This window comes from Caballeronia sp. LjRoot31 (assembly GCF_964253885.1).
Taxonomy (GTDB): Bacteria; Pseudomonadota; Gammaproteobacteria; order Burkholderiales; family Burkholderiaceae; genus Caballeronia.
This window is the reverse complement of sequence record NZ_CAXURX020000001.1, coordinates 115,343-172,047: the sequence shown is the minus strand read 5'-3', so window position 1 is coordinate 172,047 and position 56,705 is coordinate 115,343. Positions and strand designations below refer to the sequence as shown.

The following is a 56,705-nucleotide window of genomic DNA, read 5'->3' as shown; positions in this document are numbered from 1 at the left end:
TGCGCGCATCACGATGCCCAAGGCAATGGTGCGGTTATCGGCGGGACGCGAGCAGATGGATGAAGCGTTGCAGGCCCTGTGTTTCCTGGCCGGCGCGAACTCGATTTTCTACGGCGACCAGTTGCTGACGACGAGCAACCCGCAGGCTGAAGCCGACCGGAAATTGCTGGAGCGTTTGGGGATGCGCGCGGAAGCGTCGCAGCAGATGCAAGCGGCCGAGACTTGTGAGGTGAAGTGCGGGCATGCGCAGGTGCAGTGATCGACAAGCGGCTTGATTCACTGATCCAAGCCGTGAAGGGTCAGGCAACACCCGGTTGATGTCCAGAATCCCCCGCGATCGTCAGATCCCGGGGGATTTTCATTTGCTCGCACGTTATCTACTCGCCATAAGAGGTAGAAAGATGCCCACTAAGCAGCTAAAACGAGCTTAAAGGGCAATAAATTACCTCTTAAAGTTAACAGCACTTTAAAAGGCATCTACTATAATCAGTAATAAATTGCCTCTTAACCTCGTATTTCGATTTAAGAGGCGTAATCTTGCCTATAAATGCAAACGTCGTTGTGAAGACAAGCCATACACCATCGGAACTCGAAGCCCAGATCGGTGAAAGCCTGAAAAAACTCAGGCTGAGCCGAAACATCGACCAACAGACTTTGGCCGAGCGAGCGGGCATCAGCGCGCGTTCCCTCAGAAGTCTCGAGAACGGTGGCGGCTCCTCGCTTAAATCGCTGGTATCTGTACTCAGGGCGCTCGACCGGGACGATTGGCTCACTACCATCGCGCCAATTGCGACAGTCAATCCCATGACCATGGTGCGCAACGCTGCTCCACGCCAACGCGCACGCAAGCGCGCCGCCAAACCCCCGAAGTAATTTGAATTCGACCAGCAGGAGCCCGCCGTGAGTACGGAAAAGAATCAACCAGCGAAAAAGAAGGCGGCTCCGTACAAGCACGTTGACCGCGTAGAAGTGTACTTATGGGACCAGTTGATGGGCGCAGTCGCCCTCGATCCCGCGTACGGCTACTACGTGTTTGCCTACGCGCCGGAGTTTGTAGACCGGGGCGTCGAGCCATCCCCGCTGCACATGCCGCTGAGCCTTGAACCGTACCTTTTCGCCGACCTTCCAGACGCAACCTATAAGCGCCTTCCCGCCCTCCTGAGCGACGCCTTGCCTGACGACTTCGGTAATGCGTTGATCAACCGCTACATGGCAGATCACGGTATTCCTGCGTCAGGCGTGACATCGATTGACCGCCTGGCGTACATGAGCAACCGCGCAATGGGCGCACTCACCTTCAGACCGGCACGCGGTCCGGCCTGGCACAAGCCGACATCCATCCAGCTCAGTCACCTCGTCAATGAGGCCCGCAAAGCCGTCACCGGAACAATCGACGACGATGACCACACGAGTGCCGCGCTTCGAAGCATTATCGACGTCGGTACCTCTGCTGGTGGCGCACGCGCAAAAGCCGTCATTGCCTGGAACCCGTTTACCAACGAGATTCGCTCGGGGCAGCTAGAGGCACAGGAAGGTTTTCAGCACTGGCTCCTCAAGTTCGACGGCATGGGAGAGGACAGTGAACTGGGTACACCACAGGGATATGGACGCATTGAGTACGCCTATCATCTGATGGCGCGTGCAGCGAACATGACCATGTCCGAGTGCCGGCTGCTTGAAGAAAGCGGCCGGGCGCATTTCATGACACGGCGCTTTGACCGGGAAGGAACCAACATCCGGCACCACATGCAGACGTTGTGCGCGCTCGATCACGTCGACTACAAGAAGAAGGGCACCAACGCGTACTCGCAACTCTTCACTACCATGCGCCAGCTGGATTTGCCCTATGCGGAGATGGAGGAAGCATTCCGTCGCATGGTGTTCAACGTGATGGGCCGCAACTGCGATGACCATACGAAAAACTTCTCGTTCCGGCTGCGACAAGGCGCACCGTGGGAACTGACTCCTGCCTACGACGTGACCTTCGCGCATAACCCGAACGGCGAATGGACAAACCAGCACCTCATGTCGGTGAACGGCAAGTTCAAGGGCTTTACTGAAGATGACCTGCTTGCCGAGGCGGAGCGTTTCGGGGTCGGCACTGCGCGAAACGTCATCAAGGAGGTGCGCCTGGCTATTACTTCCTGGCCGACTTTCGCAGAGCGAGCCGGCATAGCGGATAAACAAATGAAGGACATTGGGCGCCAACATTTGCTACTGCAGTAGCGGCGTCGCGAAATCTTTCGCGAGCGCTCGCGTCAAGCGGGCAGTACCTCGTTGGTATCGCCACCCTCAATTCTTATCCACAATCACCTGATCGAACGTGCCGCCATCGGAGAAATGGGTTTGCTGCGCTTTCTGCCAGTTGCCGAAAACCTGTTCCACCGTGAACGTCTTGATCGGTTTGAATTCGCTTGCGTGCTTCGCCAGCACCTCGGCGTTACGCGGCCGCAGATGATGCTGCGCGATGATTTCCTGCGCCGCCGGCGTCCACAAATAGTCCAGGTACGCCTGCGCTTCCTTGCGCGTCCCACGCTTGTCGACAACCTTCGCAACCACCGCGACCGGCGGCTCGGCTAACAAACTCACCGACGGATACACAGCGTCGAAATCCTTTCCGCCCGCCCCCGTATCCATCAACGCGACTTCGTTTTCAAACGTCACCAGCACGTCGCCAATACCGCGTTGCGTGAATGTTGTCGTAGCACCTCGACCGCCCGTATCCAGCACCGGCACGTTCTTGAAGATGGCTTTCTCGAACGCTTGAGCCTGTTCATCGGTTGCGCCTTGCTGCTTCTTGTAGCCCCACGCCGCCAGATACGCATAACGCCCGTTGCCCGACGTCTTCGGATTCGCGATCACGACCTGCACGCCGGGACGCGCGAGATCGCTCCAGTCCTTGATGTTTTTCGGATTCCCATGGCGCACGAGAAATACCATGGTGGTGGTGTACGGCACCGCGTTATTCGGCAGAAGCGTGCGCCAGTTGGCCGGTACAAGGCCGCCGCGCTCGACCAGCAAATCGATGTCGTTCGGCTGGTTCATCGTGACCACGTCGGCCTGCAGACCCTGCATCACCGACAAAGCCTGCGCACTCGACGCCCCATGCGACTGGCGCACGGAAAGCGTCTCGCCGGTCTTCTGTTTATAGTCGGCAATAAACGCGGTATCGATGTCCTTGTATAACTCGCGCGTGACGTCGTAAGAGACGTTGAGCAACGCCGTATCCGCGTGTGCCAACGTAGTAAGACCCAACGCCGCGATTGCTGCCCAGTGCTTCAAACCCGCCATACATCCCCCGATTGTTCGAATAGTGAAAACCGCTGCAAAGCGGCGATTCTATCGAAAAGCCGGGGCTTTAATGCATCGGACACCTCATCCATAAGCCGCCTGTTCGATGTGCTCGAAGTCGTCGAAGTGGTCCGACACATCGGGTTGCGCCGCGAAATGCGCCGGGGCCGCGCAATGAATCAAGGTATCGACGAAATATTTCGCGCGCGGCCACGGGCCGAACCCCGCTGCCGTGTTGATGTGCCCGGAATCGCCGAGATTCACGAACGCGCTGCCAAACTGGCTCGCGAGACGCATCGCCTGGTCGAAGGGCATCCACGGATCGGTCATGCTCGCAATCAGCACCGATGGCACCCCAAGGCGGCGCGGCTCGAATGCCCCGGCGAACCGGAACTTGTCCGGACTGGCAGGCGCGACAAACAGCACGCCGGCCACGGCGTCGCCGGTCAGCCCTTGTACGATCGCGTGTGCGGCCGCGAGACAACCGAAACTATGCGCGGCAAGAATCACCGGACCATGAACGCTCGTCACCGTATCCGCAACGGATTGCGCCCACGCATCGAGTTGAGGCGCGTCCCAGTCGGCCTGCTCGACGCGTCGCGACTTCGGTAATTGCCGTTCCAGCCAGGTTTGCCAGTGCGCGCCCTCGCTGCCGTGCAGACCGGGCACGGTCACGAGCCGCGGCGGCCAGGGAGATGTGCTGCATGAACTCATGTGAACCTCGCTGCTGGCTCGTAGCCAGCATGGTGAGGAACAATTCTGCTGCGTGAGCGCGTCCGTGCGAACCAAGTTTTCGTCATTTGGTTATCGGCGGCAATCGGACGATGCGGCGGCGTGGTTTCTCGCGCTACGCGTGTTAATCGGCAAAACCGCGGCAAAACCCTGCGAAACCACGGCGAAACCGTAAAATAGGCTTAATTTCGGACACAATTCAACGATCAATCCGCGCCCTTACCCCGTGAATACGAACCTTCGATGAAGATCATTCTCTACGAGCACCACGCCGAGGCCCCGCTCTGGCTCGACGATCTCTCCCGCGCGCTTCCCAGCGCCGATGTCCGCCTGTGGCAACCCGGCGATAACGCCCCCGCCGACTATGCGGTCGTCTGGCGTGCACCGCCCGAGTTGTTCGCGAACCGGCCGGATCTGAAGGCGGTGTTCAATCTGGGCGCGGGTGTCGATGCGATCCTTGAGGTCGAACGCAAGCAACCGGGCACCCTGCCGCCCAACGCGCTGCTCGTGCGCCTGGAAGACAGCGGCATGGGCCATCAGATGGTCGAATATGCGGCCCACGCGGTGCTGCGTTACCTGCGCCGCCTGGACGAATACGATGCGCTCCAGCGCGAGCATCGCTGGCAAAAACTGCCGCCCTATGCGCTGAAGGACTTCACCATCGGCGTGCTGGGCATGGGCGTTCTCGGCGCGCGGGTCGCGCAGGCGCTGACGGCGTTCGGCATGCCCGTGCGCGGTTTCAGCCGTACCAAGCGGGATATCGAAGGCGTCAAGACCTTCGCCGGCGACGAACAGTTCGAGTCATTCCTCGACGGCACGAGAGTGCTCATCAACCTGCTGCCGCATACACCGGATACCGAAGGCATCCTGAACAGGCACACGTTCGAACGGCTTGCACCCGGCGCGTATCTCGTCAACCTGGCACGCGGCGGGCATCTTGTAGACGACGATCTGCTGCACGCCATGCAGATCGGCCAGATCGCCGCCGCGACACTCGATGTATTCCACACCGAACCGTTGCCGGACAATCATCCGTTCTGGCGCACGCCACGCCTCACGATCACGCCGCACATCTCCGCCGAAACCCTGCGCGAGGAAAGCATCGAGCAGATCGCGAACAAGATCATGGCGCACGCGCGCGGCGAGCCGATATCCGGCATAGTCGATGTGAAACGCGGTTACTGAGCTACAAGGATTTATAGGTATTCAAAGGAGACAGGCATGCTACCCGCCAAAGTGAAAATCGTCGAAGTGGGACCGCGTGACGGCCTGCAGAACGAGAAGGAATTCGTCGCGACCGACATCAAGATCGAACTGGTGAATCGGCTGGCAAACGCGGGTTTCCAGAACGTCGAATCGGTGTCCTTCGTCTCGCCGAAATGGGTGCCGCAAATGGCGGACGCCGCGGCTGTGATGGCCGGCATCGAGCGGCGTCCGGGCACGATTTACTCGGCGCTCACGCCGAACCTGCGTGGCTTCGAAGCGGCGCTGGAAGCGAAGGCCGATGAAATCGTCATCTTCGGCGCGGCCAGCGAAGCGTTCTCGCAGAAGAACATCAACTGCAGCATTGCGGAAAGCATCGCGCGCTTCGAACCCGTCGCGAAGGCGGCGAAAGAAGCGGGCCTGCGTTTGCGCGCCAGTATTTCGTGCGCGCTGGGTTGCCCGTACCAGGGCGACGTGCCAATTGATGCTGTCGTCGATGTCGTGCAGCGCATGAAGGCGCTCGGCTGTGATGAAATCGATATTGCCGACACCATCGGCGTGGGCACCGCGGGCCGCACGCGCGAGGTGATGGCGGCGGTATCGAAGGTGTTTCCACGCGAACGGCTCTCAGGCCATTTCCACGATACCTACGGTCAGGCGGTCGCGAATATCTACGCGTCGTTGCAGGAAGGCATCGAGATTTTCCACGCCTCCGTGGCGGGACTTGGCGGTTGTCCGTATGCGAAAGGCGCGACCGGCAACGTCGCGACCGAGGACGTGATCTTCATGCTCAACGGACTGGGCATTGAAACCGGCGTCGATCTCGATCAGCTCGTGGATATCGGTGATTTCATTTCGCGGGCGATCGGCAAGCCGAGCGCGTCGCGAGTGGGACGCGCGTTGCTCGCGAAAAAACGCGATGGTCTGGCTGCCTGCGTTTGACGGCCGGCGCATTACTTTGGACTTTGGACCTTGGATAAAACACGATGAACGAAACACTCGACGCCCTGCCCGAATCCGCTCGCCGCGTGGCGCTCCTGCTGCAGGAACGCGGACACGCCAGTCCCGTCGTGATGCTCGCCGAAACCGGCAAGACATCGGCCGAAGCGGCGGCCGGCCTGGGCTGCTCGGTCGCGCAAATCGCCAAATCGATTCTGTTTCGCCGCAAGAAAGACGACGCGCCGGTGCTCGTGATTGCGAGCGGCGTGAATCGTGTGGACGAAAAGAAAGTGGCCGAACGGGTCGGCGAACTCGCCCGCGCCGACGCCAGGTTCGTCCGCGAGAAAACCGGCTACGCGATCGGCGGCGTGTGCCCGATCGGCCATGCCACGCCGCCGCTGACGCTGATCGATGAAGACCTGCTCGCGCTTGACAGCCTCTGGGCCGCCGCCGGTCATCCGCACGCGGTGTTCAACCTGACGCCGCAGGAACTGGTTGCGCTGACGGGCGCGCCCGTCGCCGATGTCGCATTGCGCGAGACGGCGTGATGACTGAGGCCGTTGCATCGCCGTGTATCGATGTATGCAGGATGAATCCATCAACAGGACTCTGCGACGGCTGTTTTCGCACGATCGATGAAATTGCGGGCTGGTCTTCCTTCGATGACACGCAAAAGGCGGCGGTCCTGAAGCTAGCGGAGGCGCGAAAAAAAGGGCCGCGTGTGGTGCGCATCGGCGAGCAATTCACGGCCACGCTGGCGTTGCCGCCCGATTCCATCAAGTCGTTTGCCACGCTGGTCAACGATCACAACCCGCTGCATCACGACGATGCCTATGCCGAAGCCAGCCGCTTCGGTTCGCTGATCGCGTCGGGCACGCAACCCACGGCGCATTTGATGGCGATGATCGCGACGCATTTTTCCACCTACGCCCAGCCGCTCGGCCTTGAATTCGGCATCAAGCTCGTGCGGGCGGTCAAGGCGAATGACGTGCTCGCGATGAGCTGGCAAGTTATTGAAGCACACTGGAAACCGAGCTTGAACGGCGATCTCGTGAAGCTGGAAGGTCAGGCGCTGAATCAGCACGGCGAGGTCATGGTCAAGGCGAGCGCGACCATCGTGGTGATGCCGAAAGGGCCAGGCACATGATCACGTTACCGGCGTCCATGCGGGTGTTTGAGCGCGGCTGGCTGTCGTCGAATAACGTGTTCTTTATCGATAACGCCCGCACCGCGCTGGTCGATACCGGCTACGCCACTCACGCGCCACAGACGCTGGCACTCGTGCGGCAAGCGCTTCGCAATGAACGCAATGAACGCACACTCGATCTGATTGTGAACACGCATCTGCATTCGGACCATTGCGGCGGCAATGCGCTGCTGCAATCCAGCTTCGTCTGCGAGACGCTCATTCCACAAACAGAGGCTGACGCCGTGCGTGAATGGGATGAAGACAGGCTCACGTTCCGCGCGACCGGGCAGACCTGCGAGCGTTTCGGTTTCACCGGCACGATTGCGCCGGGCGCGACGCTCCGGCTTGGCGGCCTCGACTGGTCGGTGCTCGGCGCGCCCGGTCACGATCCGCATTCGCTGATGTTGTATTGCGCTGAAGAACGGCTGCTGATCAGCGCCGACGCGCTGTGGGAAAACGGCTTCGGCGTGATCTTTCCCGAACTGGAAGGCGAAAGCGGTTTCGCGGAACAACGCGCGGTGCTCGAGCTGATCGCCACACTGGACGTGAGGGCGGTGATTCCTGGCCACGGCGCGCCGTTCACGGATGTATCGAAGGCGTTGGATATCGCTTTCTCTCGAATCGATTATCTGCGTGCCGATCCCGCGCGCAACGCGAAGAATGCGCTGAAGGTGTTGATCGTGTTCAAGCTGATGGAGTTGCGCTCGATGCCCGTCAGCGAGTTGTTGCTGCTCGTAGATCAAGCCGGGGCCATGCGCGCCGCCGCTAACCTGCTCTCCGATGATCGTCCGGGATTGGTGCGCAAGTATCTCGCCGAATTGGCAACGAGCGGCGTGCTGAAGGTGGATGGCGAAACAGTGAAGATCAGCTGAATGCGAAAGCATGACACCGGACAGCCCAAAAGAAAGCCGCTTGTCAGCTATCGATTTGTCGTCGAACGGCCAGGCCCAAGCGGCGGAATTTTGTTGACGTGATCAGCGCCGACTGCATCGTAGCGCGCCTGTTTTTGAGACGCATCGGTGCTTTCCCTACAGACTTATAACAGCCGGCTAAACGTGCCATGACGCGCACACGCCGCGCCCTTTATGCAGCCTCGGTCGCCTCGAAAAACGCGAGCATTTCCGCAAGCAGTTCATCGGGTACTTCTTCCGGAATATAGTGGCCCGAAGGCAACGCCCGACCGCTGACATCGCGCGCGACACGACGCCATTCGGTCAACGGCTCAAAGCATTGTTCGATCACGCCTTCCTGCCCCCACAACACCCGCAGCGGACACGCGAGTTTGTTGCCGCATTCAATATCTGCGCGATCATGCTCGAGATCGATCGACGCCGACGCCCGATAGTCCTCGCACATTGCATGCACAGCGCCCGGCTGACGCAACGCGTCGCGGTATGCCTGCAAAGCGTGCGGCGCGAAGGGTGCAAGACCGGCATGGCGGCTGCCCATCACGCGCTCGATATACACGTCCGGATGCGCGCCGATCAGCAATTCCGGCAACGGCTCGGGCTGGATCAGGAAGAACCAGTGAAAATAGGCGGTGGCGAAGGCGCGATCGGTGGCGTCGTACATGGCGAGCGTTGGGGCTATGTCGAGCAGCATCAGGCGGTCGACAGCCTGCGGAAAATCCAGCGCCATCCGATGCGCCACCCGCGCGCCACGGTCATGCGCGCAGACCATGAAGCGCTCGAAACCAAAGTGCCGCATGACCGCGACCTGATCGGCGGCCATCGCGCGTTTCGAATAGGGTGTGTGCTGCGCGTCGCTGGGCGGTTTCGCCGATGCGCCGTAACCGCGCAGATCGGTCGCGATCACGGTGAAATGCTGTGCGAGAACGCCAGCCAGCCGATGCCAGATCTCATGGGTCTGCGGGTGGCCGTGAAGCAGGAGAAGCGGCGGCCCGTTACCGCCCTTCATGCCGAAGATGTCGACGCCCGCGGCATCGAAGGTGAACGGCTCGTAGTCTTCGAACGGCATGGCGTGAATATTCGCGTGACGGGAAAAGCATTGTAGGCGTCCTCGGCAATACTAAACTGCTTGCTGGCGGGCGCTTTCGTAGAAGCTGAAGACTTCTTCCAATCTCCCCGGTGATCGCGCATCAACGGATTCGCCTATAATCGAACGGTCGTTCGCATGCTTTTCGGTGCATGCGCTTAAGCAACGCCCAAGTCCGGCGGCAATCGCCGTTCGCAGCTACCGTGCAGTTATTGTGACCCCACGCCAGATGGACGCACGCGTATCGCGGGCTTTCACATTCAATCAGGAGACTCGTGTCATGGCACTCCCCGCCGCTCTGCAACACCTCGCGCTACCCGTTATCGCTTCACCGATGTTCATCGTCAGTTATCCCGAGCTCGTGCTTGCGCAATGCAAGGCGGGTATTGTCGGCTCGTTTCCCGCGCTGAACGCGCGGCCAGCCGAGCTGCTCGACGAATGGCTCACGCAAATCGGCGAAGGAATCGAGGCGCATAAGGCGGCGAATCCTGGCGCGCCGGTCGGCCCGGTCGCGGTCAACCAGATCGTGCATCATTCGAACGCGCGGCTTGAGGCGGACGTGCGGGTATGCGTGGAACATCGCGTGCCGATCTTCATCACGAGCCTGCGCGCACCGGTCAAGGAGATGATCGACGCGGTGCACAGCTACGGCGGCATCGTATTGCACGACGTGATCAACCTGCGGCACGCCGAGAAGGCGCTGGAAGCGGGCGTCGATGGCCTGATCCTGGTTGCAGCCGGCGCAGGCGGACACGCGGGCATGATGTCGCCGTTCGCGCTGGTGGGCGAAGTGCGGCGTATTTTCGATGGCCCGATCGCGTTGTCCGGGGCCATTGCCAACGGCGGCTCGATTCTCGCCGCGCAAGCCATGGGCGCGGATTTCGCGTATATCGGCACACGCTTTATTGCCACGCGCGAGGCGCATGCGCTGGAAGACTACAAGAGTGCGATCGTGGGATCGAAAGCCGCCGACATCATCTATACGAACCTCTTCACCGGCGTGCACGGCAACTACATTCGTCAGAGCATTCTCAATGCCGGACTCGATCCGGACGCACTGCCGGCATCTGATAAAGCCGCGATGAATTTCGGCGACTCGGCGATCAAAGCCAAAGCCTGGAAAGAAATCTGGGGCGCGGGACAAGGCGTCGGCTTGATGGACGACGTGCCGACGGTGGCGGAACTCGTGTCGCGACTCAAACACGAATACGACGATGCAAAAACGCGGCTAGGTATTTCGCGATAAAGCAGTCCGGTGAGCGGCTGGTTCGCGGACCTCTTTGAATCGTCTTGCGCGCCGGACAACAAAAACGCCGCCCTAAGCCTATTGGCTTAGGGCGGCGTTTTTGCGTTGCCGGGAGCCCGCGCGTTACGCTCGCGGCCTTCGCTCAGAACTTCGTGCGAATGCCGACGCCGTATGTATCGCCGCTCGACATGCTCGTGTACTTGTCGTTCAGGTACGCAGCATAGACGTCGGTGCGCTTCGACAGCGGATAGTCATAGCCGACCGCCCAGCTCTTGTGCGTCTGGTCGAGCCCGCCGTTGCTGCGCGAATACGCATACGACGCCATCACCGAACCCACGCCAACCGGAATGGTCACGCCGCCCTGGCCCGTGGTCACGTGGAACGAACCTGGATCGATATCGTTGTGCGTGTACATGTACTGCGCGAAGAACTTGACGTACTTCATGTCGTACGAAGCACCCAACTGGCCCACGCTCTGGCTCTTGTAACCGGCCACGAACGACGTCAGGTCACCCGGCGTTGCGCTGAAATTCACGTACTGATATACGCCGGTCGCCGCAAACGGGCCGTGGAAATACAGGAATTGCGCGCTGTATTTCTTCGCGCCGTTTTGTCCGGCCTGGTTACCGACGCCGTACATCACGCTACCCGACAAACCGCTGAAATCAGGTGTGGTGTACTGAACGGAATTATCCCAACCCGAATCGCCGACAACACCCTGGTCCGTCGTGTACGTCGGAAACGTGCTCTGACCGAGGAACACGTGATAAACCATCGGTGAGAACGTATACGAATCAACAAACGGGTTAAACAGAATGGTCGATACAAAAAGCTGCGTGGTCAGCCGGCCAGCGGTGACCGTACCGTACGGCGACTCGATACCGACATACGAATTGCGCGCGAAAAATGTATCGCCCTGAAAGCGGCCGTAATTACCGTTCTGCGCCCGAAAGAAGCTTTCCAACGTGAAGATCGCCTTATAACCGCCACCGAGATCTTCGCTGCCTTTCATACCCCAGTACGACGTCGACATACCCCCGCCACCTACGTTCCAGGCCGTCGGGCTGCCCGGGAATTTAGTGGCTCCCACCCATTCGTCGACCTGTCCATACAACTGGACACTCGATTGCGCTTGAGCGGAACTGGCGGCAAGCAAGCCGAACATGCCTGCAGTAACGGCAGCCTTGGCCGCGGCCTTAAGCACGCGGTTCACGGGTGGCTTCATGGACTCTCCTGTCGTATTAACGTTAAAACGGGATTCGGCGAGGGACATTGCCTCGCTTTATCGGACTGTTCTTATAAATGTCCGCTATGCATGCAGATGGCTTAGGGCGGAACCATCTTTACGGATCATTTTTCTGGACAAAAATAACTTTCCTTATGCTGTCTATAGCGGTTTGAATACATTGCGCGCGCCGAACTTTTATCGGCTGATGCAACGCGATGCGAAAAGGACACTTGAAGGAGGAGTCGGCCTGCAAGACGATAGCCCGCGATGCTATATGCCACGGTGCACCCGGGCAATCTGGATTCCGGCAACAATAAAAATGCGATCAGAAACGCCAGTCGCATGCATTGTTAATGCGGCTAAATTTGAGAGGAATGGATACGCGCTTCGGGCGATGAAACTGTGGCGGGATTACGTCATTGCGACGCTTGCCATAGACGGGGGAATTGTTTTTTGTTTTGCACTCGCCAAGCTACTGGCTACAAGTCGAACCGGCTGTTCGAACTGATGGGTGAAGAACACGGCGAGAACTACGAGGGAGGGGCGGATTCTGGAGGGGCGGATTCTTTGAGGGGCGGCAGAGGCGCATTTCGCCTATCGATACCCCGTGCGGATTTGATTCATGCGGATGATCACGCGTTCGCCTGCCGCGCGCCGGGTACTTCAGCCATCAATTCCGATAGGCGGAGTTCGCGGGCGAGCGCGGGTCGTCGACTTGGCGGCCCGACGGACGCGGACTGCTGCGCTCTTCGTTATAACGTGCGATGTCGGCGCGGATCGATCCGCCGGCGCGCAATTGCGCAGCCTGGTCGGCACGCGGTCCACCACGCACTTCCGCGCTGATCGGCGTCAGGCCCGAACCTGCCGCAACGCGTTGATAACGGAACGACTGGGCACCACGCTCGACGTCGTCCACTCGCATTGCATGCCGGTTCACGGGATTCACAGCCTTCCATTGCCCTTGAGCCTGACCGGCGTTGCGGCTGAACATTCCGCCGTTGTTCCCGCCGGCGAAAGCCAGCGACGCACACAGCGTCGACGCCGCAACCAGACCGGCGGCAGCGGTGAGGATCAAGCGAGCGATAGGTCCAAATCGGGTGAGCAACATGTCGATACTGCGAATTGTCCGAGTCTGTTCGGGCGTGTTGGCGGAAAGTGGACACCGCCAGGCATCGCCGACCGGTCAATTGTCGGAGCATCAGGCCCGCGTTTCTTAACGCGCCTGCCGACCGGTCTGTCATTCAATTTATTGTGCTGCGCGACTGGAGTCGAGCCAAAAAGTGTTAGGTCTTCCTGAGGGTTGTAACACCATGTTACTTCACTGTTTTTTGGCTCATTTTGGGATGGCTTGCGGCACTTCCGTCTTATCAAATCCAGCTTGATTCCAGTTGCTGCCCAGTGGTCCGCAAACGATCCGTGGCGCGCTCTGCGTGCCCGTGCCGGATGCCCAAAATAGGTGACTCATGCGTTTGTTGAATTAATAGATCACTTAAATGAATTTGCATCTTGAATCGGTATGCGCTCAAAATAGCGATCGCGACGGTTTTCGCGCGCGTCCGTTCGCCTTTTTTGAAGGCACAAAATGTGATCGCCGAGAGTCGTCATGCACTTTCATGAACATGCGAATCCCTGATGACCCGCCCCAAGTTTCTCCCTGATAACTTCACTCTCGCACTCGTAGGCACGGTGATCCTTGCCAGCCTGCTCCCTTGCCGTGGCGCGGCGGCGGTCGGCTTCAACTGGCTGACCAACATTGCTGTCGGGCTGCTGTTTTTCCTGCACGGGGCAAAGCTCTCCCGTGAAGCGATCGTGTCGGGCATGACGCACTGGCGTCTGCATATCGTCGTACTGCTCAGCACTTTCGCGCTGTTTCCCTTGCTTGGCCTGGCGCTGAAACCCGTGCTCACGCCGCTCGTCACGCCCGCGCTGTATATGGGCATCCTGTTCCTGTGCACGTTGCCGTCCACCGTGCAGTCGTCTATCGCGTTCACATCCATTGCGAAGGGCAATGTGCCGGCAGCGGTTTGTGCCGCCTCGGCGTCGAGCCTGCTCGGCATCTTCATCACGCCCGCGCTGGTCGGTATCGTGGTAACCGACGGCAGCGGCCACGCCGGTTCGGCATGGCACACGGTCGGCAATATCGTGCTGCAACTGCTCGTGCCGTTTATTGCCGGGCAACTGCTGCGGCCGGTGATCAGCAAATGGCTCGACAAGAATCGCAGCATCCTGCGTTTCGTCGATCAAGGTTCGATCCTGCTGGTTGTGTACGTCGCCTTCAGCGAAGCGGTGAACGAGGGCATCTGGCACACCATTTCCCTGCAAACGCTTGGCGGACTTGTTGTAGTGAACGTGGTGCTGCTTGCACTCGCGCTGGGGGTGACAGCGTTTGCCAGCAAGCGGCTGGGCTTCAACCGGGCAGATCAGATCACGATCATTTTTTGCGGATCGAAGAAAAGCCTCGCCTCGGGGATCCCCATGGCGAAGGTGATTTTCGCTTCCCATGCAGTAGGCGCGGTCGTTCTGCCGTTGATGCTTTTTCATCAGATCCAGTTGATGACGTGTGCTGTACTCGCGCAACGCTGGGGTGCCCGCGACACTTCCGGCGAGCAAGCGCCGCAGCCAGAAGGAGAAGGCGCCCGCGCGCAAGTCCGTTAGGTCAATTAGGACCGCTAGTAACCGCTGCGCCGATGCCGCGACTGGCAATAGCGTGAAAATACGCTGCATCACTGATTCTCCCGACCCAACTTACCCAAGCATGAAGCCGCCCCGCGCGGCTTTTTTGCTATTTGGAGCTCATTCAGGGGTTCTGTCGATTCGGCCTGAAGACCTATGACTTGATGCGGGAACTTGCAACAAACGCGTTTCTTTTCTTCACAACCCGTTTATTCACAACCCCTATGCCATCTGGCGGACTGGTGATCGGGCATGTGCCTTGCCACACTTGTGTCCATAAGCTGTTACTGGCACCAGGCAACGGACAACGACATGCCTGACTTCATCCACGCAAGCGGTTGGGAATGACCACCATGCAAGCAATGACTGGCGGGGCCGCGAGCGAATCCATTCTCGGTCCGTTTTTGCGTGAACTCCAGTTCGAGCGCGGCTCGGACACTGATACCGCTCGCGCGCTCCACGCCCTGATCGATGCCGGCTTTGATCGCCTGCCACTCCCCGGTCATGGCGCGACGCTCGAACGCTGGCGAATACTCGCGGCGGTCGCGGCGTGCGATCTCGCACTGGTCAAGCTGTTCGAAGGCCATACGGACGCGCTCGCAATCATGGCTGAACTAGGCGAGGGGCATGTCCCGGAAAGCGGTCAGACGTGGGGCGTTTGGGCAGCAGAGCCGCCCGCGGCACGCCTCGCCGCGAAAGCTGCGTCCAACCCAACCAGCGTCACGTTGCACGGTACGAAGGCCTGGTGCTCCGGAGCGGCCTCGATTACCCATGCCCTCGTCACGGCCTGGAACGAGCGGGACGAGCCAATTCTCGTCGCAGTCGATCTCCGCCAGCCGGGCGTGCGCATCACGCGTGATGGCTGGATGGCGGTCGGCATGTCGGCGAGCGCGAGCGTGGACGTCCATTTCGATCACGCTAAAGCCAACTGCATCGGCGCGCCGCGCGCCTATCTGGAGCGCGCGGGTTTCTGGCACGGCGGCGGCGGGATCGCTGCATGCTGGTTCGGGGCGGCTGCGGCAATCGGGGAATTCGTCAAACGGGATGCCGCGCGCCGCGCCGACGCGTACAAACTCGCCCATCTGGGCGCTATTGACACGGCTCTCTCCGGCACGGCCAGCCTGCTGCGCGAGACGGCCGCACGGATTGACCGCGAGCCGCAGGCGGACGCCATGTCCGATGCCTTTCGAGTCCGCCTGGCCGCGGAACGGACGGCGGTTGATGTCGTCGAGCGTGCCGGCCGTGCGCTGGGCGCCGGACCGCTTTGCCGTAACCGCCATTTCGCGAGCCTGATGGCCGATCTACCTGTCTTTATCCGGCAGAGTCATGCCGAACGTGACGAAGCCGCGCTTGCTGAACGACTTATCAATGGGGAATGCGGCACATGGAACCTGTAGTAACTCACTCGGCAAACGACCGCGCTATCAGAGGGAATGGCACGCCCGAAGCAACCTGGCAAAAGTCCGGGCTGCTTTCGAGCCTGCCCGAAGTCGATCCGGCGATCCTCGTGCCGCCCGGTGCACGCGCCGTGATTGTTGCGCCGCATCCAGACGACGAGGTTCTGGGCACGGGCGGCCTGCTGGCGCAACTGTCGGATCTGGGTCGCAAGGTGCTGATCATCGCCGTGACGGACGGCACTGCGAGCCATCCTGATTCGCCGGAATGGCCCAGAGCGAGGCTCGCCGCGGCCCGTCCGCAAGAAACGCGCGACGCGCTACAACGTCTGCGCATGAGGCACGTCGCGCTGGTGCGGCTGCACCTTGCGGACGGCGGTGGAGAAACGTTCGAGCCCGAACTGGCGGAAGCGTTGAAAGTCCATCTCGAACCAGGCGACATTGTGTTTGGAACCTGGCGTTTCGATGGCCATCCCGACCACGAGTCGGTCGGCCGGGTTGTGACCGCCGTGGCGGGTGCGCTTGACCTGCCGTTCGTGGAAGTCCCTGTATGGACGTGGCACTGGGCGACACCCGAGGATTCCCGCGTGCCCTGGAGCCGTGCGCGCCGCATCGTGCTGGATGCGGCAACGCTTGCCCGCAAGGTTCACGCGGTCCAGGCGTTTCGGAGTCAGATCGAAGCCGACAACTCGACGGGTCGCGCACCCATCCTGCCCGAGCATGTGCTCGAACGTCTCACCCGGCCCTATGAGGTCGTGCTGATATGACAGCGGACCGGAACACGCAGGAACCGAACGCGCAGGACTATTTCGCCGGTCTCTATCAACGCAGCAACGACCCCTGGCTACTTCGTGACCGCTGGTACGAGCGGCGCAAGCGCGCGTTGACGCTGGCCGCCCTCCCCGACGAACGTTACCGTCGTGCGTATGAACCCGGTTGCGCGAACGGCGAACTGACAGCTGAGCTGGCGTCTCGATGCGAGATGCTGCTCGCAGCGGATTTGAATCCGGCAGCGGTCGAACTTGCCCGCCAGCGAGTCGCGCATCTTCAGCACGTTCGGGTCGAGCAGCGCGCCATGCCCAACGAGTGGCCGGATGGCGAGTTCGACCTGATCGTAATCAGCGAGGTGGCGTATTACCTGAATGAGGCGCAACTGGCGGAGCTGATAGCTAAGCTGACCGTTTCGCTCGCCGAGGGGGGAACGCTGATCGCCTGCCATTGGCGGCGGCCGATCAAGGGATGGCCGCACTCAGGAGATCATGTACATCGAGAACTTCGCGCAAAACTCACGCTACCGCTTCTGTCCTGCTATCGAGACGATGACATGGTGCTCGACGTGTGGTCATCGAATGCGCGATCCGTGCATCAACGGGAGGCGCGCTAGTGCTCGCCAATACATGTTAAGTTGAATTTTTCGACACATTTACTAAACAATAAAGCCAACTGAAAGTCTTATTGACAAAGAGATTGCGGGTTTTCTCTAGGTTCTTCGGACAAGTTTTCGCGCGGTTTTACTATACAATCGCCGAAATTGTGCAAACTGACGTCGTTAGTAAACACATCAGATGCGTACAACGCCTCAGCGCCGATAAACAATAAATCTACGCAATGCGGAGACGAGAAACCCGATGGCCACAACCATTCGCGATGTCGCGCGCGCAGCCAGTGTGTCAATCGGCACCGTATCGCGAGCGCTTAAAAACCAGCCGGGCTTGTCGGAAACCACGCGTGAACGCGTGGTGGAAGCAGCGCGACAACTTGGCTATGACGCCGCCCAGCTTCGCACCCGAATCCGGCGCGTCACGTTCCTGCTTCATCGCCAGCACAATAATTTCGCAGTCAGCCCGTTCTTTTCCCACGTGCTGCACGGTTTCGAAGAAGCCTGCCGCGAGCGACGGCTGGTGCCGTCTGTACTGACAGCCGGCCCAACGCATGATCTCGCCCAGCAGATGCGGCTTCACGCACCGGACGCCGTCGCGGTTGCGGGATTTATCGAGCCCGAGCTGCTGGCTCATCTGCGCTCCATGAACCGGCCGGTCGTACTGATCGATTTGCGCGCGCCGGGTTTCCGCTCGGTCAACGTCGACAACGCGCGCGGCGCCGCGCTTGCCATGCAGCACCTGTTCGCGCTCGGGCGCAAGCGGATTGCGTTCATTGGCGGATCGCTGGCGCACTACAGCATCTCCCAGCGCGCAATGGGTTATCGGCTGGCGTATTTCGAAGCGGGACTACTCTTTAACCCGACGCTCGAAGTCACCACGCAGCCCGCTATTGATGCTGACGTGGCTGCCGCCGACGCCATGGAGCGCCTGATCGCGCAAGCGCGTGCGCAATCCGCACCGCTGCCTGACGCCGTTTTCGCCTATAACGATGCAGCGGCCCTCGCTGCCATGCGCGTCTGTCTCGCGCACGGTTTGCGGGTGCCGGAAGACATCGCGTTTGTCGGTTTCGACGATATCCCCGCCGCAGCCCAAAGCACGCCGCCGCTCACCACCGTCACGGTCGACAAGGAAGCGCTCGGGCGGCGCGGCGTGGAATTGCTGCTGGAAACCGCTCAGAGCCACGACGACGCGAACACCACCGACACGCTCGTGCCCGTGCGCCTCATCCCTCGCGCGAGCTCGGCCATAACACGGACACACACACCGGTATGAACTCAACCGCTTTGCACGTGGCGCGTTCGGCAGAGCCGGACTTTCGCAGCCGCGATTTCCTCCTCGATCACGTTCGCCACACGCTGGCGTTCTACGCGCGAACCGCCCGTGATGACTCGGGCGGTTTTTTCCATTTTTTCAAGGACGACGGCACGGTCTACGACCGCACCACGCGTCACCTTGTCAGCAGCACGCGCTTCGTCTTCAACCACGCGATGGCGTTCCGTCATTTCGGCGGCCAGCAGCATCAGGACAACGCCCGTCACGCATTCACATTCCTGCGCAACGCGCATTGGGACTCAGTGAATGAAGGCTACGACTGGGAAATCGAATGGCGCGACGGTACGAAACGCACGCTCGACGGCACGCGGCATTGCTACGGCCACGCGTTCGTTTTGCTGGCGTGCGCGCACGCGGCAATGGCTGGTATTGACGAAGCCAAACCCTTGATCGATGAAACCTTCCAGTTAATGGACAAGCATTTCTGGGACGCGGGCGCCGGTCTATACGCCGATGAAGCCACCCCCGACTGGCAGTTGTCGTCGTATCGCGGGCAGAACGCCAACATGCATGCGACCGAAGCGCTGCTGGCCGCGTACGAGGCGACCGGCCATGTGCTGTATCTGGATCGCGCGGAGAAAATTGCCGGCAACATCACCTTGCGCCAGGCGCGGTTGAGCAATGGCCTCGTCTGGGAGCACTTCAACGCCGACTGGTCGATCGACTGGCATTACAACGAATCCGACAGTTCCAACATCTTCCGCCCGTGGGGTTTCCAGCCCGGCCATCAGACCGAGTGGGCGAAGCTGCTGCTGATCCTGGAGCGGCATCGCGCGTTGCCGTGGCTCGCGCCGCGCGCCATCGAACTATTCGACGCCGGTTTCAACCGCGCGTGGGACGACCAGCACGGCGGCCTGTATTACGGCTTCGGCCCTGACGACACCATCTGCGACCACGACAAATACTTCTGGGTGCAGGCAGAGACCTTCGCCACCGCGGCGTTGCTCGGCAAGCGGACCGGCCTGGAGCGTTTCTGGGATTGCTACGACGAACTCTGGCGTTATAGCTGGGCACATTTCGTCGATCACGAATATGGCGCGTGGTTCCGCATCCTGACCTGCGACAACCGCAAATACGGCGACGAAAAGAGTCCCGCCGGCAAGACCGATTACCACACGATGGGCGCGTGCTACGAAGTGCTGAACGCGATACCACTAACCGACGCGCCCCGGCAAAACCGCGAGACAGCGAAAGAGACGAGCTAAACCGTGAGTACGATGACCTCCAATTCAACTTTCCCCCAATTCGTCTCGGCCGGCGACATCCTGACGGACCTGATCCGCACCGGGCCGTCACACTGGCTGTCGCGCCCGGGCGGCGCGGGTTGGAATGTCGCACGCGCCGTCGCGCATCTTGGTTTGCCTACAGCATGTGCCGGTTCGCTAGGCACGGACAATTTCTCCGATGAACTCTGGGACGCCAGCGTCGCGGCCGGCCTCGACATGCGCTTCATGCAGCGCGTAGAGCGGCCGCCGTTGCTGGCGATTGTCCACAAGACGCAGCCGCCGACCTATTACTTCATGGGTGAAAACGGCGCAGATCTCGCCTTCGATCCCTCCCTTCTGCCGACCGGCTGGATGGACTCGGTGAAATGGGCGCACTTCGGCTGCATCAGCCTCGTGCGCCAGCCGCTTGGCGACACGCTCGCCCGTCTCGCCGCGCAATTGCGCGAGCACGGCGTGAAGATCAGCTTCGACCCGAATTATCGAAACCTGATGGAGCATGACTACGAACCAACCTTGCGCAAGATGGCAGCGCTTGCCGACCTGATCAAAGTCTCCGACGAAGACCTGCAAAAACTCTTCCCATCCCTGCCGGATGAAGCCGACGCCCTCGCCGAGACTCGTGCGATGAACCCGCAAGCCACGGTGCTTGTCACGCGCGGATCGGCTGAAGCCACGCTGCACGTCGGCGACGAAAGCTGGCAGGCTCGCCCGCCAAAAGTCGATGTCGCGGATACAGTCGGCGCCGGCGATGCATCCATTGCCGGCTTGCTCTATAGCTTGATGACCCGCGCCGGCGGCTGGCCCGATCATCTGCGTTTTGCGCTCGCGGCGGGCGCGGCGGCGTGCCGGATGTCGGGGGCGCACTCACCATCGCTGGAAGAAGTGGAAAATTTGCTGGCCTGAAACGTGCGCCTACGGGTCAATGAGAGACGGTCACACGCTAGATAAATACGCGTGCTAGCATCGTTTCAACCTTTGCCGGAGGTGCATCATGGAAGACACGATCTACACGAAAGGCATCTACACCGCGACCATCGGCGCGCACGCCGTAGACGGCGGCGAGTTTCGAGGCGTTGTCACGCTGGTGCGGGACGACGGCGAAGACGGCGAGGATTCCGAGCCCAAACAGTACGACGTCGCGGCCACTTCCCTGTCCGAAGAAGAGGCGCTGGAAGAAGCCCGCGCGCTCGCGCACCGGATCCTCGGCGAACTCGAGTTGTGAAATGACGGCGGCGCGGAGATTGCTCGCCGCTGCTGTCGTCACTTCGCTTGAACGGGAGAACCACCATGCCTGAACAACTCTTCCTCTACGGCGTCTACTCCATCCACGTTCGGCCTATCGAACTACAGGGGACGCGCTGGGACGCGGAATACGAAATCCGTCATCTCGACAAAGCCGTGCAGCCGTGGAAAACCGTTGGCGGCGATAACGGCTTGTCGACCCCCACCGACGCCATTGATGCCGCGCACGTCCAAGCCGTCGCGGACATTGAAGCCGGTGCGGGCATTCCCAAGCCCAAGACCTTCCCTTGACGCCCGAGCCCGATACGACCTCAGGGCTTCAGACTCACCGTTCCCGTCTGCTGCTGCGAGGCGGCTGACGGCACCTTCTGCGCTTCCTGTTTATCGATCGATACCGCGCGTTCGTGCGCGTCCCGCGACGTTGCGCGTGCCACATAATCCGACAACACGCCTCCCGGCTCGATCAGCTTCGCCATATAGGCGATCTGCAGCGTGCTTGAAACGAGGATGTCGGCTGCGGTAAAGCGTTCTCCAAGCAGCCAGGCGCCGTCGGCCAACGCCGATTCAATCGCCTTTTCCAGGCGGCCCAGATCGCCCCAGCCGAAACTCACGCTGTTGCCCGGTGCGCCCGTCATCCGTTCTGCCATTGCTGGCTCAAGACAAGCGCCCGTGAAAAACATCCATTGGAGGAAACGGCCTCGCAACGGATCATCAAGCGAGACGCCCAACCCCGCTTGCGGGTATTTATCGGCGAGATAAAGCAGCACCGCGCCCGATTCCGCGACGCACACGCCGTCGTCATCCAGCGCGGGCAACTTCGACATCGGATTCACCGAGCAAAACGCCGGTGCGTTCTGCTCGCCCGCCCGAATGTTCACGTAGGCGAACTCATACGGCACGCGCAATTCCTCAAGCATCCATAACGCGCGAAACGCACGCGTCTTCGGCCAGTAGTAGAGCTTCATGGGTGAATTCCTTTTTGTGGCGCGGCATTGTCAGGGAGCGTCCAGATTACCCGCTCCCGGTGGTTTCGAGGCGCGGGTTAACCACACGTTAGCCATTCGGCAGGTGATTTCCACTCATCCATCTCAATAAAGATCGATTTCGTTTCTGGTACAAGCGCGCGATCGCGAAGAACGCAAAAACCTTCCGGTTATGTCGAGGAAGAATGGCGACATCCTCTCAATTCATCGATAAAACGCCGGAGCCTCATCCATGAACGCGCGAGTGCCTTTTTCAGATAACCCTCCGCTAGCCAGCTACCAACTCACCGATAACCTCAACGCCGCGCATGGCCGGATCTTCCTCACCGGCACGCAGGCATTGGTTCGGCTTGTCCTGATGCAACGCCAGCTCGATCGCGCCGCCGGGCTGAATACAGCGGGTTTTGTCAGCGGTTATCGGGGTTCCCCGCTGGGTATGGTCGATCAGCAATTGTGGAAGGCGAAAAAACTCCTCGGGTCACATGACGTGCGTTTTCTGCCTGCGATCAACGAGGAGCTTGGTGGCACCGCCGTGCTTGGCACGCAGCGGGTGGAATCGGACCCCGAGCGGACGGTGGAAGGCGTCTTTGCGATGTGGTACGGCAAGGGCCCGGGCGTGGATCGAGCCGGCGATGCGCTGAAGCACGGCAACGCGTACGGTTCGTCGCCGCACGGCGGCGTGCTGGTCGTGGCGGGCGACGATCATGGCTGCGTGTCGTCGTCCATGCCGCATCAGTCGGATCAGGCGATGATCGCCTGGCATATGCCGGTGGTGAACCCATCAAACATCGCCGATATGCTCGAGTTCGGTCTCTACGGCTGGGCGTTGTCGCGCTTTTCGGGCGCGTGGGTGGGGTACAAGGCGATATCGGAGACGGTGGAGTCCGGGTCGACTGTTGACCTCGACGCGTTCCAGACCGTGTGGCCCGCGCCGGAGGGTTTCGTCCCGCCCGAAGGCGGGTTGCACAATCGTTGGCCCGACTTGCCGAGCTTGACGATCGAAGCACGTCTCGCCGCGAAACTCGACGCCGTACGGTATTTTTCCAAAACGCATTCCATCGATAAATGGATTGCTCCGAGTCAACACGCGAACGTCGGCATCGTCACGTGCGGCAAGGCGCATCTCGACCTGATGGAAACGCTGCGCCGTCTGGATCTGAGTGTCGATGACCTCGATGCCGCCGGCGTGCGTATCTATAAAGTGGGTTTATCGTTTCCGCTCGAAACCACGCGCCTCGATACCTTCGTCGAAGGTCTCTCTGAGGTCTTGGTGATCGAAGAAAAGGGCCCGGTGATCGAGCAGCAGATCAAGGACCATTTGTATAACCGGACACAAGGCGCGCGGCCGATCGTGGTCGGCAAGAACGCGCAGAACGGTGCAATGCTGCTGAGTGCGCTCGGTGAACTGCGCCCATCGCGCGTGCTGCCTGTCTTCGCGGACTGGCTCGCACGGCACAAACCCGCGCTAGATCGCCGCGATAAAGTCGTGGATCTCGTCGCGCCGCAAATCCTCTCGAATGCCGCCGATGCCGTCAAACGCACGCCGTATTTTTGCTCGGGCTGTCCGCACAATACATCGACGAAAGTGCCTGAGGGTTCGATTGCACAGGCGGGGATCGGCTGCCACTTCATGGCGTCGTGGATGGAGCGCGATACAACGGGCTTGATCCAGATGGGCGGAGAAGGCGTGGATTGGGCGTCGCACTCCATGTTCACGAAAACGCCGCACGTGTTCCAGAATCTCGGCGATGGCACGTACTTTCACTCAGGAATCCTTGCGATTCGGCAGGCAGTCGCGGCGAAGGCCAACATCACGTACAAGATTCTCTACAACGACGCCGTCGCGATGACCGGCGGGCAGCCCGTCGACGGCAGCATTTCGGTGCCGCAAATCGCGCGGCAAGTTGAGGCCGAAGGTATTGCGACACTGGTCATAGTCAGCGATGAACCCGAAAAATATGACGGTCATCACGATCAGTTTCCGAAGGGCACGACGTTCCATCATCGGCGCGAACTCGACGATGTCCAGCGGCGCTTGCGCGATATCAAGGGCGTCACCGTCCTCATCTACGATCAAACCTGCGCCGCTGAAAAACGCCGTCGCAGGAAGAAAGGCGAGTTTCCCGACCCCGACAAGCGCCTGTTCATCAACGAAGCCGTGTGCGAAGGCTGTGGCGATTGCGGCGTGCAGAGCAATTGTTTATCGGTGGAACCGGTTGAAACCGAACTCGGACGCAAGCGCCGCATCGACCAATCGTCGTGCAACAAGGACTACTCGTGCGTGAACGGTTTCTGCCCGAGCTTCGTCACGCTTGAAGGCGCGAAGCTCAAGAAAGCCGCCGGCAATGTATTCGATCCCGAAGCGCTCGCGGCACGCGTCGATGCGTTACAGGAACCCAGGCTCCAACTCGATAACGCGCCGTACGACATTTTGATTACCGGCGTCGGCGGCACGGGCGTGGTGACGGTCGGTGCGCTGATCAGCATGGCCGCGCATCTGGAAGGCAAGAGCGCGTCCGTGCTCGACTTCATGGGCTTTGCGCAGAAAGGCGGCGCGGTGCTGTCGTTCGTGCGCTTCGCTTCCACCGATGCACTGCTGAACCAGGTGCGCATCGATACCCAGCAAGCCGACGTGCTGCTCGCCTGCGACATGGTCGTCGGCGCGAGCGCTGACGCGCTGCAAACGGTGCGGCATGGGCGTACGCGGATTGTTGTGAACACGCACGCGATTCCGAACGCGACGTTCGTGCAGAACCCCGATGCGAACCTTCACGCTGGGTCGTTGCTGGAAAAGATGCAACACGCGGCGGGCGCGGAACGCATGAATACGTGCGACGCGCAAGCCTTGGCGACACGTTTTCTCGGCGACACAATCGGCGCAAATATCCTGATGCTGGGTTATGCGTGGCAGCTTGGACTGGTGCCGGTCTCCCATGCCGCGTTGATGCGCGCGATCGAGTTGAACAATGTCGCCGTGCCGATGAACAAGCTGGCGTTTGCTATCGGCAGGCTGGCTGCGGCGGATCTGGATGCGCTGGAAGCGCTGCGCAAAGCTGCTGTTACGCCGCGAGTCGAGATGGCTGCGATGCCGTTGGATGTGTTGATCGCGGATCGTGAAGCACGGTTGCTGGCTTATGGCGGTTCGAGTTATGTGACGCGATATCGGGCATTGGTTTCGGCCGCTGCGGCACATCACAACGATGCCGTGACGCGCGCGGTGGCTTCGACGTTTTATCGGCTGCTGGCGGTGAAGGACGAATACGAAGTCGCGCGGCTTCACACCGATCTGGCATTCCGCGCTGCGCTCGAAGCGCAGTTCGAAGGCACGGCGGGTCAGGATTTCGCGGTGAAATTTAATATGGCGCCGCCGGTTTTATCGAAGGCGAAGAACGGTGGGCAACCTCGGAAGATGACGTTTGGGCAATGGTTGTGGCCAGTGCTTGGGGTGCTGTCGAAGGTTCGCGGATTGCGTGGGACAGTCATTGATCCGTTCGGCAAGTCGCTTGAGCGAAAGATGGAGCGCGAGCTTCCTGGAGACTACGAAATAACTATTCGACGCGCGCTTGAAGTAATGACACCCGATAACGCTAAGGACATCGAAACGCTTGCGCTGCTGCACGAACGCATTCGCGGTTATGGACACGTGAAACTGGCGAATCTGTCGATGGTGAAACGGCGCGAACGGGATCTGGGGGTGAAGCTGGGGATCGAGGTCGAGACAGGGCGGTATGTGAAGGCGTCGCTCGATGAGGTCAAGGGTGCCGGCGCGTTGAGGGGCATTCCGGTGGTGGTGGCGAAGTGAAGACCGTACCCTAAGCCGCTCGGTAGCCGTGCAAGAATGTAAAAAAGCCCGCGAGCGATTCGCGGGCTTTTTCATGATGTCGCGAAAACAGAAACGCCCCCTACTCGTCCTCCTCCGGCATCCAGTCAATATCCCCACAAAGCACGCACCGTTGTCCGCCCATGCGCGTCTCGACCGACAGCGTGACGCACGGCAAAGCCTCATTAATCGATAGATACGGCTTCGTCACATGCACCCTATCCGGGTCGCCCAGCGCCGCCCGAAAATACGGCCGCCGCAACCAGTTCGCCCCCTGCGCATCGATCAACGGCAGCAACCGCGCCTCATGCGCCGCGCGATCGGCCCTGAGCACGACATTACGCCCGGCCTGGCGCCCGTTGGCATCGAGGAGAAAACACCGCGCGGCGTTATCCAGCGCGAGGAAATTCCAGCACACCTCCTCCAGCGGTTCCCCCGCCGCCAACCGTTCCGCCGCACGCTCGAACGCTCGCACATACGGCTGCAGCCGCGCCGCCACGCGCCGCTCCTTCGCCTCCGTCTGCAAGCGGAAACGCTCGGTCAATTCGCTCATCAGCGTGTGCGCCTGCACAGCATCCGCGAGACCAGGATTTGGCCGGCCGAAGAAAAAACCCTGCACGAAGTCCGCACCGCTCGAGAGCGCCAGTTGCGCCTCATGCTCGGTCTCCACGCCTTCGATCAACACCAGCTTGCCCGCCTCGTGCAGCAGCGACACCACGCCGCACAGAATCGCTTCCATGTTGCGCCGATGCTTCAAGTGACTCGTCCCATGCACGGAATGCGCCGAGTGCGCGGCGTGCGACAACATCACGCGATCCAGCTTGACGATATCCGGATCAAGCTGCCAGATCCGTTCGATATTGGAATGCCCCGCGCCGAAGTCATCGAGTGCGATCAGGAAGCCATGATCGCGAAAATGCTGCACGGCGTCCGCGAGCTTTTCGATATCGTCGGCGCGTTGCTCCAGCACCTCCAGCACCACGCGGCGCGGCTCGATCTGCAAGCGCTTGAGATTCGCCAGCAATGCGGCCATGTGATACGGCTCGGTCAACGCCCCCGGATGCACGTTGAGAAACAACCACTCGTTCTCCGTGCCAAGCACATTGAAATTCTCAAGATGCAGCGCCTGCGACAACCGGTCGACCTGCATCGCCTCGCCCACCCGCGCGGCCTGGCCGAATACATCGAGCGGCGACACCACGCGATCAAGCGCGTCGTGCGCTCGCAGCAAACCTTCGTAGCCGACTGCCCGCATATGTGACAGGCTGAACACCGGCTGAAACACGCTCGACAGCGTCCATGCGCCATGCGCGACCGAATACCGGTCGAACCCTGACGTCACGCTCAGTTCGAATGTCCGCGGCGAGACCGGTTTCACCTTGTCAGGATTCGCTATTACCATCTTGCCTTCCCTGTCCGGATGCCCGCATTTGATCCTCGTTCATGCAACCCGTCATAGCCGCGGTCATCGCCGATCAACGCAATCGATTGCGCTCGACATCGCACAACCGGCCCCCTCTGTCCTGGTTTCATACACTGCCCTCGTTTATCTTCAAGCGGAATCTACCCGTCCCGTCCCCTTCGATAAAGCAAGCTCCGTGCTCACGCAAGTCCACGCGTTTCCTGAGCGCGCGCCGGCATGTGCACCGCCACGAGACGCCGGGTTCACAGCACAGCGTACGAACGCACCAGGACAGTGCAAATCGTAGCGCAAGTTCCAGCGCAGCCGAGTCTTCAAAACACCCTTGAATCACGTCCAAGCTAAACTTTGCCCCTTCCTCGTTAAAAGGAGCGTCGCTGCTGACTCGTCGCGCTCCTGCCGGATCCCGAATCTATGGAAATCGTTTTCACTGTCTTGATCCTGATGCTGGCGGTCGCCGTGTCCGGTTTCGCCACCAGCCTGTTGCCCAACGCGCTGCCCTTCACGCTGCCGCTGCCGCTGATCCAGATCGCGATAGGCGCGTGTCTCGCGTGGCCGGGATTCGGCCTGCACGTCACGTTCGATCCCGAGCTATTCATGATGCTCTTCATCCCGCCGCTGTTGTTCGCGGACGGCTGGCGCATCCCGAAACGCGAATTTTTCATGCAGCGCCGCGCGATCCTGCTGCTCGCGCTCGGCCTCGTATTCATGACCGTGGGCGCGCTCGGCTGGTTCCTGCATTTCATGATCCCGGCGATGCCGCTGCCGGTCGCATTCGCGCTGGCCGCGGTGTTATCGCCGACAGACGCCGTTGCGCTCAGCGGCATCGCCGGCAAGGGCCGGATTCCGGCGAACCTGATGCACATCCTGGAAGGCGAGGCGCTGATGAACGACGCGTCCGGCCTGGTCGCGCTGAAATTCGCCATCGCGGCGGCGCTGACGGGCGTGTTTTCGTTGCGCGCGGCGGCGATCAGTTTCGTGCTGATCGCGGTGGGCGGCGTAGTGATCGGCGCGGCAATCAGTTGGCTCGTGACATCGATTCCAGGGCGGATCGCGAAGCTGTCCGAAGACGACGATCCTGCCGCCGGCGTTATCCTCACCCTGCTGATTCCGTTCGCGGCGTATCTCATCGCGGAGCGGTTTGGTTGCTCGGGCATTCTCGCGGCGGTATCGGCTGGGATGATGATGAACTTCCAGAGCCTGCGCGAGGGCATTCCCACGGCGGCCCGGATCCGCATGACCAGCACGTGGACGATGATCGAATTCGTGTTCAACGGCATGGTATTCATCCTGCTCGGGCTGCAGTTTCCGCACATTATCGGACGCGCGTTGATCGAGGCGCATCACGACGGTCTCCAGCAAGTCGGCTTGCTGCTCGGTTATGTGGCTGCGGTGGTGATCGCGTTGTACGGGCTGCGTTTCGCGTGGGTCTGGGTGCTGCGCTGGGTCGCGAGCCGGGGCGCCGCGAAACACGGCATGGCGAACGCGGTGCCGGGCGCGCGCACCGTCGCGATGACGACCATCGGCGGCGTGCGCGGCGCGATCACGCTCGCGGGCGTGCTGTCGTTGCCCGAGGTGCTGCCGAATGGATCGGAACTGCCCGGACGCGATCTCGCGGTCTTCATTGCATCGGCGACTATCCTGATGTCGTTGCTGATTGGCGTGATCGGTTTGCCCCTGCTGCTGAACGGCCTGAAAAAGCGCGGTGATCCTCACGCGGCCGAAGAACGCATCGCGCGCCGGCATGCGGCGCAGGCCGCGATCCGCGCTATCGATACCGCCCAGGAAAATCTCAGCGAGCAGATGGACGAAGCGGCGTCTGCCCGCTGCACGGATACGGCCGCGCGCGTGATGAGTTTGTATCGGCGGCGTCTTGAAGGGCTTGGCGAAGAAGAGGAACCCCGCCGGGCTGCGCGTCAAAGCGAGATGGTGGAGACGAAGCTGAAGATGGCCGCATTGAGGGCGGAGCGCTCGGAGTTGCTCAAGATGCGCACGCGGCAGGCAATCAACGATGAAACCTTGAACAAGCTGATGCGGGAAATCGATTTATCGGAGACGGCGATTGTGAACCGGAAGAAAGGCAGCAGCGCGTAGGCGGCGTTTCGACGTTTCCTGTTCGTTACTTCATGGCGATCCGCCACGCCCGGAACCGCTCGTTCCGTGCTTCGACACAATGGGCGCGAATGAATCGACCTGCTGGATTTTTAAGAGTTTTCGTATTCGCCGCCGACGCCCAGCGTCGCATACTTCATCTCATGCGCAATCCATGAATGTGCATGATGTCGTTGTAACTCTCCGATCTTCTCCGCTCACAGCCTCCCGGCTCTGGGCGGTTTTTTTTGGCGATTTTCGGGATAACGAACGAGTTCGGCCGAACTCATATAGGGCTGAGTTGGCGCTTAGCCAGCGCGGCATGCTACGCGGCGAAATCGCAGTCCGCATGAATTTGCTTGGGCGACAAAATTCATCAATGAACCGGCCACTGCGACCCGGACGTAGCCGATAAAATGCCCAGTTCCCGAAGTGCCTGCATGGCACAACAATAAAAGGCGCCATGAGTCGATTTCACCGCGTAGATCTGTCGGCTACTTTGGCCGAGACCGTTCTCCAGCGGCACGTCGAGGCGCTACTGTCCGATCAGGATTATCGTCTACAAGTTTGCATTGGGCGATTTTCGAAGACGGCGATCACTGCACTGGGAATACGCGACCTCGACGTCATCACGCCGGTGAGCATCCTGGTCAAGGTCATGGGGAAGCACGGCCTGAAACCGTCAATGGTTGAAAGCCTAAGGGAGCTGATATTGGAACCGGCGCGGTCTACAAGTCGGCCACGGAGCGCGAGAGCGTCGTTGTGGTGACCGCCGAGATGCCCGACGGCATCAATCCCTTGCTGATCCCGATCAAGATCGATGTCACGGGTGCGTCCGGTAAGTCCAATTTTCACTGGACGGCCAGTGCATACGCAAAGGAAAAGCCTGAAATCATCGAACGATGGGAGAGGAACGGGCTATTGCTCTGGAAACCTGCAAAGGTGCTGGCAGTTGTAGCCGTCGCGGCCTCGCCTGCAAAACTGACGCACGAAGTGGCAATCGAAGCAGTGAACATCGACGAAGTCGTAGCCTTCGACACCGAAACAACAGCTGGAAATACAAAAGGCCGCGACGCGGCCTAGAAACAAAAATGTCCAAGTCCACGGATAGCCGACCGTCTGTTGCTAGTCAGGTATTTAACGTGGTCCTCGGACAGGCTGAAGCGTGCGCTACGACGAACATTTTGTCAAAGGGCTACCCTGCTTTCGTCAAAAACCGCCAGGGATCGTCCGTTGGTCGGGCCAAGCTCAACGCCCTAAACTGCTCGATAGCGTGACTGTGAAGCACTGGTTAGAAAACTTAAGCGTCAATTTTCGTAGCATTCCGGAATGCCGCTCGCGAAACTGCATACGCCTTACTTAAGTCACCATGGACGTGTGACGCAAAGCGTATCGGCCGTCATGTAGCTGGCCCCCCCTTGGCAAAGTGCTCCTGCGCCTTCAAAGTGACGTTCGACGGCACGTTTTTCAAACGCGACGGTTCTTCAGTGCATCTTTCGCGCTTCGTGCCGTCGGAGTTGAGGTGATCGCACCGTTCCCATTGAGGGGATGACGCTATTCATTACCCGCCGGACCTCGGCGATCTTGCCGGTAGAGCTCCTTAGCGGGGATCCTGCATCCGGAAACAACGAAGCCGACCCTAGGTCGGCTTCGTTGTAAAGCATATCGTTGCACTTTGTCAGTAACGCATATCCTTGCACTTGCTGCAAAAATACGCTTCCTGTTTCAACTGCGTTGTTCTTTAAGGCTTTCGTGGTGGAGGAGAGGAGGATCGAACTCCCGACCTTCGCATTGCGAACGCGACGCTCTCCCAGCTGAGCTACCCCCCCAACGTGTTCTGATTCTAGCACAGCCTTAAGACCGTCTGACAAGGCCCAAAAGCTGCCTGAGGCGCATCTTATTTCGACGGCGAGCCCGCGAGAATCCAGCCAACAACCGTCTTGATATCGGCCCCGTTCATGGATCGATGCGACGGCATGGGCAGGACACCCCACACTCCACTGCCGCCGTCCCTCACCTTGGTTTCAAGCCGCGCTTGCGCCTGCGCGTCGCCCTTGTACTTCCCGGCGATCTGCTGGAACGATGGCCCGACCAGCTTGCGATCCACCGCGTGACATCCCATGCAGGCATTCTTGCGAGCGATGTTCATGGCATCGCTGGGCGAAAAAGCAGCGGGCACGTCGGCTGCGAGCGCACCCTGGCCAGTCGCTGCCATAATCGCCATCGCCATTGTGAACACAGTCGCGGTCATGGAAAGCCACCGCGTCATTTCGCTGCGGGCGCAGGATTACCCGGTTGCACAGGGGAATTCACGACCGGCGCGGGCCCCTGCCCATCGAGCGGCCTTGAGCTCACCGACGAATCCGGTACCGCGCCGACGGTCGGATCGCTATCGATAGGCGTTACCACCGGCGCGCTCGCGCCCGATGCAGCCGCGGCCGACAACGCCTGAGCATCTTCCGGCTTGATGTACTGGAATACCTTGACCACTTGCGCAACACCCGGGACCTGCGCCGCCACATTTGCACCGGCGGCGCCTTCGTCACGCGTGACCAGACCCATCAGATACACCGTGCCGCGCTCGCACACCACCTTGTAGAAGTTCGCCCGCATGTCCTTCTCACCGACCATCGCACCCTTCACGCGACTCTCGAGATAGGCGTCGTTAGTCCGCGATGACAACGAACTCGCGCCCTCAACAGCAAGTTCATTCACGATGCTGTTCACATTGTTGATGCCGCGCACCACTTCTTCGGCCTTCTGCTTCCATTGATCACTCGGTACCTCGCCGGTCAACAACACACGCCGGTTGAATACGGTCACGCTGACGTGCGCCTGATCGGGCAGGCTCTCACCAATGCGCGACTTGGCTTTCACCTGGATCTCGCGGTCCTCGGTCTGCGCGCCCAGCGTGCGCCGGTCTGTGGCGACGAGCGTGCCGCCACCCACTGCACCACCCATTGCGCCGATGACCACAAGCGGGCAACCTTGCAGGGTTAGCGCGACGCCTGACAACAGGCTCGCCAGCAACGTGGCTCTGGCTAGCGTCGACCTGACGCGTGTCTTTTTCATCAACTCGTTCCCCTTAAGAATCATTCGTCGCCCAGCAGCATCGCGTCGATGCCGTCGCACAGACAGTGAATGGTTAGCAGATGGACTTCCTGGATTCGTGCCGGCCGTTCCGACGGCACGCAGATATGGATGTCGGTATCGGCGAGCACTTCGCTGATCACGCCGCCACCCGCACCCGTCATCGCGATCACGAACATCTCGCGCTCATGCGCGGCCTGGATCGCCGAGAGCAGGTTGACCGAGTTGCCCGACGTTGAGATGACGACCAGGACGTCGCCGGCCTGCCCGAGCGAGCGGATCTGCTTCGAATAGATCTCTTCGAACGCCGAGTTATTACCAATGCCCGTGAGCGTCAGGACATTCGCGTCCAGTGCAATGGCCGGCAAGCCGGGCCGCTCGCGCTCGAAATGCCCGACCAGCGCGGACGCGAGCCTCTGTGAGTTAGCCGCTGAGCCACCGTTGCCGCACGTGAGGATTCGCGAGCCGTTGGCGAGCGCGCCGAACAGCACGTCAATGGCTGCGGCGACGGGAAAAGCAAGCGTGTCGAGTGCTTCACGATGGACTGCCGCGTTTTCGCGGAAATGTTGCTGGATACGTTCGACGGACATCGACTCTCGGTTATCGGCCGCGCATGCGCGGTAGTTCATTGACGGGTTGCTGCGATGATTTGCTTCGACGGCTTGCTGCTACGGTCTCCAAAGCCGATGCTTCACCAATTCAAACCTTGAGCTACGGTGCCTTACGGACCACGGTTCGCCGCAACGCACTCGTGCGCAGCGCTCGAACATAAGACCATAAGACCTCGATCAATCCGGCGCGCAGGCTCCGCGCAGTTTACCGCACTCGCTGTCCGCATCACTTAAGATAAGGCTGTTTTCACGACGTATCGGCGCGAAAAGCATCGCGTAACCATACGATACGGCCTGCATCGAACGCGATCACGTCGAAGCGGCACACGGGCAACGCACCGCGCCACGTCATCAGGTAGTGCTGCGCCGCGAGCACCAGCCGCCGCTGCTTATGCGCACCGATACTCACCGCCGCTGCCGCGAACTGACGGCTTCGCCGCGCGCGTACCTCCACGAATACAAGTGCACGCTGACTGCCGATCTCACGCATCACGAGATCGATTTCGCCGCCGCGACAGGCGAAATTACGGGCGACAAAACGCAGGCGCTGCCGCTGCAAATATTCAAGCGCGCGTTGCTCGAACGCGCTTCCGATCGTTTTCGACACCCCGTTCCCCAAAAAGTTGTCCCTCATCGCATGGCACAATGACGTCCTCCGCATGCCACCCGCCCTCATGACTCCACTCTCCGAATTAGCCCTTGGCCAGCAATTTCCGACCGGCGCGCTTTATATAGTCGCGACGCCGATCGGCAATGTCGCGGACATCACGGTGCGCGCGCTGCATGTGCTCGGACTTGTCGACCGGGTGGCGGCCGAGGACACGCGCAACACGTCGCAACTCCTGTCGCGCTACGGCATTTCCAAGCCGACCATCGCGGTACACGAGCACAACGAGCGCAGCGCCGCCGAGAACGTGATCGCGCATCTGCGCAATGGCGAGCGCATTGCGTGCGTGTCCGACGCAGGCACCCCGGGGATTTCCGACCCCGGTGCAAAACTGGTCGATGCCGTGCGCGAAGCCGGCTTCCCCGTGATTCCCTTGCCGGGCGCAAGCGCCCTCACCACCGCGCTCAGCGTAGCCGGCGCATGGGTTCACACGTTTTCGTTCATCGGCTTTCTTGCCACCAAACCGAAGCAGCGCGACACGCAACTGCAGTCGCTGCTCACGCACACGCCGGCACTCGTGTTCTACGAAGCGCCGCATAGAATTGTGGAAACGGTGCAGGCGCTCGAGCGTGCATTCGGTGGCGAGCGGCAATTGCTGATTGCTCGTGAGCTGACCAAGTTACATGAGAGCATCCATCGATGCACCCTGGCCGAAGGGCCAACGTGGCTCTCCGGCGATGCAAACCGGCAACGCGGCGAGTTCGTTCTCGTAGTGGAAGGCGCGCCGCAGAAGGAGGCGGCGGACGACGCCCATGATGCGTTGCTCGCGACGTTGCTGGAGGAGTTATCGGTGAGCAGCGCTGCAAGACTGGCGGCAACGTTGACGGGCGCATCGCGCAACGCGCTTTACACAAGGGCGCTGGCAATGGATAAGGCACGCGGAGAACAGAGCGAAAACGAGCAGGAATGACGACCAGGAAGGACGCGGCAAACGCGCCGTGCAATAGAAAACGGGCCGTCGAAACGGCCCGTTTTTCCTACGCAACGAGTTGACGATGATCAGTCGACTGGGTTGAGTGACGCCAGCGATTGATCTCGTGCCGCCGCCCGCGCTTCCTGCTGCGTCAAGCCTTCGATCTTCACCTTTCCGACACCCGCGCCACGCATGCCCAGTACCGCAGCTGCCGCATAAGAAAGGTCAATCACGCGGCCACGCGCGTACGGGCCGCGGTCGTTGATCTTGACGACCACTGTTTTCTGATTCGCCTCATTGGTCACACGAACCCACGAAGCAAGCGGCAATGTGCGATGCGCGGCCGTGAGCGCGTGCATGTCGTAGCGTTCGCCGCTCGCCGTCTTGCGACCGTGGAAACCGCGGCCGTACCAGGAGGCGCGACCTTGCTGCTGGAAGTCGCTGACATCGGGTCCGGCGGTGATGGGCTCCGCGTTTGCAAGCGAGGAAGTGTCAGACGAATTGCCTGCTGACGACGGCAGCGTGTTCAGCCGGGAGTCATAGGCGAGCGGTGCTGCGAGGCGCGCCGGACCTCGGCCCGAGTTCGCAGCGTTGTTTGCGGTGCTCAACTGCGACCCGGTTTTCAGCGCACTGGCCTGATCGCTGGCGCTTGGCGGCATGGCGCAACCGGTGAGGATTGCGAAGACCAAAAGACTCCCGAGACGTCGGGTTAGTCGTACATTCATAGACGTGTATCAACGGTTAGAGCCGCCTCAACCATCCGGCAAAACGCGGACGTGCGTAGGCAGCTCAAGGCTTTCCGCGCAAAGGTACGCGCCGCTCGAAAAGTCGAACGGCGAGCCAGTGCTCGGGTGCGGCGTACCTCGCCACAAATGCCCGGTTAGTTTTCACGTCTGGCGCAACCTGTCCCCGGCAGCCTGACCAGACCCCACATGCCGCCATCGAACGTGGATCACACATTCTTGCGCGCTCAACTGCGCAGGAACGGCGGCGTAGGCCCCATCCAGCGTAACGGCAGCTAAGGCCGTTGGCAGGTGCATCGCACCTGGCTGGACAAGACGTGTACATCGGCCGAAACCGATGCTTGATTGCGATTTCGAAGCATCTCTGCTCCGAATTGCGTACTTGATGACAATTGTAAAAACGCGCTACTCGTGTTTCTTATTGCCCATTGATGGCATGCTCAAACCATGCACAAGTGGCCCGATTATACCTAAACACACTGACGAGCCGCCCGGAGATCAACAAAATGTTACTCATTTTCTCCGTTGGCGTAAAAATTGCGATTCCCGCCTGTTTTTTGAGCACAGCTAGACCGTTCGGCTAACGCCCGGCGCGCTACCGCAGCGCCGGTTTTCGCCCGTTACAATGGACGTTTTTACACGTCCCGGTTGCCTAGCCATGAAGGTCACCCTTATTCCAGTGACACCATTTCAGCAAAATTGTTCGATCGTTGTGTGCGAGACAACGGGCCGCGCAGTCGTCGTCGATCCAGGTGGCGAAGTCGAGCGGATCATCAGCGCAATCGGACAACTCGCAGTGAGCGTCGACAAGGTGCTGCTCACGCACGGGCATCTGGATCACTGCGGGGGAGCAAAGGCGCTCGCGGATCACTACGGCGTAGAGATCCATGGGCCGCACGCCGAAGACGCTTTCTGGATCGAACAGTTACCGGCTCAAAGCAAACGCTTCGGCTTCGGCGACGCGCAGGCCTTCACGCCCGACCGGTGGCTGCAAGACGGCGACTCGGTTCAGTTTGGCGATGAAACCATGGAGGTCTATCACTGTCCCGGACATACACCGGGCCATGTGATCTTCTTCAGCCGCGTCAATCGCATGGCGTTGGTCGGCGACGTGCTGTTCGCGGGCTCGATCGGCCGTACCGATTTTCCGCGCGGCAACCACTCGGACCTTGTGCGCTCCGTGCAGGAAAAGCTTTGGCCACTGGGCGATGACGTCACGTTCGTACCGGGCCACGGTCCAACGTCCACGTTCGGCCATGAACGCCGCACCAACCCGTTTGTCGCTGACCGGATGACCGCATGAGCACCGCCATTCCTGAAATCTATGTCAGCACGGACGTCGAAGCTGATGGACCTATCCCCGGCCCGCACTCCATGCTGAGTTTTGCGTCGGCGGCCTACACGGAACACAAGGAGCTGATCGGCACGTTCTCAGCCAATCTCGAGACACTGGAAGGCGCGGCGCCTCACCCAATTCAGGCCGCCTGGTGGAAAACACAGCCCGAGGCGTGGGCCGCCTGCCGGACCGACCTGCAGCAACCGCTCACTGCATTGCGCGCCTACGTGGAATGGGTCGAGGCATTGCCCGGCAAGCCAGTGTTCGTTGCGTATCCGGCGGGTTTCGACTTCACTTATATGTTCTGGTACATGATGCGTTTCGCTGAACGCTGCCCGTTCTCATGGTCGGCACTCGACATCAAGACGCTCGCATTCGCGCTGACCGATCTGCCCTACCGGAAGGCGATCAAACCGCGTTTGCCGAAACACTGGTTCGACGAACTTCCGCACACTCACGTTGCGCTAGATGACGCCGTTGAACAAGGTGCCCTTTTCTGCAACATGCTGGCCGAATTGCGGACTCAACGGACGCTGCTGGCGTCGCTGAAAGCGGCTGGTGAAACGCCGGACGACACTGACATCGAAGGACAAAACGCGCAGTCTGGGCGTTGAGTTAGGCAATATTGCTCACGCTGGGCGTTTGACATTGCGCTTCCTTTCTGCCGCCTCTACTATTGGAGTTGGTAGCGACCGAAAGGAGGCGCAGTTGACTCTCGACACGTTTTCACAAAAAATCCTGCGACTTCTGCAACTGGACGCCCGCCGTTCGGTTCAGGAGATATCCGACCAGGTCGGGCTTTCGAGCACTCCGTGCTGGCGGCGTATCAAGGACATGGAGCAATCGGGCGTGATCCAGCGGTACACCGCGTTGCTTGATCGCGAAAAGCTTGGCTTGCATGTCTGCGCGCTCGCTCATATTCATCTCACGCGCCACACAGAAGGCGGTGTCGAGCAATTCGAACGCGAGATCATCACGTGCCCGGAAGTCACCGAGTGCTACAGCACCACGGGCGAGGCCGATTACATCCTTAAGATTGTCGCGCCGGATATCAAGTCGTATGACGCTTTTCTCCATGACCGCATCTTCAAGATTCCTGCAGTCGCGCAAGTCCGGACCAGCGTGGTCCTTCGCGAAATCAAATTCGATACACAATTACCGCTTTGAAACAGCTTTCAATTGACTGAATGCCGACGCCCTAGTCAGGGCGTGAAAGGCCGGTCGATTCAGTAATGACGATGCCCGAAATGTTTCTTACTGGTCGCATAAAGCGAATCTCGCGTGCGCCGAGTTTTCGCTTGAGCGCGTCAAAATCGCAGCGTCCCAGACCGGCCAGTTGATCGTCGCTTAAGTCAGCGGAAAACGTCACGTCGATATCGAATCCGCTGCTAAGATAATGCAGATTCAACGCGTTGTACGTGAGACCATGAGGCTCCAATACAGTGCTTATGGCATCGCTGACAGCCGAACGCGTCGGCATTCTGCCCGGCAGTGGGTTGATTTCGTCATTTTCCGGATCGACGTGAATCAATGCATCCACAATATAGGTATTCGTCAACAAGCGCGCTCGCGCCAATTCTGCAATGTAGTGACCCTCTGAAACTGAAATGAGGGGATCGACGAGAATATGCGCGTCGACAATGGCGAGATCGCCCATTTTCCGCGTCCGCAATTCATGCACGTCGCAAACACCCGGCGTGCTGCTCAACAGCATGCGTAACTTCTCGGTTTCGTCGTGATCCAGTGCGCGATCAGACAAATCCTGCAAAGCGTCCCATCCGAAAGTCCAACCCATTCGCGCGACCATAAAACCGACGATTGCGGCGGCGATAGGATCCAGCAAACGCCAGCCGGCCATACTCCCAATAATGCCGATAGCGACGACCAACGACGAGGCCGCGTCCGAACGAGCGTGCCACGCATTTGCGATCAGTAGTGCCGACCTCACGCGTTCGGCCGCGCGGAGCATATAGCGGAACAATAACTCCTTGGAAATCAGAACGATCACCGCGACAATCAGTGCACTTGCGTGAACCTCGGGGATGTCCTGAAGATTGGTAATACGTTCTCCTGCTCGCCATAACATCCCGACGCCGACAGCAATTAAAAGCGCACCGAGAAATAATGAAGCGACTGTTTCATAGCGGCTGTGGCCATAATTGTGATCGTCGTCAGGCGCAGCGGTGCTATGCCGATTGGCCAGGAGCACGATGAAGTCCGACACCAAGTCGGACAGTGAATGAATCCCGTCGGCAATCAGAGCCTGGGAATGCGCAAACACGCCGACGACAATCTGCGCCGCCATCAGCACAGAATTCACCGCGATACTCGAGAAGGTTGTTTTGCGGGCTACGTCCTGCTTTTCTGCGGCGCGCGCCGTTGATTGCGACATGTCATCACTCGAAGTCATCGTTCGACGAATTTTACCAAGCCGCGCTGCAGCATATTCGCTTAAAACGAGAAAACCTTATAAAAATCATCTATTTAAGTTACATATGACCTGTTCTCGGCCGTCACCTTGAATATCGTCGCAATACCGGGCCGGCGGTTATTTCAACCGCATCGGCTATCGGCCGGCCGCCGCGCAGGCGAAAAAAAACCGCACCGTTTAATGGTGCGGTTTTTTCAAACAATCTACATCTCACTTCTGGATCAGGAAGTTGTCACGCTCTTGACCGGCAATCCACTTCGGCGGCTTGCCGCGGCCCGACCACGTGCTACCGCTGTCCGGGTCGCGATACTTCGGTGCAACGCCCGCACGCGGACGCGCGGCGTTTTTCAAATTCTTGCCGCCGCGGCCACCTGCCAATTCAGCAAGCGTGATCCCGTAGTCGGTCATTTTCTGCTTGATTTCATTGAGAACTTCGGCATATTCCCGCGACTTCGCTTCTTCAATTTGTCGTTCGAGATTTTCGCGCTGCGCGAGAAGTTCCTTGTAAGACGGCATGATCTTTTCCTTGTGGTTTGCAGTGTACGAGTCGTCGCCCGTTCCGGTTATAACGTTAAGCCTCTCAATGAATCGCAGATTAACACAACTAGGATTCTGCGCACGTTTCTACGCTGTCGATTTAAATCAGTTCAGCCGAACGGCTGTCCGTAACAATTTGTGATGTCTTGTAAAAGCTGCCGAAACCACGCATTCATCTTACTTACATCGTTAAATTAACCCACAAAGTCTTTCATGAAATGAAAATAACACGAAACATATCGGCTAAAACTTCCATCCCGTGCGAGCTTGCCCGAACATTCTCACGCCGTAACGCTATCTCGTAAATTGAGCGACATAAAGACACGCATTGGGTGATCAGAAGTTCAGACAATCACCTATGCCGTTCAATACAATCGATCAATGCGGCATTGAGTTCTGCACGGGTTTGTTTCGGTTTATCAAAGGTGAAACGATTGCGCGCTCCGGGAGTCCGCAAATCGCAACCATATTTGTCTATCCCCATTAGTTCGAGCTCCGCCGGTCGCGCGGGAGAATCGGCAAATAATTCCAGCAACCGAAGCTCATTCTGCTCGGATAACGGTTCGAGTGGATCAAGCGCCGTAGCATCCAGCCAACCCATTGCACCAAAGCCGCCTATATACCTCATGCGTTCGAGCGACATGATCCAGAACGTGAAGTCACCCAATTCAAGATAACGGGCAGCATCCGGGTGATATCTGAGATAACGGCGCGCCAGTTCATCTACCGATTCAGGCGGCGCCGGAGAAAACGAGCCGAGCATGGTAAGACGCTGTCCTTCGAGAATGGCATCGCTGGCCGTTTGGGTAATCAAAAAACCCGCCCGCGCGTCCACTTGCAGATTGCGCGTATGTTCAGCCAGATGGCTAATGAGCACCATTGGCACGTGACGGGAAGTCGGCGCGAACGGTAATGCGGTCGGATAAGGAAAACCGCGCGGCTCACGCGAGTGCGTGGCAAGCGTGCCGTGCGGCACTTGATGCAACAGATGCAACGGAGCATGCGACGGGATATTCAAAGCGGGACCTCACGAGAGACTGACCAGCAACCATGCAAGCGAACTAAATAAGAGCAGCGAACGGCCTTTGCGATCTTAAAGCACTAAAACCAGGTCCGTCCGCAACCCGATAGAATTGAAAGCTTCGCCGGCCAACGAAAGGACCGGCCGTTGAAACAAGCAAGCAAAGAGAGCAATTTCTTGTCCGAATCTGTCTCAAGTGCCCGTGCCGTCGGGCACGACACCCCGAGCGCCGCGCATCGGCGGCTTCCCGTGGCAAAACGCGAGCGTGCGCGCTACGCGACCATGGCCGTGTTTTTCATCGCCGGGATGCTTTACGCCTCCTGGGGCGTGCACGTGCCCACGGTGCGCGACAAATTTCACCTGAGTTCCGGAACGCTGTCCATCGCGCTCCTGGCGGTTGCCGTCGGATCGATTGTCGCGATGCTCACCAACGGTCCGTGGATCACGCGCGTCGGCACTCGCCGCGCGTGCCTGGCCGGCGGTATCGGCATGACGATTTGCGGGGCGCTGATCCTGGCCGCACCGTTCTACTGGCTGCTGCTCGTCGTGCTGGCGCTGTTCGGCTTCAGCATGGCCACGCTCGATGTCGCGATGAACGCGGAAGCCAGCGCCGTTGAAGAAGCGCTTGAGCGGCCCATCATGTCGTCGCTGCACGGCATGTTCAGTGTCGGCGGGATGGCCGGCGCGGCCGCCGGCGGCGCGCTGCTCGCGCACGGCATGCCGCCAGAGGCGCATCTCGCGCTGGCGTCGGTGGTTAGCGTGATCGTTCTGCTGGTGTCCATGCCCGCCGTGCTGCCCCACGTCCCTCACACGGACGGTGTCCATGGCGGGTCGTCGTCGAATCGCTGGCGCTCAAGGGCCTTGTGGGCGCTCGGCGGCATGGCGTTGGTCGCGTTGATCGCTGAAGGGGCCATGTACGACTGGGCAACGGTCTACATGCGCGACGTTGTGCTCGCCACGCCCGCGTTGTCCAGCACGGCCTACGCGGCCTTCACCGGCGGCATGGCGGCCGGGCGTTTTGGCGGCGATGCGGTGCGTGCCCGCTTCGGCGCGCCTCAGCTCATCTTCGCGAGCGCGGCGCTGGCGTTTATCGGCATGGTGGCGGCGCTGTTACTGCCTGACGCGCTCGTCACGCTCGCAGGTTTCACGCTGATGGGGCTCGGACTCGCGAACATGATGCCGGTGCTGTTCGCCGCGGCGGCGCGTGTACAGGGCGTAAGCCCTGCTGAAGGGCTCGCGCAGGTTGCGGGGCTGGCTTACTTCGGCTTGCTGTTCGGGCCGGTGCTGATAGGCGGTGTAGCGCAGTTGAGCACGTTGCCGGTCGGGTTATCGGTGGTTGCGGCATGCGCAGCCCTGATCGCGCTCGTGGGACCGAGAATCATGAAGCAGTTGAAGCTGTGACCTGACAGTGCTGCAGTCGCTGGATTGCACACGCGAACCGGCCACGAGCGCCAATCATTCGATAAGCATTGGCCAGTATTAGCCAAATCGCCACGCAAAAAAAACGCGCCGACCGAAATCAGCGCGTTTTTCAACAATCAAATCATCGAGGACGGTCTTCGTCGAAACATCACGACGCCGACCGCCCGCGGCAATTACATCTTGACCACGTCCAGCAGCGTCTTCTTGCCTGCCTTGTAGTCGTACAGCGAGATCACGCCGTGCTTCAGGTCGCCCTTCGAGTCGAAGGTCGTTTCGCCGATCACACCCTTGTAATCCGTATTCGGCATAGCTGCCAGAATCTTCGCCGGATCGGTGGAGTTGGCGCGCTTCATAGCATCGACAATGATGTACACCGCGTCATACGTGAACGGAGCGTAGATCTGGATCGGCTGACCAAAACGCTTCTGGAACTTGGCTGCGAATTCCGCGCCGCCCGCCATCTTTTCGAGCGCCATACCGGCTTCCGAGCAGACGATATTGTCGGTTGCATCGCCAGCAAGGGTCGACAACTGGTCGGTACAAACACCGTCGCCCGCCAGAACGCGTGCGCGCAGGCCAAGTTGCTTGGCTTGCTTGGCGAACGGGCCGCCAGTGGCGTCCATGCCGCCGTACATGATCGCGTCAGGATTTTCGCCCTTGATCTTCGTCAAAATCGCGCGGAAGTCGACAGCCTTGTCGTTGGTCGCATCGTGCGACATCACGTTCATGCCGAGCGACTTGGCGGTCTTTTCGAACTCGTTCGCGAGACCTTGGCCGTAAGCGGTCGAGTCGTCGACAATCGCGACGCTCTTCAGCTTCAGGTCCTTGGACGCATAGTTAGCCAGTGCCGGACCTTGTTGTGCGTCGGTTGCCACAACGCGATACGTCGTCTTGAAGCCTTGTTGCGTGTACACCGGGTTCGTTGCCGACGGCGAAATCTGCACGATGCCAGCATCGCTGTAGATCTTCGAAGCCGGGATCGAGGTGCCCGAATTCAGGTGGCCAACCACGGCGACGACTTTATCGTCGACGAGTTTCTGCGCCACTTGAGTAGCCGTACGCGGGTCAGCCGCGTCGTCTTGTGCGTCGAGTTGAAGCGTGATCTTCTGGCCGCCGATCGTCAGACCCTTGGCATTGATTTCTTCAACTGCGAGGCGCGCGCCGTTTTCGTTGTCCTTGCCCAGGTGGGCAATACCGCCGGTCAACGGTGCAACGTGACCGATCTTGACGACCTCGTCGGCCGTAGCGGTTGTTGCCATCGAGGCGAACATTAGCGCTGCAGCGCTGATAGGCAACAGTTTGTGAAGCTTGGTGTTCATGTAAGTCTCCAGTTTCGGTCCCAAAAACAACGGTGTCGCCCTGTGCTCCGTCTCGTCACGTTTCGCTCAGCCCCGTGGACGACCACGCCGGATGCATCGTCATGCACTTGGCTCGTACTTCCGCAGGCCGTTTATGACGACCAGCATCCGCACTGCGCGCAAGTGTAGGGTTGTCAAATTAATTTGGGGAAGTTTTTTAAGCTAGTGGTGTGACTACTAATAAGAGAGGTGTTGAGAAGCTATTGAAAGTGTGCTGGTGCAGTGCGGAAAGGTCCTGTTCATGCGGTTCTTCAGCGGATTGGCACTTTCCGCCAAGTGCGCGTTCGCGGCATTCCAGAGGCAACGCTTTAGTTTTAGCCAGCCGGGCCGTTATTATCCGGTCCGCTTGTTTCAAGTCAATTGCGCGAGTTAAGAACTCGGTTAAGGACTCAGATAAGCGCTGGGGTTAGTACTCGGTTTAGCTATTAACTAGTCGCCGCTTTAAAGCCTCAGGCCGGGCTCCATGACGACTGCGGAAAGTTGCAGAAACACTTCTGAAAACGCGCCGCCGCGTGCATTTCCTACAGCCGCTTTACAGCCCGCGCCCTTGCCGGCAAGGCGCATGGAATGGTGGCACACTCTTCGGTTGCGGTTCCGCCCCTATCGTCGCTTATCATTTCGCCCCACCCATTCAGGCATCAGCCAGGAGCTTCATCATGACCGTGACATCCCGCTGGATCGACATTCCTTCAAACGGCGACACCTTCCAGGGCTATCTCTCGTTGCCCAAAGGCGGCAAAGGCCCGGGCGTCGTCATCATCCAGGAAATATTCGGCGTGAACTCGCATATCCGCGCCGTGGCCGATCAATACGCGGCCGATGGTTACGTCGCGCTCGCACCGGACATCTTCTGGCGCGTCCAGCCGCGTGTGGAACTCGGCTATGACGGCGCGGACCGCGAGAAAGCAATGGAAATCTACGGCAAACTCGACGTGGCGCATGCAGTGGCCGATGTCACCGCCACCGCCGCCGCGCTGCGCGCATTGCCGGAAGTCACGGGCAAGGTCGCGGGTGTCGGTTATTGCCTCGGCGGCCGGCTGGCGTATTTGTCCGCCGCACAAGGTGCGTTCGATATCGCCGTGGCCTACTACGGCGGTGGCATCCAGAACGAGCTCGACGAGGCCGACAAGATCAAGGTGCCGATGCAATTCCACTACGGCGCGCTCGATGCCCACATTCCGTCTGCCGCCGTCGACTCGGTCAAGCAGCGCTTCGCGGGCAAGGACGCTCAGGTCCACGTGTACCCGGGCGCCGATCACGGCTTCAATTGCACGGATCGCGCATCGTACAATCAAGCGGCGTCGGCACTGGCGCACGGCCGCACACTGACGTTCCTCGGCGAGCATTCCTGACTCGGCGCACAACGCCGCGGACTGCACGGTTGGCCGCCTGAGAAGACGGGATACAACCGCATCAAGTAGGGGGAGCCTTGCAGTCCAAGTATCTCGACTACGACGCGATCGGCCTGGCCGAGCTCGTGCGCAGCGGCCAGGTCAGCGCGCGGGAATTGATCGATACGGCAATCACGCGGGCCGAAGCCGTCAATCCGGCGCTCAACGCCATTGTCCTGAAGGACTATCAGGCGGCTCGCAACCGCGCGAGCCGTGGCGGACGCGACGGTTCCGGCACCTTGGGCCAAGGTCCGCTCGCGGGTGTTCCCTACCTCATCAAGGATCTGGGCGCGCCGGTCGCGGGTTTGCGGATGTCCATGGGCTGCCGCCATTTCCAGCATTTCACGCCCACTGAAGATTCGCCGATCGTCGCGCGCTCGAAGCAGGCCGGGCTCAACATTTTCGGCAAGACCAACACGCCTGAAATCGGCCAGATGCCGTATACCGAACCCGAGTTGTTCGGCCCGGCGCGCAACCCGTGGGGACTCGATTACACCACCGGCGGTTCCAGCGGAGGCGCCGCAGCGGCGGTCGCGGGCGGCGTCGTCCCGCTCGCGCACGCGGCGGATGGCGGCGGGTCGATCCGCATCCCGGCGTCGTGTTGCGGGCTGTTCGGCTACAAGCCATCCAACGATGTCCAGCCGCAACCGCTGCCCGCACCCGGCGATTTAGCGGTGGATCATGCCGTGTCGCGCAGTGTCCGCGATAGCGCCCTGCTACTCGATCTCACGTCGTCCGGGCAACCGGGCGCTTTCTTCCGGGCCGTCCGCGAGCCGTGCGGGCCGTTGCGCATCGGCTATATGGAAGAGCCGCAGCTTGCGGGGGCGTTATCGGCGGATGTAAAAACCGCTCTCGACGATGCCGCCAGGCTTGCTGAATCACTGGGTCACCACGTAGAGCCGGCGTCTTTCGGGCTCGACTTCGGCGCCCTCGCTCATGCGTTCCTCGTGATGTGGTCGGTGCTGGCAGAACAGATTGTGCTGCACGCCGATCGCATCAGTGGTCAGAAGCCCAAACGCGCTGATTTCGAGATTGCGTCATGGACGATGGCGCATATCGGCCGGAGGATTGGCGAGCGCGATCTGCCTGCAGCGCTGGAAACTCAGCGTCAGTTCAAGGCGCAGATGGCTGCGTTGATGACACGATATGACGTGTTGTTGACGCCCACGCTCGCTGCCGCGCCGTTCAGAATCGGCGCCAAGCAGCCGACCCAATTCGAGCGTTTCCAGATGCAGGTGCTCTCGACGTTTCCGGTTGAAACGTTGTTGCGGCGGATGTTGTCGGTTTCTGCGAAGAAGGCGTTTGACTGGGCCGGTTGCACGGAGCTTTTCAACTTTACCGGTCAGCCGGCGATGTCCGTGCCGCTCTACTGGAACGCCCGCGGCATGCCGATCGGCGTGCAGTTCGCGGGGCGCATAAACGACGATGCCACGTTGTTCCGGCTGGCAATCCAGCTAGAGGCCGCGAGGCCGTGGTTCGCCCGCCGCCCGGCGTTGATGGCAGCGAGGTGAAGGATTGGCGGATTGGCGGGTTGGCGTTAGCTCAAGCGCACGAAAACCTAGCCTGAGCGCTTGGAAAAGCGGTAATGCGCGACGCCCCATTCGTTGCCGCCGGCATACCCGAACAACTCGGCCACCGCCATATAGAACATGCGCCAGCGCTGAAACCAGATGCCGGCGTTCGCCGCGCCGTAAGTCTGGATCATCAGCGGCATCAATTCGCTGCGCGCCGCGTCCAGATTCGCCAGCCAGTGATTGGCCGTCTTTTCATAATGCGCGCCGCTCACCCACCATTGACGGTCGACGGTGAGATCGTCCTGGAAATGCAGCAGCAGCGCCTCCGATGGCATCGTCCCGCCCGTGAAAAAGTACTTCGACATCCAGTCGCTGCAGTCCTTCACCTCGAAGTGATACGCCAGCGTGCGATGCGCGAACACATGCACAAAAAGCTTGCCGTCCTCGCCCATCCAGCCTGAGATCTTGTTCAGCAACAGCCGATAGTTCTTCATATGCTCGAACATCTCGATCGACAACACGCGGTCGAAGCCATTGCCGAGCAACGCCGGATCGAATTGATAATCGACGATATTCCCCGTCACCACGCTCAGATTGGTTATGCCGCGCGCAGCCGCCTCGCTCTCGATAAACTCGCGTTGCCCCCGCGAATTCGATAACGCCACGATCTGCGAGCGCGGATAATTTTCCGCCAGCCACAACGAGAGCGAACCCCAGCCGCAACCGAGATCGAGGACGCGCTGGCCGTCGGTGAGTTGCGCGCGGACCGCGTATTCCTCAAGCATGGCGCGCTCGGCCTGATCGAGCGTTTCCGTTCCCGTCCGATACAAGCAGCACGAATACTTCAGGTGCTCGCCCAAATGCCCCTGGAAAAACGCCGCCGGCACCTCGTAGTGCTGCGTGTTCGCGGCTTGCGTTTCGATCGCGATCGGGCTTGCCCGCAGTTCATCGACCAGGCGATTAAAGCGCTTCGAACGCGCTTCGCCGTCGTCAATACCTTCATCGCGCAGGCGCTGTTTCATCAACCGGCGCATCCCGAAGCGCACGAGCGAATCCGGAAGCCGGCCGCGCTCGCACCGGTCAATCAGCCAGCTCTGCGTCGGCACTTCTTCTTGTGGTTTTTCTTGTGGTTCTGACATAACCGCTCGCGATGGCAGATCGCTCATGTGGAAACTCCCCGCTATTATTATTTAAGGATGACGCGGCGGCCATGGAATCAATGCACTGGTGGTACGCATATAGTCGGCGTATCCCGCGCGCTTTTTAGCCGATTCCGCTTCAATCATGGGTACGCCCGAGACTTTCATCAGCAGCCACGCCATCAGCACGGGCGGCAACAGCATGGCGAAAATCCACACGCCAATGCCGATTGCGAGCGGGATGTACGCGACCCAATGCACGCACTCGAAGAAGTAGTTCGGGTGCCGTGAATAACGCCACAAGCCCGCGCGGCAGACGTTACCGTGATTCGACGGGTCCGCTTTGAACACGCGCAACTGATAGTCGGCGAGCGCTTCGCCCGCAATCGAGATCAGCCAGATCACCACCGCCAACGCGACCCAGGCAGCGCCCGGCGGCGTTGCGCGATAGGCCGGTACGAAAAACGCGAGCGACAGCAGCATCGAAATCATGACTTGCATCTGGAAGAACCAGAACATTTTCTTGTTCGCGTCGGCGCCCCATTGCTCGCGGAACCGGTGATAGCGGGGATCTTCCGCGTGACCGGCATTGCGCTTCCACAGATGCAGACCAAGCCGAATGCCCCAGGCGAAGCCGCCAGTTCCAACTACGACCCGCGTAGGCGGATCGCCCTCGGCGAGTATTGCGATCAGCACCGCGACCACGCCGAGCGACATCGCCCAGATGGGATCGACCATCCCGGCATTCTTCGATTTAATTTGCCACGCCCAAACCGCCGTGAAAACAACGATAAGCGCGATAAAAACGATAACGGCAACGGTGAGCGGCGGCATGAAGTCCTCGATGTCGATTTTTTGTTCAATGAATATCGGTGGCATCGGCTGGTGAGCGATTGCAACTAAGACTCGGACTACGACTTATAGGCTACTTACGCACGTTATCCTCCGGCGGATGCGCCGACACAAGGTAGCCAAGCGATAAGTGGAAGCAAAGCAAGCGTCGACGTTCAGAACGAACGCGAGCATAAGATATTCCCGGCGAGAAACGGGAATGCAGGGAACGCAGGAACGGTGCGTCTTTCGACGCCCTGTTCCCGGTCAACCAAGCGTGGAAGTTAAAGACTCAAAGCCGAAGCCTTGACTCCACTTTACTCGCCGCGCAAATCGGTCCATCGGACTGCTAAACCAGCGCCGGCAATCCTTCCACCAGCAAAAACGCAAGCAGCACGCCGAGCAGCGCGCCAAATACGCGCAGTGTGTTTTTCCGGAATTGCGTGGCGCACGGTACAGCGCCGAGGAAAAGAATGCCAGCGAGCGCCATCGGGATAATCAGGATGAAGTCGCCGATCGTGAAGTAGGTGTTCATACTCGTCTCCCATCGTTCGTGCTCAGCGTCCACCTGGCTGCGTGAGACGTCGCACTGTCGATTTGAGTATAGGCCGTTGTTTAGGCTTTATTTGTGCCGCTTTCCGCAAACGTTGGCGAAGATCAACGAAACGCCTTATGGGGCGAGGCTTTCCGGCCAGATGTTTTAAGCGGATGCGGAAAAACCCTCACACGCCAATGTTTACAAAAAACCTTCATTACATCCGTTCGTGCGTCTAAGCGATCAAGCGCTCATGTGATGCTCTTGCCGGCGCAAATATTCCGCCCCGCCCAAACCGATGAATAGGAGAACGAATACGAAGCCACTTACGCCCGGCCAGCCGGCGATAGTCCAGAAGTGGCCGCCCCATGAACCCAGCACGCTGGAGCCGATGTAATACGCGAGCAGATAGAGCGCGGCTGCCTGACCTTTCGGGCCTTTCGCCAACCAGCCGATCCACCCGCTTGCGACCGAATGACCGGCGAAAAACCCGAACGTCATGCATGCAATACCGGCAATCACCACGGGCAGCGAACTCGACAATGTCAGCGCCACGCCAAAGATCATCAACAGCAGCGCGGCGATCAGGACGCGGCCACGGCCAAATATATCGGCCATTTTTCCGGACCAGGGTGATGCCACCACGCCCGTCAGATACACCACGAAGATTGCGCCAATTTCCGTCTGGCTCAGGTTGAACGGCGCCGCGATCAATCGATACCCAACGTAGTTATAAAGCGTCACGAAGCTGCCCATGAGCACGAAGCCCATCAGGATCACGCAACGCAAGCCGCGGTTTTTCAGATGCCCGGCCAGCGCCGTCCGATGATGGCGAAATCCCATTCCGGCGCGTGGCACGAAACGTCGAGACGGCGGCAGGAGCGCACGAAACGCCAGCGTGGCGAGCAGCCCAAGCACCCCGATTCCGCCGATAGCCACGCGCCACGAGAAAAAATCCGCGAGAATCCCGCTGATCACTCGCCCGGCCATTCCGCCGATTGCCGTGCCGCCGACGTAGAGTCCCATCGCGAGGCCGAGGCCGTCGGGATGCACTTCCTCCGCGAGATACGCCATGGCGACGGCCGGTACGCCGCCGAGCGCGAGACCTTCGAGCGCACGCACGAACAACAGCGCATGCCAGCTCGGCAAGAACGCCACGATGATCGTCAGCAACGACGAAGCCGTCAGCGACAGCGTCATCAACCGGTGCCGGCTCCAGCCCTCTGAAACAAAGCCGGCGATGAAAATCGCCACGGCGAGTGAAGCCGTCGTCACCGATACCGACAGCGCACTTTCCGCCGGACTCACGCCGAACGTTTTGGTGAACTCAGGGAGGAGCGGCTGCACACAGTAAAGCAGCGAGAAGGTGGCGTAGCCTGCAAACAGCAAGGCAATCGCCGCGTGCCAGTAAGCACGCGATCCACGTTCGAGATAGGGCAAGGGATCGGGGGAAAGCGAGGAGGGCGAAGCTGACCGGGACGGCGCCGGCGATGAAGTCACAAGTGGATCTCCGGTGGCGAAGGGCATAACAATACCGTGATCGTCAGGGTTTTGCCGGAGACCGCGCCGAGCGCTTTCAATCGACTTTCGAAAAGCGGCTGGAATGCGAATACGTTGTTTCCACGCGATGCAAGTTTTCGACCCACGCGAATTGATGCGCTAAAGTAGAACATCGTTTCAGCCGAAATCATCGGAACACGACTGCAATTTGCAGGCATTCGAGGAATTTACGCGCGGCACTTCAGTTTCGTGCACAGGGCCTCACGCGCCTGTGCTTCATGCAGAACCGGCCGGCACGCGCACTGTTTTGCCGGCACACCTCGGGGAGTCATCATGCAAATCGGTTCAATCGTTCGCTCCGTCCATATTGCGGTGCCACAAGGCGCACGCGGGATTGTCATGCGGATTCTCGGCGACATGGCCATGGTCGCCTGGTACGCGGATGAACCCGGTACGTCGGAGCTGCTAAACACGGAACCGTTCTTCCTCGAAGACCTGATCGATACCGGCGAACTCGTTCGTCCGAACAACGCGCTCATGCATTGAGGAATTAGCGCGTTTCAGAACGTTGTTTCGCCGTAACCGCGCATCGCTGATGCTTCCCCCCGCGATGCGCGTCACAATGCAGGGATGAACTCGAACCATTCCGATGCATCGCGCGCGTCCGGAGACAATCTGTCTTTCTCCGGCGACGACGCTAATCTCCCGCCTCCGCCTTTCGCCGATCTCACGCCCGAGCGTGTGCTCGATGCGCTCGACAGCGTCCTGGTGCCGCTTGGCGAACGCACCGACGGCGGCATGCTCGCGCTTAACAGCTACGAAAATCGTGTGTATCAGGTTGGCATGGAAGACGGGCCACCGATGGTCGCGAAGTTCTATCGGCCGTTGCGCTGGTCCGACGACGCCATTCTCGAAGAGCACGCTTTCGTTTCGACGCTTTATGAGCGCGAGATTCCGGCGGTACCGGCACGCGTGCTGAATGGCGCGTCGCTGCATACCTTCGAGGGTTTCCGGTTCTCCATCTTTGAACGGCGCGGCGGGCGTGCGCCGGATATCGACCGGCCGGAGACGCTGGAATGGCTTGGGAGGTTTATCGGCCGGATTCACGCAGTCGGGCAGATCAAGCCGTACGTGGAACGGCCAGCGCTTGATATCCAGACCTTTGGATACGAACCGCGCGAGTTTTTGCTGACACACGGATTTGTGCCGAAGGACGTACGGGAAGCGTATGAGACCGTGGTGAAGATGGCGCTGGAAGGTGTCGAGCGATGCTACGAGCGAGCCGGCGATGTCAAAAGCATTCGGTTGCACGGGGATTGTCATCCAAGCAACGTATTGTGGACTGATGCCGGTCCGCATTTTGTCGATTTCGACGATAGCCGCATGGCGCCCGCTATCCAGGATTTGTGGTTGCTGCTGCCGGGCGACCGCCCGGAGGCATCGCGTGCGCTGGGTGATTTGCTGGCCGGGTACGAGGATTTCTGCGATTTCGAGCCACGCGAGCTGCATCTGGTCGAAGCGTTGCGCACGTTGCGGCTGATTCATTACGCGGCGTGGCTGGCACGTCGATGGAACGATCCCGCGTTTCCCGCCGCGTTTCCGTGGTTCAACACCCAGCGGTATTGGGAAGACCGGATTCTTGAGTTGCGCGAACAGGTCGGCGCGATGGAAGAAGGGCCGCTCTGGCCGGTTTGACGGGCTTTCGGCGATCGTTCGTTCGCCGATGGCTGTTCACCGCAGCCGGCGCGCCCCTCCTGCGCCGGCCGCGTAATGGGACTTAATGGGACTTAATGGGACTATTGAAGATTTTTAACGTCCGTGTAATGATAACAATTCTCATTTGAAAGCTTGACTCCGCCGATGCGCTTGTTGGTCGCTCGTTGGCGCCTTGTTGGCCGTATTGGTGAGAAATCCATCCGCAGCATCCCCTTATTCGCTATGCCCTCTGGAGAGACGCGTGAACGCGCCTGAAACTTTTGAACCCGCGTCCAACGTGACCACGATGCCGTACGCGCCGCACGGCCGCCGCCTTATCGACGACGCCGAACAGTTCGCTCGGAAACAACGCTCGCGCCGCGCAACCTTCATCAAATGGCTACGCAAGGTGCATGGCTGGGTCGGTTTGTGGGGCGCCGTGCTGGGGCTGTTGTTCGGGACGACGGGTTTTCTGCTGAATCATCGCGCCGGTCCGCTGAAGATTTCGAGCGGAGAACCGCAAGTTTCTCAAATGCAAATGGCCGTGCCCGCGAAGGGCCTCAAGTCGCCGATGGAACTTGGCAAGTGGCTCAAGCAGGAACTCAAGCTCGACGGCAATATCGGCCGGCCGAAACGTGAAGCGGCACATCCGGTTGGCTGGGGCGATCAGAAGACCATGCAGCCGGAGTTGTGGACGGTGGCGGTGGCGTCGCCGGGCGGGTCGGTATCGGCGGAATACTGGGTGGGGAACGGGTTTGTATCGGTGAAGAAGAGCGAGAACAGTTTTCTCGCGACCATGAGCAATCTGCACAAAGGCGTGGGGTTGAGCGTGGGCTGGGTGCTGCTCATCGATACGCTTGCCGGCAGCATTATTCTGCTGTCGCTGACGGGTGTGTTGCTGTGGACCGAGTTGAATAAACGCAAGACGGTGGGCGCGGTGATTGTGATGGCGTCGATTGTCGCGATGGTTTGTCTGGGGTTGATGTGAGGGCTTCGGTCCTCAATTGCGCTGGTGCTTGAATGTGGAACCCCGCGAAAACGCGGGGTTTTTTGGGTTTTGGGGATTCGGATTCTTTTAGTTCCTCCTCGACCGCTTCGCTATGTCGGTGATGGACTGCGGTGATTTGGCGCGCGAATGCTTGGAGTGGTTGGCGAATTGATCGAAAGAAGTGAGAAGTCGAGTAATGCCAATCGGGCGATGGAGCAGTCGTATGAGCGGCGCAATGAGAATGATTGCTCTATACAACTAACGACTCCCGCTTTCGTCCTCGACGATTTTTTACCTATTGCTTAGAACAGTCGCGAGGTCGTCAGTTAATATCGCGGCGAATGGTGGCAATCGCCCGTACGTTCATGGCAGCAACGTTGTGTCGGTGTCCGCGAACCGTAAGCGACCAGGGTTTTGCGGGCAGGTTCGCAGAAAGTAGCGTTGCGTTGATTTTGTTGCATTTTTTGGGGTGCGGAAAGCACCGCCCTTTCAGGGTAAGAACCACGAGTTAGATGGGATGGAGTCGCGCTCTCATGGGCGCGTGGATTGAAACGTTGCGCGCATGGTCTGCGCCTAGACCTATGTTCTTGTCGCGCCTTCACCGGCGCGCGGATTGAAACTTTTATAGTGATGAGAAGCTGCGCGGCGGTGAAAGAGTCGTGCCTTCACGGGCGCGTGGGTTGAAACAACCGGGAAAAGGAAGTCATCGCCGGGCGTAACGTCGCGCCTTCACGGGCGCGTGGATTGAAACGCCTGCCGGATTTTTGACCGGCGTATCCAGCACAGTCGCGCCATCACGGCGCGTGGATTGAAACGAGGGAGTTGCCATCTACAACTTGCTGCGTCAGTACGTCGCGCCTTCACCGGCGCGTGGATTGAGATTTTGTAGGTCGGTCCACGCTGGCATCGAAAAGAGGTGGCTCCGTCACAAGCGCACGAATCACAACAATTATTACATTTCAAACCGAATTTTAAGATGACGCTGATATTAAGCTCCCTCGAATACGGGCTGATCAGCGACATAGCGGCAACCTAAGCCGCTCGATTTCAATCGATCGCGACGCCCACTAATAATCTCAGAGGCGACGCTCGTGACTCGAGTTTTCCACGCACACTCAACGCCGAATCCGGACGAAAGCGGCTGGCAGACGCTCTCGGATCACCTCAACGCAGTGGGTCAACTCGCGGCGCAATCCGCGAAACACTTCGGCACATCCAAACTCGCAGAAACTGCCGGAAAACTCCGCGATATTGGTAAGTACACCGATTCATATCAAAAGCGCGTTCGTGGCGGACCGCGCGTAGGCCAGGCAACGTGGGGCATGAAGATCGCCTACGACCAGTACGGACCGCTTGGAAGAGTAATGGCTTACGCCAGTGCCGAGCCGAAATATGGCACGCAATTCATGCAACTTATTGCCATGAATCTACACAGCGACCGACATGGTTTGCAGCTTGGCGAGTCCGCGCTTCTCGACGCGGCCAGGTTCATTTACTAAACCTATTTTCAGATCGGTTTAATCAGCCCGATGTGGAGGAGCGAGCAACAGCAGAAACCGATCACGTATCTCATCGCGACATAAAGGAGACAACCGTGGCATACGGAATACGTTTGCATGTCCAGGGTGAGCGTGCATTGTTCACGCGCCCCGAGATGAAGGTTGAGCGCGTGTCCTACGACGTCATCACGCCGTCCGCTGCGCGCGGCATCGTGGAAGCCATTCACTGGAAGCCGGCCATCCGTTGGGTCATCGACCGTATTCAGGTGCTCAACGAGATTCGCTTCGACACCATCCGTCGAAACGAAGTCGCAAGCAAGATCCCGGCATCAAGCGCGCGATCAGCCATGAAAAAAGGCACGCTGGAAGGTCTCGTCAACTACGTTGATGAGGATCGTCAGCAACGCGCGGCGTCCATTCTCAAGGACGTAGCGTACGTGATCGAAGCGCATTTCGAACTTACCGATAAAGCCGAAGAAGGAGACTCAATCGGTAAGCACCTGGACATCTTTAACCGTCGCGCGCGCAAAGGTCAGTGTTTTCAAACGCCGTGCTTAGGCGTGCGCGAATTTCCCGCCGATTTCACTTTACTGGAAGACGACGCCCCCGCCCGCGAGCCGCATCAATCGCTTATGACGGAAAAAGATCTCGGCTGGATGCTTCACGACATCGACTTCAAGAATGGCATGGCGCCTCACTTCTTCAGGGCATCGATAAAGGACGGATGGATCGACGTTCCGCCGTTGCCGTTCGTGGAGTATTCGGCATGATCTTCACGTCACTGGTCGAGTATTACGAACGGCTCGCCGCGCAAGGCAAGGTACCCGCATTCGGATCGACGCAGGAAAAGATCGGCTACTCGATCCTGTTGAATCGCGAAGGCGAAGTGCAGGACGTCATCAATCTCAGCAATCCCACCGACAATAAATCGAAGTGGACAATGCTCACGGTTCCGGCGTCGTTTAAACGGTCGGGTATCGCGCCGCCACCGTTTTTCCTGTGGGACAAGACGGCTTTCGTGCTTGGGGTCGATCAAAAAGCGGGGGCTGATACCCCGACGCTAAATGCACGATCATGGGCAGTTTTCAAGGCCCTCCACCTTGATCGTCTGGCCGGGGCAACCGACGAAGGGCTTGTCGCGTTACGCAAGTTCATAGAGGCGTGGATTCCAGAAAACTGGCAAGGGTGCGAACACATTGCCAAACACGCCCCGGCTATTTTCAGCGCGAACGTCGTTTTCCGGCTTGATGGTGAACCCGGCTATATCCACGAGCGTCCCGCGGCTCAGGAACTGGTCAAGCACTACAGCGCGGCCGATGAAACGACCCTCGGCTTGTGTCTCGTCAGCGGTGAAACGCGTCCGATCGCGCGTCTTCATCCGGCCATTAAAGGCGTGTGGGGAGCGCAAACATCGGGGGCATCGATTGTCTCTTTCAACCTCGACGCCTTCGACTCATACGGCAAGGATCGCGGCGCGAACGCACCGGTTTCCGTGCATGCGGCCTTCGCTTACACAACAGTGCTTAACCACTTGTTGCTGCGCGACCCGCATCATCGTCAATGCGTGCAGATTGGGGATGCAAGTGTGGTGTTCTGGGCCGAAGCCAAGAATCAGCAACAGCGGGAAGCAGCGGAAAGCCTGTTCCTCAGTGAGCTGGAACCGCCGTCCAGCGACTCCGCCGAATCCGCCAAGCTCAAGCATGCGCTTGATGCGGTATTGGAGGGACGTGCGCTGCACGACATCGATCCGAATCTCGATCCTGCCTCGAAAATATTCGTGCTTGGGTTGTCACCGAATACGTCTCGGCTTTCGGTGCGCTATTGGTTCAGCGAAAACCTTGGCCTATTCATGAAAAGACTCGCGCAACACTACAACGATCTGGCCATCGAACCCGCGCCGTGGAGAACAACACCGGCCGCGTGGCGCTTGCTGTCCGCTATAGCGGCACAGGAGAAGAACGAAAACGTTCTGCAGCAACTAGCTGGATCATTGATGCGCGCGGTCCTCGGCGGCGGGCGTTATCCGCGCACCTTGTTGAGCGCCGCGATCATGCGCATGCGCGCAGATGGAGATATTTCCGGACTGCGCGTGGCGTTG

The 56,705-nt window shown here is 59.7% G+C and carries 54 protein-coding genes and 1 tRNA gene (2 of these 55 running past the window's edge); 34 read left to right on the top strand and 21 right to left on the bottom strand.

Features of this window, described 5'->3' with window-relative positions; genetic code table 11:
• The 3 genes from bioB to ACSQ8V_RS00750 form a co-directional block, all read left to right on the top strand.
• Positions 1-259 carry the final stretch of a biotin synthase BioB gene (gene bioB / locus ACSQ8V_RS00760; RefSeq protein WP_436204612.1) on the top strand. 803 nt of this gene lie to the left of the window's left edge, so the window shows 259 of its 1,062 coding nt (coding positions 804-1,062); its start codon lies off the left edge, out of view; the stop codon is at positions 257-259.
• A 302-nt stretch (positions 260-561) separates the two neighbouring features.
• On the top strand, positions 562-873 hold the full coding sequence (locus ACSQ8V_RS00755) for a helix-turn-helix domain-containing protein (protein ID WP_436204611.1): 312 nt from the start codon (positions 562-564) through the stop codon (positions 871-873).
• Positions 874-900: 27 nt separating this feature from the next.
• On the top strand, positions 901-2,226 hold the full coding sequence (locus ACSQ8V_RS00750) for a type II toxin-antitoxin system HipA family toxin (RefSeq protein ID WP_436204610.1): 1,326 nt from the start codon (positions 901-903) through the stop codon (positions 2,224-2,226).
• Between the two features lie 66 nt (positions 2,227-2,292).
• On the opposite strand, the gene ACSQ8V_RS00745 is transcribed toward ACSQ8V_RS00750, so the two are convergent.
• The gene (locus tag ACSQ8V_RS00745; protein WP_436204609.1) at positions 2,293-3,291 is read right to left on the bottom strand and encodes a sulfate ABC transporter substrate-binding protein; all 999 of its coding nucleotides are present in this window, start codon (positions 3,289-3,291) and stop codon (positions 2,293-2,295) included.
• Positions 3,292-3,375: 84 nt separating this feature from the next.
• Positions 3,376-4,005: an RBBP9/YdeN family alpha/beta hydrolase gene (locus tag ACSQ8V_RS00740; RefSeq protein ID WP_436204608.1), complete on the bottom strand. Its 630-nt coding sequence runs from the start codon at positions 4,003-4,005 to the stop codon at positions 3,376-3,378.
• Between the two features lie 261 nt (positions 4,006-4,266).
• Here ACSQ8V_RS00740 and ACSQ8V_RS00735 point away from each other — a divergent pair, with 261 nt between their 5' ends.
• The 5 genes from ACSQ8V_RS00735 to ACSQ8V_RS00715 are packed head-to-tail and all read left to right on the top strand — an operon-like array spanning position 4,267 to position 8,226.
• Positions 4,267-5,208, top strand: a complete 942-nt coding sequence (locus tag ACSQ8V_RS00735) for a 2-hydroxyacid dehydrogenase (RefSeq protein ID WP_436204607.1) — start codon at positions 4,267-4,269, stop codon at positions 5,206-5,208.
• Between the two features lie 36 nt (positions 5,209-5,244).
• A complete protein-coding gene (locus tag ACSQ8V_RS00730) occupies positions 5,245-6,168 on the top strand; it encodes a hydroxymethylglutaryl-CoA lyase (protein WP_436204606.1) in 924 nt (307 codons plus the stop codon).
• A gap of 44 nt (positions 6,169-6,212) precedes the next feature.
• Entirely contained in the window at positions 6,213-6,713 is a 501-nt protein-coding gene (locus ACSQ8V_RS00725; protein ID WP_436180583.1) for a YbaK/EbsC family protein, read from the top strand.
• A gap of 41 nt (positions 6,714-6,754) precedes the next feature.
• Entirely contained in the window at positions 6,755-7,312 is a 558-nt protein-coding gene (locus tag ACSQ8V_RS00720) for a DUF1289 domain-containing protein (protein ID WP_436206568.1), read from the top strand.
• The gene (locus ACSQ8V_RS00715; protein WP_436204605.1) at positions 7,309-8,226 is read left to right on the top strand and encodes an MBL fold metallo-hydrolase; all 918 of its coding nucleotides are present in this window, start codon (positions 7,309-7,311) and stop codon (positions 8,224-8,226) included. Before ACSQ8V_RS00720 ends, ACSQ8V_RS00715 begins: the two co-directional genes overlap by 4 nt.
• A gap of 211 nt (positions 8,227-8,437) precedes the next feature.
• Here the strand turns inward: ACSQ8V_RS00715 and ACSQ8V_RS00710 are convergent, their stop codons facing one another.
• On the bottom strand, positions 8,438-9,331 hold the full coding sequence (locus ACSQ8V_RS00710; protein WP_436204604.1) for an alpha/beta fold hydrolase: 894 nt from the start codon (positions 9,329-9,331) through the stop codon (positions 8,438-8,440).
• A 298-nt stretch (positions 9,332-9,629) separates the two neighbouring features.
• Between ACSQ8V_RS00710 and ACSQ8V_RS00705 the strand changes: the two genes are divergently transcribed.
• Complete coding sequence (locus ACSQ8V_RS00705; RefSeq protein WP_436204603.1) at positions 9,630-10,595, top strand: NAD(P)H-dependent flavin oxidoreductase; 966 nt, start codon at positions 9,630-9,632, stop codon at positions 10,593-10,595.
• 142 nt (positions 10,596-10,737) lie between these two features.
• On the opposite strand, the gene ACSQ8V_RS00700 is transcribed toward ACSQ8V_RS00705, so the two are convergent.
• Both ACSQ8V_RS00700 and ACSQ8V_RS00695 read right to left on the bottom strand, forming a co-directional pair.
• Entirely contained in the window at positions 10,738-11,760 is a 1,023-nt protein-coding gene (locus ACSQ8V_RS00700; protein WP_436183055.1) for a porin, read from the bottom strand.
• A 733-nt stretch (positions 11,761-12,493) separates the two neighbouring features.
• On the bottom strand, positions 12,494-12,931 hold the full coding sequence (locus ACSQ8V_RS00695; protein ID WP_436180579.1) for a hypothetical protein: 438 nt from the start codon (positions 12,929-12,931) through the stop codon (positions 12,494-12,496).
• A 524-nt stretch (positions 12,932-13,455) separates the two neighbouring features.
• Here ACSQ8V_RS00695 and ACSQ8V_RS00690 point away from each other — a divergent pair.
• The 9 genes from ACSQ8V_RS00690 (at position 13,456) to ACSQ8V_RS00650 (ending at position 21,363) form a co-directional block, all read left to right on the top strand.
• Positions 13,456-14,478: a bile acid:sodium symporter family protein gene (locus ACSQ8V_RS00690; RefSeq protein ID WP_213764640.1), complete on the top strand. Its 1,023-nt coding sequence runs from the start codon at positions 13,456-13,458 to the stop codon at positions 14,476-14,478.
• A gap of 371 nt (positions 14,479-14,849) precedes the next feature.
• Positions 14,850-15,893 (top strand): acyl-CoA dehydrogenase, encoded by a 1,044-nt coding sequence (locus ACSQ8V_RS00685; protein ID WP_436204602.1) that lies wholly within the window; start codon positions 14,850-14,852, stop codon positions 15,891-15,893.
• Complete coding sequence (locus ACSQ8V_RS00680; RefSeq protein WP_255631380.1) at positions 15,881-16,657, top strand: PIG-L deacetylase family protein; 777 nt, start codon at positions 15,881-15,883, stop codon at positions 16,655-16,657. The genes ACSQ8V_RS00685 and ACSQ8V_RS00680 overlap by 13 nt, the downstream gene beginning before the upstream one ends.
• On the top strand, positions 16,654-17,274 hold the full coding sequence (locus tag ACSQ8V_RS00675) for a class I SAM-dependent DNA methyltransferase (protein ID WP_213764638.1): 621 nt from the start codon (positions 16,654-16,656) through the stop codon (positions 17,272-17,274). The genes ACSQ8V_RS00680 and ACSQ8V_RS00675 overlap by 4 nt, the downstream gene beginning before the upstream one ends.
• A 244-nt stretch (positions 17,275-17,518) precedes the next feature.
• The gene (locus ACSQ8V_RS00670) at positions 17,519-18,544 is read left to right on the top strand and encodes a LacI family DNA-binding transcriptional regulator (RefSeq protein WP_213764637.1); all 1,026 of its coding nucleotides are present in this window, start codon (positions 17,519-17,521) and stop codon (positions 18,542-18,544) included.
• On the top strand, positions 18,541-19,809 hold the full coding sequence (locus tag ACSQ8V_RS00665; RefSeq protein WP_436204601.1) for an AGE family epimerase/isomerase: 1,269 nt from the start codon (positions 18,541-18,543) through the stop codon (positions 19,807-19,809). The genes ACSQ8V_RS00670 and ACSQ8V_RS00665 overlap by 4 nt, the downstream gene beginning before the upstream one ends.
• A 12-nt stretch (positions 19,810-19,821) precedes the next feature.
• Positions 19,822-20,733, top strand: a complete 912-nt coding sequence (locus ACSQ8V_RS00660) for a carbohydrate kinase family protein (RefSeq protein ID WP_436204600.1) — start codon at positions 19,822-19,824, stop codon at positions 20,731-20,733.
• A gap of 88 nt (positions 20,734-20,821) precedes the next feature.
• A complete protein-coding gene (locus tag ACSQ8V_RS00655) occupies positions 20,822-21,052 on the top strand; it encodes a hypothetical protein (RefSeq protein WP_158933979.1) in 231 nt (76 codons plus the stop codon).
• Positions 21,053-21,117: 65 nt separating this feature from the next.
• Positions 21,118-21,363 (top strand): hypothetical protein, encoded by a 246-nt coding sequence (locus ACSQ8V_RS00650; RefSeq protein WP_213764635.1) that lies wholly within the window; start codon positions 21,118-21,120, stop codon positions 21,361-21,363.
• A gap of 20 nt (positions 21,364-21,383) precedes the next feature.
• Here ACSQ8V_RS00650 and ACSQ8V_RS00645 read toward each other — a convergent pair whose 3' ends face one another.
• Positions 21,384-22,037, bottom strand: a complete 654-nt coding sequence (locus tag ACSQ8V_RS00645) for a glutathione S-transferase family protein (protein WP_436204599.1) — start codon at positions 22,035-22,037, stop codon at positions 21,384-21,386.
• Positions 22,038-22,287: 250 nt separating this feature from the next.
• Between ACSQ8V_RS00645 and ACSQ8V_RS00640 the strand changes: the two genes are divergently transcribed.
• Positions 22,288-25,857: an indolepyruvate ferredoxin oxidoreductase family protein gene (locus ACSQ8V_RS00640; RefSeq protein ID WP_436204598.1), complete on the top strand. Its 3,570-nt coding sequence runs from the start codon at positions 22,288-22,290 to the stop codon at positions 25,855-25,857.
• Positions 25,858-25,957: 100 nt separating this feature from the next.
• Here ACSQ8V_RS00640 and ACSQ8V_RS00635 read toward each other — a convergent pair whose 3' ends face one another.
• Positions 25,958-27,277 carry a sensor domain-containing phosphodiesterase gene (locus tag ACSQ8V_RS00635; RefSeq protein WP_436204597.1) on the bottom strand — a complete coding sequence of 440 codons (1,320 nt, stop codon included), beginning with the start codon at positions 27,275-27,277 and terminating at the stop codon, positions 25,958-25,960.
• 432 nt (positions 27,278-27,709) lie between these two features.
• Between ACSQ8V_RS00635 and ACSQ8V_RS00630 the strand changes: the two genes are divergently transcribed.
• On the top strand, positions 27,710-29,389 hold the full coding sequence (locus tag ACSQ8V_RS00630) for a Na+/H+ antiporter (RefSeq protein WP_436180571.1): 1,680 nt from the start codon (positions 27,710-27,712) through the stop codon (positions 29,387-29,389).
• A 708-nt stretch (positions 29,390-30,097) separates the two neighbouring features.
• The gene (locus ACSQ8V_RS00625; protein WP_436206567.1) at positions 30,098-30,469 is read left to right on the top strand and encodes a hypothetical protein; all 372 of its coding nucleotides are present in this window, start codon (positions 30,098-30,100) and stop codon (positions 30,467-30,469) included.
• Between the two features lie 670 nt (positions 30,470-31,139).
• On the opposite strand, the gene ACSQ8V_RS00620 is transcribed toward ACSQ8V_RS00625, so the two are convergent.
• The 5 genes from ACSQ8V_RS00620 to ACSQ8V_RS00600 all read right to left on the bottom strand — a co-directional run bounded on the left by ACSQ8V_RS00620 (position 31,140) and on the right by ACSQ8V_RS00600 (position 33,763).
• Positions 31,140-31,215, bottom strand: a tRNA-Ala gene (locus ACSQ8V_RS00620).
• Positions 31,216-31,283: 68 nt separating this feature from the next.
• The gene (locus tag ACSQ8V_RS00615) at positions 31,284-31,637 is read right to left on the bottom strand and encodes a c-type cytochrome (RefSeq protein ID WP_436204596.1); all 354 of its coding nucleotides are present in this window, start codon (positions 31,635-31,637) and stop codon (positions 31,284-31,286) included.
• Between the two features lie 14 nt (positions 31,638-31,651).
• Positions 31,652-32,458, bottom strand: a complete 807-nt coding sequence (locus ACSQ8V_RS00610; protein WP_436204595.1) for a BON domain-containing protein — start codon at positions 32,456-32,458, stop codon at positions 31,652-31,654.
• A gap of 20 nt (positions 32,459-32,478) precedes the next feature.
• Positions 32,479-33,066 (bottom strand): SIS domain-containing protein, encoded by a 588-nt coding sequence (locus ACSQ8V_RS00605; RefSeq protein WP_031357032.1) that lies wholly within the window; start codon positions 33,064-33,066, stop codon positions 32,479-32,481.
• Between the two features lie 268 nt (positions 33,067-33,334).
• Positions 33,335-33,763, bottom strand: a complete 429-nt coding sequence (locus ACSQ8V_RS00600; RefSeq protein WP_436204594.1) for a YraN family protein — start codon at positions 33,761-33,763, stop codon at positions 33,335-33,337.
• Here ACSQ8V_RS00600 and rsmI point away from each other — a divergent pair.
• Positions 33,762-34,664 (top strand): 16S rRNA (cytidine(1402)-2'-O)-methyltransferase, encoded by a 903-nt coding sequence (gene rsmI, locus ACSQ8V_RS00595; RefSeq protein ID WP_436180564.1) that lies wholly within the window; start codon positions 33,762-33,764, stop codon positions 34,662-34,664. The two genes, ACSQ8V_RS00600 and rsmI, sit on opposite strands and share 2 nt — an antisense overlap.
• Positions 34,665-34,753: 89 nt before the next feature.
• Here rsmI and ACSQ8V_RS00590 read toward each other — a convergent pair whose 3' ends face one another.
• A complete protein-coding gene (locus tag ACSQ8V_RS00590) occupies positions 34,754-35,392 on the bottom strand; it encodes a septal ring lytic transglycosylase RlpA family protein (protein ID WP_436204593.1) in 639 nt (212 codons plus the stop codon).
• A gap of 676 nt (positions 35,393-36,068) precedes the next feature.
• On the opposite strand from ACSQ8V_RS00590, the gene ACSQ8V_RS00585 reads away from it, so the two are divergent.
• The 3 genes from ACSQ8V_RS00585 (at position 36,069) to ACSQ8V_RS00575 (ending at position 37,913) form a co-directional block, all read left to right on the top strand.
• Entirely contained in the window at positions 36,069-36,713 is a 645-nt protein-coding gene (locus ACSQ8V_RS00585) for an MBL fold metallo-hydrolase (RefSeq protein ID WP_436204592.1), read from the top strand.
• On the top strand, positions 36,710-37,360 hold the full coding sequence (locus ACSQ8V_RS00580; RefSeq protein WP_436180561.1) for an exonuclease: 651 nt from the start codon (positions 36,710-36,712) through the stop codon (positions 37,358-37,360). The genes ACSQ8V_RS00585 and ACSQ8V_RS00580 overlap by 4 nt, the downstream gene beginning before the upstream one ends.
• A 94-nt stretch (positions 37,361-37,454) precedes the next feature.
• On the top strand, positions 37,455-37,913 hold the full coding sequence (locus ACSQ8V_RS00575) for an Lrp/AsnC family transcriptional regulator (protein ID WP_062168666.1): 459 nt from the start codon (positions 37,455-37,457) through the stop codon (positions 37,911-37,913).
• Between the two features lie 31 nt (positions 37,914-37,944).
• On the opposite strand, the gene ACSQ8V_RS00570 is transcribed toward ACSQ8V_RS00575, so the two are convergent.
• From ACSQ8V_RS00570 to ACSQ8V_RS00560, 3 genes are all read right to left on the bottom strand, one after another.
• A complete protein-coding gene (locus tag ACSQ8V_RS00570) occupies positions 37,945-39,138 on the bottom strand; it encodes a cation diffusion facilitator family transporter (protein ID WP_436204591.1) in 1,194 nt (397 codons plus the stop codon).
• Between the two features lie 249 nt (positions 39,139-39,387).
• Complete coding sequence (locus ACSQ8V_RS00565; protein WP_060817484.1) at positions 39,388-39,693, bottom strand: H-NS histone family protein; 306 nt, start codon at positions 39,691-39,693, stop codon at positions 39,388-39,390.
• A gap of 373 nt (positions 39,694-40,066) precedes the next feature.
• Entirely contained in the window at positions 40,067-40,732 is a 666-nt protein-coding gene (locus ACSQ8V_RS00560) for a HugZ family protein (RefSeq protein WP_213764621.1), read from the bottom strand.
• A gap of 180 nt (positions 40,733-40,912) precedes the next feature.
• On the opposite strand from ACSQ8V_RS00560, the gene ACSQ8V_RS00555 reads away from it, so the two are divergent.
• On the top strand, positions 40,913-42,136 hold the full coding sequence (locus ACSQ8V_RS00555; RefSeq protein WP_436204590.1) for an MFS transporter: 1,224 nt from the start codon (positions 40,913-40,915) through the stop codon (positions 42,134-42,136).
• Positions 42,137-42,330: 194 nt separating this feature from the next.
• Here the strand turns inward: ACSQ8V_RS00555 and ACSQ8V_RS00550 are convergent, their stop codons facing one another.
• Positions 42,331-43,476 (bottom strand): branched-chain amino acid ABC transporter substrate-binding protein, encoded by a 1,146-nt coding sequence (locus ACSQ8V_RS00550; RefSeq protein WP_213764620.1) that lies wholly within the window; start codon positions 43,474-43,476, stop codon positions 42,331-42,333.
• A 695-nt stretch (positions 43,477-44,171) separates the two neighbouring features.
• Between ACSQ8V_RS00550 and ACSQ8V_RS00545 the strand changes: the two genes are divergently transcribed.
• On the top strand, positions 44,172-44,867 hold the full coding sequence (locus ACSQ8V_RS00545; protein WP_213764619.1) for a dienelactone hydrolase family protein: 696 nt from the start codon (positions 44,172-44,174) through the stop codon (positions 44,865-44,867).
• Positions 44,868-44,944: 77 nt separating this feature from the next.
• Positions 44,945-46,417: an amidase gene (locus ACSQ8V_RS00540; RefSeq protein WP_436180558.1), complete on the top strand. Its 1,473-nt coding sequence runs from the start codon at positions 44,945-44,947 to the stop codon at positions 46,415-46,417.
• Positions 46,418-46,464: 47 nt separating this feature from the next.
• On the opposite strand, the gene ACSQ8V_RS00535 is transcribed toward ACSQ8V_RS00540, so the two are convergent.
• From ACSQ8V_RS00535 to ACSQ8V_RS00520, 4 genes are all read right to left on the bottom strand, one after another.
• Positions 46,465-47,559, bottom strand: a complete 1,095-nt coding sequence (locus tag ACSQ8V_RS00535) for an SAM-dependent methyltransferase (RefSeq protein WP_436204589.1) — start codon at positions 47,557-47,559, stop codon at positions 46,465-46,467.
• A gap of 51 nt (positions 47,560-47,610) precedes the next feature.
• Positions 47,611-48,393: a DUF1295 domain-containing protein gene (locus tag ACSQ8V_RS00530; RefSeq protein ID WP_436206566.1), complete on the bottom strand. Its 783-nt coding sequence runs from the start codon at positions 48,391-48,393 to the stop codon at positions 47,611-47,613.
• 346 nt (positions 48,394-48,739) lie between these two features.
• Positions 48,740-48,925 carry a hypothetical protein gene (locus ACSQ8V_RS00525; RefSeq protein ID WP_213764616.1) on the bottom strand — a complete coding sequence of 62 codons (186 nt, stop codon included), beginning with the start codon at positions 48,923-48,925 and terminating at the stop codon, positions 48,740-48,742.
• 243 nt (positions 48,926-49,168) lie between these two features.
• Positions 49,169-50,452 carry an MFS transporter gene (locus ACSQ8V_RS00520; RefSeq protein ID WP_436204588.1) on the bottom strand — a complete coding sequence of 428 codons (1,284 nt, stop codon included), beginning with the start codon at positions 50,450-50,452 and terminating at the stop codon, positions 49,169-49,171.
• Between the two features lie 306 nt (positions 50,453-50,758).
• Between ACSQ8V_RS00520 and ACSQ8V_RS00515 the strand changes: the two genes are divergently transcribed.
• The 6 genes from ACSQ8V_RS00515 to cas8c form a co-directional block, all read left to right on the top strand.
• Positions 50,759-50,971 (top strand): hypothetical protein, encoded by a 213-nt coding sequence (locus ACSQ8V_RS00515; protein WP_213764614.1) that lies wholly within the window; start codon positions 50,759-50,761, stop codon positions 50,969-50,971.
• Between the two features lie 84 nt (positions 50,972-51,055).
• Entirely contained in the window at positions 51,056-52,120 is a 1,065-nt protein-coding gene (locus ACSQ8V_RS00510; RefSeq protein WP_436204587.1) for a serine/threonine protein kinase, read from the top strand.
• 262 nt (positions 52,121-52,382) lie between these two features.
• The gene (locus tag ACSQ8V_RS00505) at positions 52,383-53,108 is read left to right on the top strand and encodes a PepSY-associated TM helix domain-containing protein (protein WP_213764612.1); all 726 of its coding nucleotides are present in this window, start codon (positions 52,383-52,385) and stop codon (positions 53,106-53,108) included.
• Between the two features lie 1,091 nt (positions 53,109-54,199).
• Positions 54,200-54,607 carry a hypothetical protein gene (locus ACSQ8V_RS00500; RefSeq protein ID WP_436204586.1) on the top strand — a complete coding sequence of 136 codons (408 nt, stop codon included), beginning with the start codon at positions 54,200-54,202 and terminating at the stop codon, positions 54,605-54,607.
• A gap of 95 nt (positions 54,608-54,702) precedes the next feature.
• Positions 54,703-55,377, top strand: coding sequence for a type I-C CRISPR-associated protein Cas5c (gene cas5c, locus ACSQ8V_RS00495; RefSeq protein ID WP_436204585.1), 675 nt, complete (start codon positions 54,703-54,705; stop codon positions 55,375-55,377).
• Positions 55,374-56,705 carry the 5' portion of a type I-C CRISPR-associated protein Cas8c/Csd1 gene (cas8c, locus tag ACSQ8V_RS00490; protein ID WP_436204584.1) on the top strand. 486 nt of this gene lie beyond the right edge of the window, so 1,332 of the gene's 1,818 nt are visible here — the first part of the coding sequence; its start codon is at positions 55,374-55,376; its stop codon lies beyond the right edge, outside the window. Before cas5c ends, cas8c begins: the two co-directional genes overlap by 4 nt.

Bases quoted from the DNA above. Each gene is read 5' to 3' on its own strand.
- ACSQ8V_RS00695 (WP_436180579.1), bottom strand. From the start codon at position 12,931: ATGTTGCTCACCCGATTTGGACCTATCGCTCGCTTGATCCTCACCGCT.
- ACSQ8V_RS00515 (WP_213764614.1), top strand. From the start codon at position 50,759: ATGCAAATCGGTTCAATCGTTCGCTCCGTCCATATTGCGGTGCCACAA.
- ACSQ8V_RS00670 (WP_213764637.1), top strand. From the start codon at position 17,519: ATGGCCACAACCATTCGCGATGTCGCGCGCGCAGCCAGTGTGTCAATC.
- ACSQ8V_RS00720 (WP_436206568.1), top strand. From the start codon at position 6,755: ATGAATCCATCAACAGGACTCTGCGACGGCTGTTTTCGCACGATCGAT.
- ACSQ8V_RS00725 (WP_436180583.1), top strand. From the start codon at position 6,213: ATGAACGAAACACTCGACGCCCTGCCCGAATCCGCTCGCCGCGTGGCG.
- ACSQ8V_RS00655 (WP_158933979.1), top strand. From the start codon at position 20,822: ATGGAAGACACGATCTACACGAAAGGCATCTACACCGCGACCATCGGC.
- ACSQ8V_RS00580 (WP_436180561.1), top strand. From the start codon at position 36,710: ATGAGCACCGCCATTCCTGAAATCTATGTCAGCACGGACGTCGAAGCT.
- ACSQ8V_RS00730 (WP_436204606.1), top strand. From the start codon at position 5,245: ATGCTACCCGCCAAAGTGAAAATCGTCGAAGTGGGACCGCGTGACGGC.
- ACSQ8V_RS00605 (WP_031357032.1), bottom strand. From the start codon at position 33,066: ATGTCCGTCGAACGTATCCAGCAACATTTCCGCGAAAACGCGGCAGTC.
- ACSQ8V_RS00650 (WP_213764635.1), top strand. From the start codon at position 21,118: ATGCCTGAACAACTCTTCCTCTACGGCGTCTACTCCATCCACGTTCGG.
- ACSQ8V_RS00745 (WP_436204609.1), bottom strand. From the start codon at position 3,291: ATGGCGGGTTTGAAGCACTGGGCAGCAATCGCGGCGTTGGGTCTTACT.
- ACSQ8V_RS00600 (WP_436204594.1), bottom strand. From the start codon at position 33,763: ATGAGGGCGGGTGGCATGCGGAGGACGTCATTGTGCCATGCGATGAGG.
- ACSQ8V_RS00570 (WP_436204591.1), bottom strand. From the start codon at position 39,138: ATGTCGCAATCAACGGCGCGCGCCGCAGAAAAGCAGGACGTAGCCCGC.
- ACSQ8V_RS00545 (WP_213764619.1), top strand. From the start codon at position 44,172: ATGACCGTGACATCCCGCTGGATCGACATTCCTTCAAACGGCGACACC.
- ACSQ8V_RS00525 (WP_213764616.1), bottom strand. From the start codon at position 48,925: ATGAACACCTACTTCACGATCGGCGACTTCATCCTGATTATCCCGATG.
- ACSQ8V_RS00630 (WP_436180571.1), top strand. From the start codon at position 27,710: ATGGAAATCGTTTTCACTGTCTTGATCCTGATGCTGGCGGTCGCCGTG.
- ACSQ8V_RS00510 (WP_436204587.1), top strand. From the start codon at position 51,056: ATGAACTCGAACCATTCCGATGCATCGCGCGCGTCCGGAGACAATCTG.
- ACSQ8V_RS00735 (WP_436204607.1), top strand. From the start codon at position 4,267: ATGAAGATCATTCTCTACGAGCACCACGCCGAGGCCCCGCTCTGGCTC.
- ACSQ8V_RS00585 (WP_436204592.1), top strand. From the start codon at position 36,069: ATGAAGGTCACCCTTATTCCAGTGACACCATTTCAGCAAAATTGTTCG.
- ACSQ8V_RS00665 (WP_436204601.1), top strand. From the start codon at position 18,541: ATGAACTCAACCGCTTTGCACGTGGCGCGTTCGGCAGAGCCGGACTTT.
- ACSQ8V_RS00645 (WP_436204599.1), bottom strand. From the start codon at position 22,037: ATGAAGCTCTACTACTGGCCGAAGACGCGTGCGTTTCGCGCGTTATGG.
- ACSQ8V_RS00550 (WP_213764620.1), bottom strand. From the start codon at position 43,476: ATGAACACCAAGCTTCACAAACTGTTGCCTATCAGCGCTGCAGCGCTA.
- ACSQ8V_RS00565 (WP_060817484.1), bottom strand. From the start codon at position 39,693: ATGCCGTCTTACAAGGAACTTCTCGCGCAGCGCGAAAATCTCGAACGA.
- ACSQ8V_RS00705 (WP_436204603.1), top strand. From the start codon at position 9,630: ATGGCACTCCCCGCCGCTCTGCAACACCTCGCGCTACCCGTTATCGCT.
- ACSQ8V_RS00530 (WP_436206566.1), bottom strand. From the start codon at position 48,393: ATGCCGCCGCTCACCGTTGCCGTTATCGTTTTTATCGCGCTTATCGTT.
- ACSQ8V_RS00740 (WP_436204608.1), bottom strand. From the start codon at position 4,005: ATGAGTTCATGCAGCACATCTCCCTGGCCGCCGCGGCTCGTGACCGTG.
- ACSQ8V_RS00680 (WP_255631380.1), top strand. From the start codon at position 15,881: ATGGAACCTGTAGTAACTCACTCGGCAAACGACCGCGCTATCAGAGGG.
- ACSQ8V_RS00610 (WP_436204595.1), bottom strand. From the start codon at position 32,458: ATGAAAAAGACACGCGTCAGGTCGACGCTAGCCAGAGCCACGTTGCTG.
- ACSQ8V_RS00660 (WP_436204600.1), top strand. From the start codon at position 19,822: ATGACCTCCAATTCAACTTTCCCCCAATTCGTCTCGGCCGGCGACATC.
- ACSQ8V_RS00590 (WP_436204593.1), bottom strand. From the start codon at position 35,392: ATGAATGTACGACTAACCCGACGTCTCGGGAGTCTTTTGGTCTTCGCA.
- rsmI (WP_436180564.1), top strand. From the start codon at position 33,762: ATGACTCCACTCTCCGAATTAGCCCTTGGCCAGCAATTTCCGACCGGC.
- ACSQ8V_RS00700 (WP_436183055.1), bottom strand. From the start codon at position 11,760: ATGTTCGGCTTGCTTGCCGCCAGTTCCGCTCAAGCGCAATCGAGTGTC.
- ACSQ8V_RS00690 (WP_213764640.1), top strand. From the start codon at position 13,456: ATGACCCGCCCCAAGTTTCTCCCTGATAACTTCACTCTCGCACTCGTA.
- ACSQ8V_RS00715 (WP_436204605.1), top strand. From the start codon at position 7,309: ATGATCACGTTACCGGCGTCCATGCGGGTGTTTGAGCGCGGCTGGCTG.
- ACSQ8V_RS00535 (WP_436204589.1), bottom strand. From the start codon at position 47,559: ATGTCAGAACCACAAGAAAAACCACAAGAAGAAGTGCCGACGCAGAGC.
- ACSQ8V_RS00615 (WP_436204596.1), bottom strand. From the start codon at position 31,637: ATGACCGCGACTGTGTTCACAATGGCGATGGCGATTATGGCAGCGACT.
- ACSQ8V_RS00675 (WP_213764638.1), top strand. From the start codon at position 16,654: ATGACAGCGGACCGGAACACGCAGGAACCGAACGCGCAGGACTATTTC.
- ACSQ8V_RS00685 (WP_436204602.1), top strand. From the start codon at position 14,850: ATGCAAGCAATGACTGGCGGGGCCGCGAGCGAATCCATTCTCGGTCCG.
- ACSQ8V_RS00635 (WP_436204597.1), bottom strand. From the start codon at position 27,277: ATGGTAATAGCGAATCCTGACAAGGTGAAACCGGTCTCGCCGCGGACA.
- ACSQ8V_RS00520 (WP_436204588.1), bottom strand. From the start codon at position 50,452: ATGCCCTTCGCCACCGGAGATCCACTTGTGACTTCATCGCCGGCGCCG.
- ACSQ8V_RS00710 (WP_436204604.1), bottom strand. From the start codon at position 9,331: ATGCCGTTCGAAGACTACGAGCCGTTCACCTTCGATGCCGCGGGCGTC.
- ACSQ8V_RS00640 (WP_436204598.1), top strand. From the start codon at position 22,288: ATGAACGCGCGAGTGCCTTTTTCAGATAACCCTCCGCTAGCCAGCTAC.